The sequence below is a fragment of the Microcoleus sp. B3-D2 genome, from assembly GCF_036705345.1.
GTDB lineage: Bacteria > Cyanobacteriota > Cyanobacteriia > Cyanobacteriales > Microcoleaceae > Microcoleus.
The window spans coordinates 1-57671 of the sequence record NZ_JAUBUG010000034.1 but is presented as its reverse complement, the minus strand read 5'-3'; the positions used below and the strand labels follow the sequence as shown (position 1 = coordinate 57671).

Genomic DNA, 57671 nt, shown 5'->3' with positions numbered 1-57671 from the left:
CCGCCGATAATCTGTATCGGGGATGCCGTAGACAGCGGCATTGATTCGCAGAGAGTCAAGCACAGGTAAATCCCAAATTAACTGCTGTTTCTGCCCCATCACTAAGGTGATTCTTTGCAGAAAATCTGCTTCCCGACGAAAAGGAGTGCGATCGCACACTCTCACCGTACCAGCCGAGGGATAAATCAAACCAGTCAGCATTTTCAGCGTAGTAGTTTTGCCCGCACCGTTAGCACCGAGAAACCCCACCACTTCCCCCGGTTCAATACTGAAAGAAACGCCCTCAACTGCTTTGATATTGCGGTAAGTGCGACTAAAAAAGTGTCGCACTGTTCCTTTAAGCCCGGGTTCTTTAATCGCTACCGGATAAACTTTGCTCAAGTCTTCAACTAAGATAATTGGCATCGGTTCAAATTTTAACTTTTATTTTAATCTAGGGTATTTCCATCAGGCTTGTGCCAAGATGGAGCGATCTAGCTGTCTAGTATGGTACGCCAGGGATTGCTCGATCGCTCACAGGAAGTAACTGTGTTCTGGCGCACCCTAATAAGCTGTAGAATATTGCACAATATCCATGCTCACATTGCACCAAGTTTACAAATATGGTACTCACCCCAGATAATTCAGGCATCTCTCGTTTGGTAGGAGACAATTCTTCTGAAAATATTACACTTGCACCAGGACAACTTGCTAGTTTTCCTGGGGGACTTTGGATGGTGGGCGGCAATGATACTGTCAGGGGCTCGTCAGATGCAGAACGGATTTTCGGCAACGATGGTAAAGACAGTCTGTTAGGCGGTGTCGGCAATGATTCTATTTACGCCGGCAAAGATGATGACGATGTTTTGGGAGAAACTGGCGACGATTTCTTGACAGGAGATAGAAATAGCGATTTCCTTGATGGGGGTGCGGCAAATGATTTGCTGCGCGGAGGACAAGGTGTTGATTTGTTAGTGGGCGGAGAGGGTAATGATACTTTAATTGGCGACAGAGAGGTGGATATTTACCAAGGTGGTGCAGGGAACGATGTATTTGTTTTGAGAGTCGATCAAGCGGGAAGCAGAGTAGTTGGAATTGAAGTTCCTGACGCGGTAATTGTGGATTTTGATAAGTCTAGCGATTCGATTGGAATTAGTGTGGCATTTACCAGCAGCAATATTTCCTTGGAAGAGGTAAGTTATAGCTTGAACGATCCGAGACTGCTGCTGATCGATCCTGCAACTGTAACGGGGGGAACGAGTTTGTTAGCCAAGGGTGGCATCTCGCGGCAAAGTCTCGATCCCGATGGCAACGGCCGTGTAGAAGCTACTAATATTAGATTTGGTTTTACTAATGCTTTGTTGGGTACTGTGTTGAACGTGACCCCAGCCGATTTAAACGGTCGTTTTATTAATGCTAGTTCTTTGCTTTGAAGCAGCTAATTGATTAATTATCTCTCAAGAACGGGCATCTTGCCCGTTCCACAAAAAAAACTAAGTTTTTGTGGAACAGGCATCTTACCTGTTCTTCAGTTGCGTTTTTCCATTGCCCACTGCATCAAACCGGGGAACAAACGATAAGCTTCCGATGCCAAAAAAGCAGGACCGACGGTAACTTCTGCACGCTGGTTTTTCACAGCATCCCAAATAGCTTTAGCAATATCTTCTGGCTGAGTTGCCCACTCAGATTTTAGCATTTTGCTCATTTGCTGGCGGCGCAATTCGACTCCGGGTTCGTCTCGATCGCGAAATTGAGCTCTTTCTAAAAAATCGCTGTTAATCAAGCCGGGATGCACGGCGCAAACGTGAATACCTTGAGGCGCTAATTCCAATCGCAAAGTTTCTGTTAAACCGGTTACTGCATATTTGCTGGCACAATAAGCAGTCATTTGAGGCAAAGGCATTTTGCCACCAATAGAACCAACATTAACTATTGTGCCAGTTTTTCGTTGCAGAAAATGTGGCAAAATTTCTTGAATTGTGTTAACGCATCCCCAAAAATTGGTATTCATTAATTGCTGCCAGTCTTCGGAGGTAGTGTGCTCGATCGCCCCCGCGAGACAAATGCCAGCATTGTTAACTAAAACATCGATGTTGCCGCAGGCATCTAGGGCTTTTTGGACGATCGCGCGCACTTGGTGAATGTCGCCGACATCCCCCGGAATAGCTACAGCGGAAGTACCTTCTCGCTGCACTTGAACCGCTGCTGCTGCCAATCTCTCTGGCTGGCGAGCTACCATCACTACATCGTAACCTTTACTTGCAAATAAAATTGCTGTTGCTTTGCCACTTCCTTGAGAAGCGCCTGTAATCAAAACTGTAGGAGCCATAGATAGTTATAAATTGTAAGTGGTAATTGTTTTTTTGCGATATTGAAACTATAACAGAGGTTAGATAATTTTAGGCGCGACCTCTATTAATAATTATTGAGTATAGGATTTTTTTGTGCTTCGCGAACGGGCTTTTTTTAACGAACCGCGAAGGCGCGAAGGACACGAAGGAAGAAAGGAGAAGAGAAGATGAGAAGAAGAGAATAGAAATTATTCATAATTTGTGCGAAAATTGCTTTGTAAATTTTCCCAATGCCCAATGCCCAATGCCCAATGTCTAAAAAATGAATCTTCCGAAACAAGCACCTAATTGGTCGATCGCCCTAGTGTTAATTATCGGCGTTTTAGCCGTCTCAACTTCCTCAATCTTAATTCGGCTGGCTAACTTTTCAGCAGGGGCGGGCGGTTTGGGTTTCAGTCTGGTACTCGCGGCCTCTCGTCTGACTTTATCTGCTTTAATTCTGCTTCCGGCTTGGCGGAAAATTCAGTGGAACGCCCTGCAACCGGGAACTCGGCGCTATGCTGCTGCTGCGGGTTTGTGTCTTGCCCTGCATTTTGCCCTCTGGATTACCTCACTTTCTTATACTTCGATCGCCGCCTCGACTGCCCTCGTCACCACTAATCCTGTCTGGGTAGCGCTGTTATCGCGCTTCTGGTTCGGGGAAAAACTCAGCAAAATGTCGATCGCCGGCATTACTATAGCCCTGACTGGGGGAATCGCGATCGCCCTCGGAAGTGCCGGCGCAGCCGATGCTGGCAGCAGCCAACTGTTGGGCGATTTCCTGGCTCTGGCTGGTTCCTGGGCTGTCAGCTTGTATTTGCTGCTGGGCCGGGAAGCTCAGCGGCGGGGACTGGGAATTGGTGGCTATATCGCGATCGCCTATACTGTTGCTGCGATCGTCCTGCTGCCTCTCCCGTTCGCCTTCGGCACTACTTATACTAATTACCCCGACATTGTATATTTTTATATTTTGTTAACGGCCGCTTTGCCTCAGTTAGTCGGCCACACCATTTTGAACTGGGCCGTAATGCAGATTTCCCCAACTCTGGTAACTCTTGCCATCTTGTTTGAACCGGTTGGGGCGAGTTGGTTGGGTTATTTGCTGTTTGGGGAAGTGCCTGGGCCGGCGGTACTCGCAGGTGCTGGGGTGCTGCTGTTGGGGGTAGCAACCGCTACCGTCGGAGCAAAAAAAATTACTGTCAACAGTTAAGAGTTAACAGTTTTCGACATTGCCACTACAGTTGCCGTGAGTCAGAATAAAACAAATTAGGGCTTAAAAACCCCAATAACTCATCAGTGAAATATCGATTCAAAACTATCAAAGGTCTGAGTAATGACTAATAATACTCGGCTGCCTTTAGGAGAATAAAATTATGCTGCCAGAACAACTACAGCGGATTATCGGCTACTTTATCGAAGAAACCACAGAACAGATCCAAATTATCGGGCAAGGCTTGCAAGATCTGCAAAATACCGTGCCAGATCCCCAAAGAATACACCAGCTCATCCGAGCCTCGCACTCGATTAAAGGGGGAGCAGCTATGCTCGGATTTAGCAGCATTCAGCGCATTGCTCATCGTTTGGAGGATTATTTAAAGCTGCTGAGAGAATGTCCGATCGCCATTGATAGCAGGCTACAATCCCTCTTAAGCGAAGTTTTTGATATTTTAGTAGCCCTTGTGTCAAAGGTTTCTAAGGGTTTTGGGCTCAAGCACGAAGACGCAAACCAAATGCTATCAATCGCCGAACCAGTTTTTGACGAACTCGACGCTTACCTGAGATTGCGAATTCCCACTCGCCTGACGGTGAGAGCTACTACGGACGAACATATTCACGTTTTCTCCGGTTACTGCACCTCCCTGAGCGAATTTTCCTCGACTATCGCTTCGCGCGTCGGTTTGCTCGGAGGCACTATTACCCGCCACGATCAGGATAGCCAGGGTCTACGCCTTTGTATTGACATTTACCTGCCGCCTTACACCAGGATCGAAAACATCCGCCAAGCTGTCGAACTCTCCGGCGCTATTATCGGGAATGTTCAGACGCAGCGGGACTTTTCGCTGCTGGCGACTGCGGATTATCCGGTTTACCAAAGTGCGATCGAACCTCCCGCAATTTGCATCGGATGCCGCTACTATTACGGCAGAAGCGATGGCGGCTACCTGCTCAACTGCACGATCCATCCCCGCGGCCCGGAAACCGAAGATTGTCGCGATCGGGAACCGGAATAAGCAGTAGAAAATCTGGACTCTGATCCCCGATTTGCAACCAGGGAAAACTTTCTTCTGAAACCTATATTCTCCCTGACATCTTTGACATTACCCCGACCAAATTATTTTTGAGTTCCTAGATAATTACATCCTTCTCTCCCAGATAACTAAATCCTTCTTCCTCTGGAGAGCTCCCCTAACAACTGATACTGCAACTCGAATTAATTGCATCATGCTTGCAGGATGAGCGATCGCCCAGACATTGATTGTCAGACAAGTGATTCCCATAACTAACAAGATGTATGTCGGAGGCATTACTACCCCGATCGCGAACCAGCAAAAAACGTGAAATATCATTGCTGTAGCCCAAAGGCTGGCGACAACCACAGACGCCCAAATTTGTATTCGAGGTCGGTTTAGCGCTGTCAAAATCACTGTCAGCAAAGTAGTCAGCAAGTTTGCCGGAACTAAAAAGGCACAGATAGCTATGCAGTAGGTATGAGAAAATTCAGTAACTGTATTGAAGTCGATCATCAGTCTAATTGTCGGGCCTGTTGGATATACTTAAAGAGCTTAGCGTGACTTGACTTTCAGATCTTGTCACCCTTACCTTAACTTAATATTTCAGTAAGTAGGCCGCTCTGGAGACGCATTTCTCTCCCGCTTTTCCAGCAGGCAAAATTTTACCACAAATATTAAAGTTTTGGGAAATTATTAAACATACTTGAAGAATGGCAAAAATTGCTGTGATAATTAACATCGGGAAGCGATAGTATAGAAGAGCCAAGTCGGTAAAATTTCTAGAAGGCTGAGGCTGGTCTAACAGCAACATATACTGCAGGCTGGTTTTCGACTAAATCATTTTTGATTCGCTGAGTATCGGATGATTGATTCTCAGTGTCCGTCCCAGGATCGAGCCGTTATGCGATCGAACAATATGAGATTATAAAAAAGCCAATTTGCTCTCAAATTTCAAATCATTAGAACCCTCTCGAAATTATACAGCGGAAGGCAAAGCAAATGGATCGACAAATCACAATTCCCGCACTCGAAGAAGTTGACTTGACAAACTGCGACAGAGAACCCATTCACCTATCGGGTCACATTCAGCCACACGGGGTGCTACTTGTGGTACGAGAACCTGAACTACAAATAGTGCAAGCCAGCAAAAATACGCAAGATTTGTTAGGAATTGATGCAGAAAGTGCGATCGGTCAAGATTTAAGCTTATTATTCGATAAAATTCAACTAGAAAAACTCAAGACCTGTTTGCGGAAGGAAAACTTAAAAACCGTCAATCCCATTAAACTCACTGTTGAAAAAGCAGGTAAATATTTAGAATTTGACTGCATTCTTCACCGAGAAGAAGAAGAAGTTTTGATGGTCGAGTTAGAATTAGCCACCAGCCCAGAAAATCTTTCTGTTTTTAGCTTTTATAATTCAGTGAGAGCGACTGTCAGCAAAATTCAAAGCGCCCCGAATCTCAAGGAATTATGTCAACTAACAGTAGAAGAAATTAGGAAAATATCGGGGTTTGATAGAGTTATGGTCTATCAATTTGACCCCGAAGGCAACGGCGCTGTGATCGCTGAAGCTAAAGCAGAAAAGCTGAGTCCTTTTTTAGGATTAAACTACCCCAGCTCAGATATTCCCAAACAAGCCAGAAAACTGTATTCGTTAAATTGGTTGAGGTTAATCCCAGATATTAATTATCAACCAGTCCCCCTTGTTTCAGGCAAGAATGCGGCTTCCATCCAGCCCCTAGACCTCAGTTTCACCGTGTTGAGAAGCGTTTCTCCCATTCACATAGAATACCTGCAGAATATGGGCGTTGCAGCTTCGATGTCAATTTCTTTAATCAAAGACCAAAAGCTGTGGGGATTGATTGCTTGCCATAACTATACACCAAAATACCTCAACTATGAATTGCGCGCCGCCTGCGAATTTATCGGGCAAGTAATGTCCTTAGAACTGCAATCAAAAGAAGGAAACGAAGACTACGACTATAAACTACACTTAAAATCTATTCTCACCAAGATTTTTGAAGACATCTCCACCTCCGAAAACTTGTCACAAGTGTTAGTTAAATGTCAGCATAATTTGCTGGAAGCAGTCAACGCCCAGGGAGCAGCAATAGTATTTGGAGACAATTGCTATCGAGTCGGGCAAACACCTCAGGGAGAAGCGCTCAAATACTTAACTCAGTGGGTGCAAAATAACCTAAACAAAGAAATTTTTTATACAGACTCGCTGACCAAATGCTATCCAGAAGCTGAGGAATTTAAAGACACAGCCAGCGGTTGTTTGGCCGTAGCAATATCGCCGACTCAGAAAATATACGTTTTGTGGTTTCGCCCGGAAGTAATTAAGACCGTAAATTGGGCGGGCAACCCCAACAAACCAGTTGAAACCGATGAAAATGGCAACCCCCGACTGTCTCCTAGGAAATCCTTCGAGCTGTGGAAAGAAAATGTGAGGTACAAATCGTTGCCTTGGAAACAATGCGAAATAGACGCTGCATTGGAACTGAGAAAAGCAATGATTAATATAGTGCTTTGCCAAGTCGATAAACTAGAAAAATTAAATACAGCACTAGAAGCATCCGTCGCCAGAGAGCGCGAAAAAACTGCTAATTTAAAAACAGCGATGTCCGAGCTTAAGCGGGCGCAAACTCAATTGGTGCAAAGCGAAAGAATGTCAAGTTTGGGACAGTTGGTGGCGGCGGTAGCTTATGAAGTCACTAACCCGATTAACTTCATCTACGGAAATCTTAGCTATGCCAACGAATACAGTCAAAAAATGATCGATTTATTGCAGCTTTACGAGCAGCAATATCCGTCGCCTTCGCCAGAAATTCAAGCACAAATTGAAGCAGTAGAATTAGAGTTTATAGTTGAAGACTTACCGAAGTTGCTGGGTTCAATGAAAGTAGGAGCTAACCGCATCCGCGAGATAGTTCAGTCGCTGCGAAACTTCTCTAGAATTGACGAAGCAGAGATTAAACCAGTTGACATTCACGACGGATTGGACAGCGCTTTGCTGATTTTGAGCAACCGACTCAAACCGAAACCCGATCGCCCCGCAATTCATCTTATCAAAGAATATGGCTCTTTGCCTTTGGTTGAGTGTTACGCAGTTCAAATCAACCAAGTATTTATGAATGTACTGACAAATGCAATTGATGCTCTCGAAGATGCCTTTGTCAACAAAAATTTATCGTCGCACGGGGGCGGCGAAGAAGAGTCACTCAAGTGCGGACAAATTCGGATTGTGACTGAACTTTGTCCCGGAGAAAAAGCCGTAGCAGTTCGGATCGAGGACAACGGTTGGGGCATGGAAGAAAAAGTTCGCCAGAAAATTTTTGAGCCGTTTTTTAGCACAAAACAGGTGGGCAAAGGTGCGGGGATAGGTTTGGCGATTAGCCACGAAATTGCGGTTGAACAACACGGGGGCAAATTGACTTGCATTTCAGCCCCCGGAGAGGGAACCGAGTTGATTATTGAGATTCCCTTGAGCCAAACTCATCCCACACCCATTGTCAAGTAAACAAAGTCCGCGCTAGCGAAGCTATCCCGAATGGTAGGGAATCGCCCAAATTCAAAAATCGAAAATTCGATTAAAATACAAAAGCAGCTAAGTAGATTTGAGCCAATTCAGAGGAAGCTAGTATGACTGAAAAAAAAACCGCCCAATGGGATGCCGGCCGGTTTCTCAAAACCTTGGCTTATTTCGGCGTCATTCCCTTCATTGGCAGCATTAGCTGGCTGCAACAACTCTTTGGAAGCAGCAGCAAAACTAAAAAAGACCAACCCAAACTGGTACTGGTAGCCGGTGCTACCGGCGGCGTCGGGAAGCGAGTTGTCAAGCGGCTGCAACAGCGGGGATATAGAGTGCGAGCCCTCGTCAGAGATGCTAAAAGAGCAACAGAAATTCTCGGCAATAATGTCGAATTAGTCGAAGGAGATATCACTCTGCCAGAAACCCTAACACCGTTAGTAACCGATGGCATAGAAGCAGTTATCTGCTGCACAGGCACCAAAGTTCAACCAGTAGAAGGAGACACCCCAACGCGGGAAAAATACTATCAAGGCATCAAATTTTATATGCCGGAAGTGGTGGATGTCCCCGAAATTGTCGAATACAAAGGCATCAATAATTTAGTGCAAGCTGTTCGCCGCCCGCTAATTCAAGCAGGCGAAAAAATAATTTTTGACTTCACAAAACCCAGTCAAGATTTAAAAGAAACTTGGGGTGCGCTCGACGACATTGTGATGGGCGGCACTAGCGAAAGTTCGATCCGGCGGACAGACAATACAGCTATATTCACAGGCAATGTTTCTACTGCAAACTCGGGCGGTTTTGCTTCGGTGCGTACCCGCAACTTCGATCCTCCGCTTAATCTCGCAGGATTTAGCGGCCTCCAACTGCGGGTCAAAGGAGACGGCAAGCGCTACAAATTGATTGTTCGCAACGAAGCTAAATGGGATGGAATTGGCTATTGCTATTCGTTTGATACTGTTTACAATACCTGGATTACTATCACCGTTCCTTTTGATGAGTTAATTCCAGTATTTCGCGCGAAAACTGTCAAAGATGGCTCTAAATTTGATGCCAGCACTATTTTTTCTTTTCAGTTAATGTTGAGCAAGTTTGAATATGACGGCGCGCTCAACCCGAAATTTACACCGGGTATTTTTCAACTGGAGTTAGAATCTATTAAAGCTGATGGGGTACAGACTTTGCCGCGATTTGTGATGGTGAGTTCGGCAGGAGTTACCCGCCCGGGCCGTCCGGGAATTAACTTGGAAGAAGAACCGCCGGCAGTCAGGATGAATGATATGTTGGGGGGGATTTTGACTTGGAAGCTGAAAGGGGAAGATTGTGTGCGATCGAGCGGCATACCTTATACTGTTGTCAGACCTTGCGCTTTGACTGAAGAACCGGGAGGAAAAGCTTTAATATTTGAGCAAGGAGACAATATTAGGGGCAAAGTCAGTCGGGAAGATATTGCAGAATTGTGCGTGCAGGCTTTGGAACAACCTCAAGCTTGCAACGTTACTTTTGAGGTGAAAGAGGGGGAAAATGGCAGTCCTCCGGGAGAATGGCAGGGTTTGTTTGCGGGAGTTAAATAACATATAGCACTTCTTATAGCAATCCTAAATGAGATGTAGGGGTAGTGCCCCCGTGCCTACCCCGGCCTCATGGGGGCAACCACGGGGGGTTTGCCCCTACAAGAATTACACAAATGATTTAGGATTGCTATAGTAAAATGAGGTACGCTTGGTGATTGGTAATTAGTAATTGGTAATTGAGAAAAAGGCTCTCGCCTGCCAGCATACCTCACTTCTTTGAGAAGTGCTATGTGATAACCAATCTTGAGTCAAATTAAATGAACCGCGAAGACGCAAAGGACACGAAGGAAGAGAAAGAAAAAGATGCAGTTCTTCCTTCGCGCTCTTCGCGTCTTCGCGGTTTAATCATTCCGGTGTAACTGGATTTGGTATGATGAATAAAACAATCACCAATAATTAATAACCAATAACTAATAACTAATTTATGTCTGTGACTTTTTCCCGACGCTCCTTGACGCCTTATTTGTTTTTGCTACCTGCTTTATTTATTTTGAGTTTGACTGTTTTGTGGCCGGCGGTGCAAGCTTTTTATTTGAGTTTTACCAACTACGAATATGATTTAACTCAAATGCCGCAGTGGGTGGGTTTAAAGAATTTTAACAGGTTGTGGGGCGATCGCACATTTTGGCAAACTTTGACGAATACGCTGCTGTATCTCGCTTGCGTTGTGCCTGTATTGGTTGTTCTACCGTTGGGAATGGCGATTTTGTGCAACCAAAAACTTAAGGGGATGAACTGGTTTCGAGCAGCATACTACACGCCGGCGGTGATTTCAATGGTTGTCGCCGGGATTGCTTGGAAGTGGCTGTTTGCTGAGACTGGACTGCTGAATCAGTTGGGGGAATTGTTGGGTTTACCTCCTGTTTCTTGGCTGGCTAATCCGAAGCTAGCAATCTTTAGCGTCATGGCAGTTACTATCTGGAAAGGATTGGGCTATTACATGGTGATTTATTTGGCAGGGCTGCAAGCTATTCCGGCAGAACTTTATGAGGCGGCTGCTATTGATGGTTCTGAGGGTTTGGGAAAGCACTGGGATATTACTGTGCCGCTGATGAAGCCTTATTTAGTTTTAGTTGCGGTGATTTCGGCGATTTCTGCTACTAAGGTTTTTGAAGAAGTTTATATTATGACTCAGGGCGGGCCTCGCAATAGTTCTAAGACTGTTGTTTATTATCTTTACGAACGAGCTTTTAATGATTTGGAAATTGGCTATGCTTGTACGATCGGGCTAGTTTTGTTTTTGCTAATTTTGGGTTTGTCGATTTTGCAAGTTAGCCTTCAGGGTTTGACTCGCAATGATTAAGATTTATGACGGATTAGAACTGACGCACTCCGGGCATCATAAACTTTGTTTCTCGTTCTCATTCCTGTGATTACCAGGACTTTGTTACATTCAGAAACCGGGTTTATTGGTCTAGTTTCTACTAATTTTAGACTGGAATCTCGAAGTAATGCGATCGCTCACGGCTTTGGGCAGGTCTTATTGGCGAAATCACAGGTATAAATATAGGGTTTCTGCCAGTTCAGAGGAATTTCTAATAAATCCCTGCTTCCGGTCATTCCCTGTCCCAGAAAGAGCAGCACAGCGATCGAGCTCAAGATGACATGGATAGTGCGCCAGCGATTTGAGCGGTCTTTGTAAATGTCTTCAATGATGGCAAGCGAGAAAACCATAATTAGCGCAGCGGTGATGCCAATGTAGTAGTGAGACCAATACCATTCATTGGTTCGCCGATAAACGCCATCTTGAGTGCCAAGAATCACCAAACCAGTACCTGTTAGGGTGGCAAATAGGCCGCGCCATAAAGCGGGTGTCGCTCGATATAGCATGACCAAAGAGGCGATCGTTGCAACAAACATCAGCACAATGAAAATGACCTGAAAGGAGTTTTTGCTCCAAACATCCTTGCTCCAAATATGCTCAAAAATCGGGTAGGCTAGACCCAACAACGTCACTCCTACCACCGAACCTGACAGAATTCGACCTGCTTTGACGTGTTCGGGGCCGACTACAGGTGGAATTTTGCTCTTGGTGTCGATCGCAATTTGCTTCCGACGCTGCATGGTTTGCCACCCCATATTGAGAACAATACCAAGCATAGGAAAAACAATCGCTACAGCTAAAATAGGATGCAGCAAAGCCAGAAAATCTTTAAATTCCATAGATCACCTTTTTGTTGAAGAGGGTTGGCTTCATCAACCCGGTTTTTGCGATACATAATATCATACCCGCCGATCTCAGCACAGTAAGTTTGCAGTCAGGACTAATAGTGATTATTCACCCGCATATAGAGGGCTAAAGTCCTGACTGCAACCACGCTTTATGACGGGTAACTCACCGGAAATGTTGATAAATCAGAAGATATATAGCCATCCTAAATCATTTGTGAATTTCTTACTCCCTCCCCTTGATAAGGGGAGGGCTGGGGTGGGGTAAAAAATTTACGACTCCTGCAAGGATTGCTATAGCAGTTGTCTATTGGGTGAGGTACAACTTTCTCAATTACGCAATTACAATTACCTTGTTCTCAGGGAAGTGAAAACCGCTCGCGGTAATGTCAGTGCCGGTTAGCCACTAATTCCCTGCATCACTTTGAGCCTATATGTTACTCAGCCTTTCAGTATGAAAGAACTCCTCGCGAGAATGAAAGCACATCTGCGCCGAAATCAAGGAAATGACCCATATCAGCTAAAATTTGAAGACCTAATCTTGAACGGTTTAACCCGTGAAGTTTATCGAGGTAATCAACTAATTGAACTCACTGCAAAAGAGTGTGATTTGCTAGATTTTATGCTGCGAAATCGCCGTCAAGTTATTAGTAGCGACCCAATCTTAGAAAAAGTCTGGGCTTAAGATTTTATGGGCAAGTCAAACATTATTGAAGTGTATATTCGTGCGTTACGAATTAAATTAGAAGCAAGTAACTCCAAACGCCTGCTGCTTAGTGTTCGGGGAGTTGGATACGTGTTGCGAGAGCAAAAGTAATGAGGGGCGGATTTACAAATACTTGGCAGATGAAGTATGGATACTGGTGAACCCGCTCCTATTATACTACCTATTCTTTTGTAAAAAATAGACCTAGAAATCCGGTCGTTCCTGATAATCTTCCGCAGAACTAGGGTCTAATTCCCAGCGACTTTCATCTCGATGTTCAAGCATATTTGTTGTGTTCAAAATAGCGCCATCGGCAATTTCTATGCCCGCAGCGGCTCCCAGTTCGTCAACAATATCCAGGTCGGGAGTAGGTGCGGTTCCGCCCACCGATTGCTCGCCAGTGGCACTTTCTTGTTCCGCAGCAGGATCGCCATCCTCACCGCCGATTTGGGAACTGCTGGAAGAGTAGTCCGAACTGCTGTCCTGCAGGGTTGTTATGTCGTCTTGGCTCACCCCCGGTTGATCGATGACGCCGGTACCGTAAGATTCGGTAATTTCTTGAGGCAATTCGCCTAAATTATCGCGTTCTGTTGTTGTTTTTGCGTTGCTTTTCTTTGGCTGTGCCACGATACTTGCTCCTGTTTGTTTTTGAACTCAATTAAATTAAAAATGTCCGAATTTGGCTTTAACTGAATTGTTTTTAGTAATTGCCGCTGGCTATAATTAAGTGGTATAATAATTCCTATTTAAGCTTTTAGCTTCTATCCCAGGAAATATATGGATTCGGCTCAGCTATTTCATTGGGAATACAAAAAGCGATCGCCCTTTTGAAAATGGCGATCGCTTTTTAATTCGGAGGCTAATGCTATTCGGGAAAATCAGGGATTACCCATTTGGGGGGTTCCGTCCGTTTCCTTCTCACCGCTTCCTCTGCTATTTCTAGCAATTTATCCAGAGAAGTATTTTCAATAAAGTTGGACGTTGCTTCTGCGTATTCCCGCTTCGGGCACTTGTCGCCCAGAACGCAGCCATTGACGCAAGCTACAGCACAATCGACAGTGTTCTCCACCATAACTTTTTTCCTTTCACGGTTCCAACAACTAGCAGGCAGATGCTCTGGGTTAATTTGTCAAGAGACAGCTCTCTATCTTTATTTTACTTCACAAATTGTCTTCAAAGGTCGATCGCCAGCGCAAAACTGTTATAAAATCAAAGCAACCTACCTAATCTGCCGATCGTGAGTAATTTTCTGCAGCGCTTAAAACTTTTACCTTGGCGAGAAATGCTGCAAATTGCCGCCCTCGTCAACTCAATCGTGATTGGAGTGGAGCTATTTTTAGCCTGGGGTTTCACCCAATCGCGGGCAATCCGCAACGTCGTGACGCTGATTTACGGCTCCTCCCTGGAGATATTGATACCTTTTGCTGCGGCAGTGGGAATGGGAGCTTTAGCAGTGTATTTTTTAGAGTATTGGCAACAACAATTTTTGCTCAACCAAAGTAGTTTGTGGGTTTTAGTTTTGTGCGTGTTCTTGGGTTTGGTGTTAAAGTCATTCCTACCCATACCTCCTTTATTAGCAAGTGTATCGGAAGCTGCGCTAATGGGAGTTACGGTGGGAGTTTTTTGGAAGGGTCGGCCTTATTGGCGATAGTCATGCCATTTTAGATTGTAGATTTTAGATTAGCTATGAATGATAAATCTCCTGGTTTCGAGCTTGTCTAAAGTTGCATTCTTTTTTGAATATAAAATCATTCGTCCTTGGTCATTGGTTATTAGTCTATAGGTAGGTGTGCAATGCACACCTTACCGCTTAAAACAAGAAATTCCTTCTTCCTTCTTTCTTGCTTCTTATGGCAGCCAAAAATCGGGAATGAAAATTTTAGTCAAACTGCGAGTAAACTGATTAATCTTTCTCCCGATTTGAATGTGCGGTTCGTCAGCTTCCACGGGAATAATTGCCGCTTTGTTTCCGATTCCGAAACGCGAAATTACCAAATTTGCCGCCTCCAAACCAGTAACATAAGCCTTTTCCTGCGACCAAGAACCGTGACGGGTCACAACCCAATCCCCGCTCATCAATACATTATCATAACTTGTTACCGCAGGCAACAAATACTGATAGCTACCAGGGGCAAAATGCGTCACCGCCCGCGACAGCCGAATCGCGCTGCTGTCAATTACTTTTGCCTTCCGAAAAGCCGGAATGCAAGTCGCTAAATCCCGCTGAACTAAGCTAACAATTTCCTCATCTTTGAGGGGAATTAATTGATTGGCGTGATAAAAGTCAGCTTCTACAACTGTTCCCGGTTCGTCTCGAAATTCTTCGTGCAAAGCATTCAAATCAAAAAACGTCCAACCTGTAGTTGAACTAAAGCCAAAACAGGCATTAGAAGGCAGCGGAATGTCAATTTTTCGGTCAAACCAGAGACGAACAGCTAACACGTCAACTGCACCCAAATTCATCGCATTCCGAAACTCTTGGCGACTTTGCAAAGCGGGGCTGCTGCTGATAATTTTTTGCATTCCCGTGACGCCAACTGCAAAAATAACTGCATCTGCCTCAAAGGTTTCTTCGCCGCCAACAACGCCGGTTGCTCGGTTGTTGCTGTCAACTATTAAGTCAGTAACTCGCTGCTTTGTCAATACTTTTGCACCGAGTTTTTCCAGGCGTTCGACCCAGGGGCGAAATATTTTTTCTCCGACTGTTCCGCGACACCAAACTACATCAAAATCCGGTTGGTGTGCTAATATGAAATAATAAAGCATTCCCAAAGCTGCGGCAGCCGAACACTGTTCTCCTGGTGCAAATAAACCTACTAATAACATCGGTTCAAAAGCATCGCGGTACAGCCTTGCAGAAACGCCAAACTGTTTGAAGAGTTCGCGGGCTGTGACGCGATCGTACCTGCGCCAAGCTTCGTCGGAATTGTCGAAATCTAGGACGGCGTAGAGTAAGGGCAAGGCTGAAAGCCGATCGACTAATGGCAGCCTTTTAAATCTGGTGTAAAGAAAGGTTCCTAACGGTGTGGGAAGCCGCGGTTCGTCCTGAAAAATCGGCGATTCTACTTCCAATCCGGCGGGTGAATACTGACAAGAACGAGTCCAAGGCGTGAAGGGATCGAGTCCTAATTGCTTAACTAAGGAAAAGATATTTTTGTAGGGATACCAAAAGCCATGAATGCCTGCTTCTACGGAACGCCCGCCGGCGGTTTTCCACCCCGCAACTAAGCCACCCGGATAAGGGCCTGCTTCTAGCAGGGTGACATCATAGCCTTGCTGGGCTAGGTGATAGGTAGCGCCTAAACCGGCCCATCCTGCACCGACGACGACTATTTTTGGGGTTGACGATTCTGCTGACATTGCGTACCTCTTGATAATTTATTAATGATGACATAATTCATAAAACCCGGATTTGATATAAAATGTGTTGAATTATGTGCTAAATTTCGCTTGAGTGAATAATGAGTGTCAAAAACCGCCAGCAGACTAACCTGTTGCTGCTCTTATTTCCCGCTACGGCATGGCTGATGGTTTTCTTCATTTTGCCAGTGCTAATTGTACTTTTGTACAGTTTCTTAGAACGCGGTACTTACGGCGGCGTTACTTGGATATTTACTCTCAGCAACTACCAGCGTTTGTTCAGCGGACTTTTCTTAGGAGTAATTGGGCGATCGCTCTGGCTGGCTTTTCTAACAACAGCCGCTTGCTTGTTAGTGGGCTATCCCCTGGCATTCTTCATCGCCAGCCGTTCTCCCCGCTGGCGAAATGCTTTGCTTTTGCTGGTAATTATTCCATTTTGGACTAACTTTTTAGTGAGAACCTACGCCTGGATAATACTCCTGCGTAGCGAAGGAGTAGTTAACACAGCCTTGCAAAGCTTGCAAATTATTAGCGAACCGTTAAATTTGCTTTTTACGCCTTTCGCTGTGGCGATCGGTCTTATTTACGGCTATTTACCTTTCATGGTTCTGCCTTTATATTCTAGCATAGAACGCTTCAATTTTTCATTGGTAGAAGCCGCTCACGATTTAGGTGCCAATGACATTCGTACTTTTTGGCGCGTATTTTTACCATTAACAAGCCGTGGCATTGTGGCAGGTTCTATTCTGGTTTTTGTTCCTGCAGTCGGCGCTTTTATTACACCGGATATATTAGGGGGGTCAAAAACAGTTATGGTGGGAAATTTGATTCAAAATCAGTTTATGAAAGCCCGCGATTGGCCTTTTGGGTCGGCGCTTTCTATGCTGTTGACTGTAATCATATTGATTCCGGTTTTAATTTACTTCCGCGTGTCTGATGAAACTCAATAAGGTAAGGTATACACGAATCGTTGCACCCTGCGTTTAAGTTAAGATGCGCTAATGATTAATGATTAATGACTAATGACTAAAACAAAACTAGATTTACTCGTGCGGGCGATCGGCCAAAAGTGGCTTTGGGTACAAGCTGTACTAGCATTAGCCTTTCTTTACTTGCCAATTCTCATCTTAATTATTTACTCCTTTAACGCCTCCAGATTCAATGCCGTTTGGCGCGGCTTCACCCTCGATTGGTACCGCAGTTTGTTTAGCAATGCAGGCGCGACGATTGCTACGAGTAGCAGCGCCGGAATCTGGACAGCACTCAACAACAGCTTGCTAATTGCAGCTATTTCGACTGTGTTAGCAACCGTTTTTGGTACAACGATCGCGCTAGCGCTGGAACGCTTTCATTTCCCGGGGCGCAAAGCAGTAGAAGCTTTACTGTTTTTGCCCATTATTATGCCCGAAATTACGATCGGCATTTCGCTGCTAGTTTTCTTTACCCTAGTATTTCGGATCGTAGAAAATCTCACGGGAATTCGCCTCAATCTCGGCTTACCTACCGTAATTATCGGTCACGTTGTCTTTAATATTTCCTTTGTGACTATTACTGTCAGGGCGCGTTTGGCGGAACTAGATCCGATATTAGAACAAGCCGCTTTTGACTTGGGCGCTAACGAATGGCGGACTTTTTGGCGCATCACTTTCCCCCTAATTTGGCCCGCTATTTTCAGCGCGGCACTGCTGGCTTTTACTCTGTCGCTGGACGATTTTGTCGTGACATTCTTTACCACCGGCGTCGGTTCAGTGACGCTGCCGCTATTTGTTTACGGCATGATAAAATTTGCAGTGACGCCCGCGATTAATGCCATTTCAACTTTGATGTTGTTCGCTTCCTTATTGCTGGTTTTATCATCGTTAAAGGTTCAGAAAACTTAAAAATTTTACTTTTCTGTGTCATAATTATTTTCGTCTGCAACTAACACAACCTATGAAACGCCTGCTGACTTTCCTACTTTTGTTTGTGATGAGTGCAACGGTGGCTTTCGGCTGTAGCCCGACAGGTGGCAACCAGCAGCAAGTGCTCAGCATTTACAATTATGCAAGTTATATCGCCCCAGAAGCGATCGCCCAATTCGAGAAAGAGAACAATGTTAAAATTCAATACGACACTTTCGAGAACAGCGACGCACTATATGCCAAACTCAAACAGGGAAACCCCGGTTACGACTTAATATTTCCCGCCGATTACATGGTGAAAATCATGATCGCAGAAAATATAATTGAGCCGCTGAATTTAAACAATATTCCCAACCAAAAAAACCTAGAACCTAAGTTTATCAATCAAGCTTTTGACCCGGGGAATAAATATTCCCTGCCCTACCAGTGGGGAACGATGGGAATTGGCTACAACGTGAAAACAACCAAGGGCGATATCAACACTTGGGCGGCGATGTTCGACCCGAAATATACCGGAAAAGTGGCGTGGCAAGATGATGCCAGATACACATTTGCAGGAGTTTTAATGTATTTAGGATTTGATCCAAATACAACCAATCCCGAAGAGATTAACAAAGCCCGCGATTTGCTGATTAAAAGTAAAAATATCATTGCAGCTTTTGTACCAGACACGGGGCAAAATATGCTAGATCAAGGAGAAGTAAATTTGACAATGGAATGGAGCGGCGATATTTTCCAAGTGATGACAGAAAATCCTAATATCCGTTACGCTATTCCCAAAGAAGGAACAATCATTTTTTCTGACAACATGGCAATTCCCAAAGGTGCGCCCCAGAAAGAGTTAGCGGAGAAATTTATTAACTTTATTTTGCAGCCCGAAGTAGGCGCTAAAGTGTCTAATTTTACCCACTTCGGATCGCCCAACAAAGCAGCAATCGATCAAGGTTTAATCGACCCGAAAGATTTGAAAAACCCTCAAATTTACCCCCCTGCTGAGGTGTTTGGCAAAATGAAATTATTGCAGGATGTCGGGAAAGCAACTGCATTGTACGATCGAGCTTGGACGGAAGTTAAAGCAGGGGCTGGAAAGTAGATATAAAACAGGTTTTTGCCGGGGCTGGTTTACTTCTATTTTGAGTTTGTATTGGAGTTGTACCCTCGTCAAGAACGGGCAAGATGCCCGTTCCACAAAACTTAATTTTCTTGTGGAACGGGCAAGATGCCCGTTCCTAAACAAGTAATGGAGAATGGCAAGATATCAATTTAACCAAACCATAACTCAGATTTTTATCACTCAGACATACTAACACAATGCACGCTGTTGAAGTTTTAGACGTTTCCAAAGTATTTAAAAGTGTCCGCAGTCAAGATTTCTTAGCTGTAGACAACATTAATCTGCAAATTTACGATCGAGAATTCTTTTCTTTACTCGGCCCTTCCGGCTGCGGCAAAACTACAACTTTGCGAATGATCGCTGGTTTTGAAATTCCCACAGCGGGCGAAATTTACATTCACGGTCAACCGATGCAAAATCGCCCGCCATTTCACCGCCCTGTGAATACGGTATTTCAAAATTATGCTTTATTTCCGCACATGACAGTAGCACAAAATGCCGCTTTTGGGTTGGAAATGGAGAATTTGCCTCAGAAAACAATTCGCGATCGCGTTGCTGAAGCCTTAGCATTAGTACAGTTAACCGATGTAGAAAAACGCTATCCCCGCCAACTGTCAGGGGGACAGCAGCAGCGAGTAGCGCTAGCAAGAGCATTAGTCAAACAGCCGTCTGTTTTGCTGTTGGATGAACCCCTAGGAGCGCTGGATTTAAAATTGCGTAAAGAGATGCAATTAGAATTAAAAAAAATGCAGCGCAAATTGGGAATTACGTTTATTTATGTAACTCACGATCAGGAAGAAGCACTAACGATGTCGGACCGAATTGCAGTTATGGATGGAGGAAAACTGCAACAAGTCGGGACGCCTGTTGATATTTATGAATATCCTAAAACGCGGTTTGTTGCTGATTTTATTGGCGACAGCAATTTTTTAAGCGGGCAAGTAGTAGAAAAGCAAAACGGTCAAATAATAGTGTTGGTTGACCAGCAGTTACCCGTGTTAGTTGCGACAGCCGAAGATATGCCCGCTGGGAAAGTTGTCACCCTGGTGTTGCGGCCAGAAAAAGCTGCTATTTACCCGGCGAATTATGATGCTGAAAATACCTGGCCGGGAATAGTAGAAGAGGCTATTTATATTGGTACTGACACGCGCTATACGGTGCGGTTGACTGCTAAAAGTTCGATCGCCCTTCGCCGACAAAACTTGCACAGAGATGACTTGCAGCGACACAAAGTCGGCGACAGCGTTCGAGTTGCCGTGCCGCCGGAAAGTATCTGCATTCTATGAAAAATTCTGCTTAATTCAATCTCCCTTACTCCCGTGATTGCGAAGGAGGTTCCGCTTCTTCGGGCGGCGGAATCTCCGAAGGACTCGATTCGGGCGACGGCGAAGAAGTTTCCGCTTCGGGCGGCGGAATTTCCGCAGGAGTCGATTCGGGCGACGGCGAGAGACTCTCGGCCCCGGGCGAGGGAATTTCCGCAGGGCTCGATTCGGGCGACGGCGAGGCACTCTCAGCCCCGGGCGAGGGACTCTCCGAAGGACTTGGGGCGGGAGTTTCCGGCGGTGGCGGAAGTTGTTCGGGCTCTGGCTGGGGGCTTTGGAGGCTTTGCACCCACAAACCTAAACTGCCGCCGGCTAATATCAGCCCCAACAGCCCCAGTAGGGGCAGCGGCAGCTTGGAGCGCCGTTTTTGAACGGGTTCCGGGGCGGGGGAAGTGTCGGGGTACAACAACTGTTTGGACGATTCAGAAAGCTGAGATTCAGGAATCCTCCCGGACTTCTGGAGCGATCGCGGCAGGGACGGCGGCAGCGACACCGAGGCTGACACTGGCGCTGACGCCACCGCCGGATCAAACAGTACCAATCTCTCCGGCGACATCCGACAGTGAGTCGCCACCACGGAGGTGTTGTCATAACCGTTTTTCTCGTTGGCGAGACGAATCCAAGACTGAACCGCAGCTTCCAAAGACATTTTGCCTTCGAGCACCTCTGGGCCGTAATTCTCCCAAGAGCGCTCTACCCAGTCGTTGTCGCTCAAACCGTCGGAACACAGCAGCAGTAAGCCTTCCTCTTCGACAATAAATCGCTGAATCGTCGGGCGCAGGAAATCGGCGTCCCGCGTGCCCAAAGCTTGAGTCAGGGCTCCTGCATCGGCTCGCAGTTGAGTTTCCCAGTACAAACAGTGTCCTAGCTGGACTTCCCTTGAGGCTACGTCGTCGTCCACAGTCAGCCGGTGACAGTAATTTTTGCCAATCCAATAAGCCCGGCTGTCTCCAACATTGACTAAATAAAGTTCGTGACTGTTATTCGAGGGCAAATCCTCGGAAATTTTCACTTTTTGAGGCAACTGGAGGGCCATCACCAAAGTCGTCCCCATCCGCTGCCGCAACTCTTTTCCCTGCTCGTTATTTTGAGCGGAAATCACATTATTCACAACTCTCACTATTTCTTCGAGTTGCTTGATGACCATTGCTGGCGTCATCAACTCTTGTTGTTCGGCAATTTCTGCGAGCAAATTTTGGATTAAAGCTTTCAGGGACTGCACGGCTAATTGACTGGCAACTTCTCCTCCTTCGTGACCTCCAACCCCGTCGCAAACCATTGTCAAGTAAGGAATTAGTTTGTCGTTCCCTGAAGTTTTGCTAAATTGAAAATCAGCAGCAACCGGATAGCAACTGTCTTCATTTTGGGAGCGCTGCGGCCCGGTATCGGTCATGCCGACTACTTCTAAATGTAGAGGTAATTTAGCGGCTTGTTCTAATAGTAAATCGTTTAGTTCCAGGCCGATCGCCTCGAAATTCATGCTGCTGCGGCGCATAAACTGACAAATCTCTCCGAGTTTCGCCTGCACCTCGGGTTGCGCTGATTCCACCAAACCTGACCACACATCTCCCAAATCCCGCAGCGTCGGTACAAAATTGCCCCGGTGCAGTTCCAGCAGGCGTACCCGCCAACCTTCCACCCGCAAATTTTCCGGTACCAGCAAACTCGAAGCGACTCCCTGTTCCGACAGCGGCGCCCACAGTTGGAGCATTTGCCACAGCCAGTAAACTTGGCGCGCGGCGCTTGTCCCCGACCAAGATTCTAAAATAGAAGGATACAGGCGACCGAAATTATTGATGGGCACATTTTCCAACAACAGCACCTCTTCCGCTTCCGGTGCTTCCCCCAGGGAACAAAAACCGTATACTTCCGGCGTATGCAGCCGTTGGGGATACAAATGCAGGTAGGGCATAATGCTATCCGGCAGTTGTTCCGGGACGCTGGGAGGCAGAACTGGACGGCTGTCGAGCCAGATTTGGGGTGCAATGACAAAGTATCGATCGGCTATTACCTTACCCGTCGGCACTTCCTCGGCTGCTTGCCCCACCACCCACACATAGCGATAAATTAAATCCGTTTCGCACGCTGCACAGTGCTGGCGGCCAAAGGTATTGCGGGGATCGGGACAGCTAAGATTCGGGCAATAAATGGGTTCGGAGAAACTGCTGATCATATCGAAATAGTTTGTGTAAAAACATTCTGAAGATATATGATTCGCCAGCCCAAATTCATGAGCTTGAGAATAAACTGATTTTAGCCCCTATCAATTTCTTAACTGCCTTTGGGCGCGTAGAAATTGTAGTTTCTGCCAGTCTGCACCGGCTTAAATTGTAATTTAAGTTACTAAACCCAGACTTGGAGTACGATGGAAGCCTCAACCTGGTACCGCGGCGCGAAAAAGCGCTCTGAGGGCTTGCAAGTGGCAAACCCTTGCAGAGTCAGTTGTTGGCATTTCTTAAATCTTAAATTTCCAATCTAAGATCTAAATAGTATCACCTATTCTTTTTATGATCTGGACTCCGACGCTCCTTTGGCTGCTAGCTGGGTCTTTGCTGTGTTTGGCAGAGCTATTTCTCCCGACTGCTTTTGTCGCTTTTCTGATGGGACTGAGCGCCTTCGCTGTAGCGGGATGTTCTCTAGTTCTACCTTACGTTAATTTACAAATATTCCTCTGGATGGTACTTTCGACAGTTTTTGTGCTGCTGTCTCGGCGGTTGATACCAAAAGGCACGGCAAGGGCGATCGCAGATTCTCAGGAAGCAAAAACTTTAACAGAAATTCCCGCCGGAGAAGCCGGCCGAGTGATTTATGAGGGGAATTCTTGGCAAGCTCGCTGCGAAGACACGAAGGCCACTATCCCCCCCAACCAAAACGTAATTGTCGTGGGACGAAAAGGCACTACTCTGATAGTTTTGCCAGAAAATCTCTTGCATTCTTAAACAAAATGCGTAATTAATCACAGCCAATTAGTAGTTAGTCATCAGTCATTAGTCAACATTTAACAGTCAACACTCAACAGTCAACACTCTATATTTATAGGAGGCGACCGTGGAACAATTTTTTTTACTTGTATTTTTAGCACTCGGCGGATCAGCCCTCGCAGGTTCAGTCAAGATTATCAATCAGGGAAATGAAGCGCTGGTGGAAACTTTAGGTAAATACAGCGGCAAGAAACTGGAACCCGGTTTGAATTTTGTCACGCCGTTTTTCGATCGCGTCGTGTACGAGCAAACAATTCGGGAAAAAGTCTTAGATATTCCTCCGCAAGCTTGTATCACCCGGGATAACGTTTCCTTCACGGTTGATGCTGTGGTTTACTGGCGCATTGTAGACTTGGAAAAAGCTTGTTACAAAGTAGAAAATCTCCAGTCAGCAATGGTAAATATGGTGCTGACTCAAATTCGCGCCGAAATGGGTCAACTGGATCTCGAACAAACCTTTACTGCTCGTTCTCAAATTAATGAAATATTGCTCAGAGATTTAGATATTGTTACCGATCCTTGGGGAGTGAAAGTAACGCGGGTAGAATTGCGCGATATTATCCCTTCTAAAACTGTACAGGAATCGATGGAATTGCAGATGGCAGCCGATCGACGCAAGCGGGCGGCAATTCTGACCTCCGAGGGCGAACGGGAGTCGGCAGTTAACAGCGCCAAAGGTAAAGCTGAAGCGCAAGTTCTCGATGCAGAAGCGCGCCAAAAAGCGACTATTTTGGAGGCGGAAGCTCAACAAAAGGCGATCGTCCTGAAAGCTCAAGCAGAACGCCAAAGTCAGGTTTTGAAAGCTCAAGCTACTTCTGAGGCCTTGCAAATTATCGGCAAAACTCTGCAAAATGACCCCAATGCTCGGGAAGCTTTACAATTTTTGTTAGCTCAAAACTATCTGGATATGGGTCTAAAAATTGGCACCAGCGACAGCAGCAAGGTGATGTTTATGGACCCGCGCAGCATTCCCGCGACGCTCGAAGGAATGCGATCGATCGTTGGGGAAGGTAATAATAATGAGGTGAAAAAGTAATCTTAGCTAGAATGGGCAATTGAAAGAGACTGATAACTCTGTATGAGGGATGAAACTCCTCATACAGAGTTAGCATGAATAGCAAAAACAATTGTGTCGTCACGCACCAAATTATTAAATAATCGGCGTTGCTGAATTAAAATATAATTGATTGGGATAGCAATTCCCAAAAAACAATTTAACACAAGTCATCTTCTATGAAATGTCCTGAATGTAAGTCAACTCATATCAATAAAAATGGGCGAAAAAAAGGCAAGCAGAACTATCTGTGTGTTACCTGTGGTAGACAATTTCTAGACTGCTATCAACCGCACAGAGGTTATGCTCAAGAAGTGAAAGACGAATGCCTACAAATGTATGTTAATGGCATGGGTTTTAGGGAGATTCAAAGAGTCAAAGGTGTACATCATACGACAATTATGAATTGGGTTAAACAACTAGGATAACTCACGGGGAGGATCTCATATTTGTAAAAACACTTCTTCTGGCTCATTCCTTCTTCCTCTTTCCCCGCAGCCAGAGAGCCTCAAAACTCCAATTTTTAGCTTGGCTGCTTTCATTGAGATGCTCCCAACTCACGCCCCGAGTACCATTCTCCTTTAACAAGCTTTCGGGCCTGTTCCACAAAGAATGAATTTCTTGTGGGTGGGATCTTATAGCCAGCCCATAAAAGCCTTATTGAGAATGATGCAAAATCTCAGGTTTCACCCTTTTAAAATTGGCTAACTCTATCTTGAAATCGCCTGGTATCTATTTAAAAATCGATATTCAGGCAACTTCTCTTCGCCGTCAACCTAATAACTCGACACAGTTAAAGCGATCGCCTCCCTATCTCCCAACACCAAACCATACTCCAAACCTTCAACAACCGCTTGATAAGAAGCATCCAAAATATTACCAGAAACCCCCACAGTCGTCCAGCGGTCTTGACCGTTGCTAAACTCAACCAACACGCGAGTTTTAGCAGAAGTTCCCGCACCGGAGTCCAGAATCCGCACCTTGTAATCTGTCAGGTAAAAATGGGCGATCGCCGGATAAAAATTCACCAAAGCTTTCCGCAAAGCCGCATCCAAAGCCGACACCGGGCCGTTTCCTTCGGCAGCTTCCAAAATATTTGTACCGTTTACTGACAATTTGACAGTGGCCAAAGCCGTACAATCTTCGCCAACCTTATCGCAGTGGACTTGAAATCCCTTAATTTCAAACCACGGTGGCCGTTGTTCCAAGGCTTCCCGCATTAACAATTCAAAAGACGCCTCAGCACCCTCAAATTGATATCCCTGACTTTCCAAATCTTTCAATTTTTCTAGAATTTGGCGACAAGTAGGATTTTTGCGATCGAGATCCATTCCAAAAGTGCGCGCCTTCGCCAAAACATTGCTCAAACCCGCTTGATCCGAAATCACAATTCGCCGCCTGTTGCCAATTTTTTCCGGTTCCAAATGTTCGTAAGTTAACGGATTTTTCTCCACAGCCGATACGTGGATTCCCCCCTTGTGAGCAAAAGCCGAAAGACCCACAAAAGGAGCATGATCATCGGGAGCAAGATTGACAATTTCGCTGATCGATCGACTTACTTGAGTTAATTTAACTAATTGCTCGTCTTGAATGCAATTATGACCCAACTTTAGCTGAAAATTAGGAATTAAGGAACATAAATCGGCATTGCCGCAGCGTTCGCCGTAACCGTTAATAGTTCCCTGTACCATCGTCACCCCTTCCTGCACCGCAGCCAAAGCATTAGCAACTGCAACTCCCGAGTCGTTGTGAGTATGAATTCCTAACTGCACAGGTACTTCGCGATTGGTTCCTAAAGCTGCTAAAACATCGCGAACAACGTGACTGACTTCGTGAGGTAAAGTACCCCCGTTAGTATCGCAAAGCACCAGCCATTCTGCACCGGCATCCGCCGCCGCTTCTAAAGTTTTAATAGCATAATCTCGATTGTGCTTGTAGCCGTCAAACCAGTGTTCGGCATCGTAAATAACGCGCCTTCCCTGACTCCGCAAATATTGAATTGTATCTCGAATCATCGCCAGATTTTCTTCTAGCGTCGTCTTCAAACTTTCAATAACGTGCAAATCCCACGACTTGCCAAACAGCGTCACCCAGCGAGTACCGGCGGACAAAATAGCCTGCAACATTTCATCATTAGCTGCTGTAGTTCCCGGCCGCCTAGTCGAACAAAAAGCTACCACTTCTGCTTGAGTTAGGGGCTGTTCTTTGAGACGCCAAAAAAATTGTACGTCTTTAGGATTCGCCCCCGGCCAGCCGCCTTCAATAAAGGGAATTCCTAAACTGTCTAACTGCCGAGCAATTCGCAGTTTGTCTTCGAGAGATAAGGAGAGTCCCTCACACTGAGCACCGTCTCGCAGCGTGGTATCGTAGATCCAGAGCCGATTTGTCATGGGAAATTGCGATCGAGAAATTGGTAATATATCACTTACCATATTAGATGAATTTATTTGAATTTAATGCGATAATATATAGGAAAATTAACATAAATCTAACTGGGGTAAATTGCTGTGGTCAAGGTACAAGCGCAAGGAAAAACATTTGAGTGCGATCGCGGAGCGAATCTCCGTGAAGTTTTGCTCAAAAACGGCATCGATCTCTACAACGGCAACGCCAAAGTCATCAACTGCCACGGCCTCGGCACTTGCGGCACCTGCGCCGTCACCGTCGAGGGCGAAGTTTCTGAGTCCCAGTGGCGCGAAAAAGCCCGACTTTCGGTTCCTCCCCATTCTCCCGCCTCAAACCGCCGTTTATCCTGCCACACCAAGGTTTTAGGCGATATTAAGGTGACAAAATATGACGGTTTCTGGGGTCAAGGTTCTGAAACTGTCTGGAAACCCCAAGCATAGATTTTTTGTTAAGGAAGGCAGATAGGACGATCGCCTTGCCAGATAATCTGTAAGACTTGTGCAAGAATTCTAACTGTAAGGTGCAGACGGGGCACCTTACCATAAAGAAACCCGAGAGGTCAAAAAAGCCAGAAAGTCCATATAAAAGTTAATGAATTCATCTAAAGATATTCTGATTATTGGCGGCGGAATAATTGGCCTTTCGCTAGCAGTAGAACTGAAATTGCGAGGGGCATCTGTCGCAGTTCTTACCGCCGATTCTAAACAACCGACGGCCCGGGCTGCTGCTGGAATGCTTGCCCCGCAAGCCGAACGAATTCCCCCCAGTCCGATGCTGGATTTGTGCTTGCAAAGCCGCGCACTGTATCCCGCCTGGGTGGAACAGCTAGAGAATATTACCGGATTGAAAACGGGGTATTGGCGATCGGGAATTCTCGCACCAGTTTGTCAAAATGAGCCTCCAGAAAAGCCACTTTTGTCAGACCTTAATTATCAATGGTTGGACAGAGATACTGTTCACCAGCACCAGTTTGGATTAGGTCAAGAAGTAATTGGCGGTTGGTGGTATCCTGACGACGCTCAAGTAGACAACCGCGCTTTATTTCGGACACTTCAATTTGCAAGCAAAGAATTAAAAATTGATATTATTCAAGGCCATGCAGAGGAAATTATTCGGCAAAAAAACAGAGTTTTTGGAGTGGAAACAACGGCAGGAAAATTACAAGCTGACCGTTATGTTTTGGCTGCGGGTCCTTGGTCTGAGAAATTATTGGATATTCCTGTTTTTCCAAGAAAGGGACAAATGCTGTCAGTATGTGTACCAGAAGATTGTGGAGTTATCCAGCCCTTGCAAACCGTTCTATTCGGGACTGGCATTTATATTGTGCCACGTCAAGATGGCAGAATTATTATTGGTGCAACTAGCGAAAATGTCGATTTCACGCCGGGAAATACGCCGGCGGGAATCGAAAGTTTGCTAGCAGGAGCGGTTAAGTTATATCCCGAATTACAAAACTATCCAATTCTTGAGTTTTGGTGGGGATTTCGGCCAGCTACTCCTGATGAATTGCCGATTTTGGGTGCTAGTGCTTGGGAGAATTTGACATGGGCGACGGGGCATTACCGCAACGGCATTTTGTTGGCTCCGGTGACGGCTAAATTGTTGGCTGATTTGATTGGGAATCAGAACTCTGATCCGTTATTGGCTGCTTTTCATTATTCGAGGTTTGGAGCTTCAGCACTTACTTGAACCTCTATACGTAGGGTGCAGCGTACCTTACTGCTATAATAGGCGCATCCAACCATTTTTTGGTAAGTCTTGAATTAGTTCGCATCCTGTTTTTTGGGTTGGTTTAATTCCCTGCATTTAGCGGCCGCCAAATCGTAAGCATTTTGGTAATCGCTACCGCCTAACATCAAATCGCCGTAATATTCATAAGGTTGATTGCCATAAATCGGCAGCGGGTCGTCTTCAGGATAATCTTCTTTTGATTCTTCTAGAATTGCTTTGAGTTTCTTGACGCTGAAGCGCTGGACTGGGAAGTAATGAATGTCTTGAGCGATGAAACCGAGATGGGGAAAGGTTGGGTCAACAATTCGCTCGTCGAGTTCAATCCAGCTATATTCGATGGGTTTATATGGCACTCCCGGCACGGCTAAAAAGCCTTGAACATAAATCGCGCCCTCGGTGGCTAACGCTGCTTTACAGGCGTTGTCAAAGCAGTTTTTACGGTTGCTTTTGATGCGAGCCGCCATTTCAATAGAAAGCGTCTCATCTAATAGTTCGGTCATAACCCATTTCTAGTCGCGTGTGCGATTAGATTGTAGCAAATCCGAGCTATCTCCGAGCACACAAAACGCAGGCAATTGCGATCGCTCCTCAAATTCTATTTTCAAGTAATTGAGCCAAAATCCTCTGCGGTTCTGGATGTTGTGTCAGCTTTGGTTTCCGAGATTAGCCGTTTGTCGATCGCCCCTATAGCCCGCCAATAAAAAGTTTTCGCCAGTAGCCCAACTTTTGAGCGTGCGATCGAGTTGGGGGTAGAGCCGGCAACGGTAAAGTGTGCCACAGACGATGCAAGCAAAAATAGCGGCATACATCATCGAAGGTCGATCGTGCAACCAACAATCATATTAATGCCTTCCGGTGCAGCGATTTGTTCGGCGGCTGACAGGCTTCACAGTTTTTTCTGCAAACAACGTTGAGTTATGACGATTCTCGCTGAGACATGGGAATATCCTCGGATTGGTAACAACCGGGAAATAAAGAAAGCCCTGAAAGCATTTTTTACTGGGAAATTAGAGACAGATGCTTTATTGCAGACTGTTCCCGCGCTGAAAAATATGGTAAAGTCTGCTACAGTGCGGCAGCAAGAAACCAATGCGAGTTGAAAATAACAAGCGGCAAGGTAGCTTTGGGTATTGACAGAATCTGTTCATTCACCAAAATATGCTGACCATTAGATACACTGCTTGAAATGGATTTTTCATGCCTGGTTGATGCCTGGTGATTTGTCATGTAAATCTGCCTATCAATCCACCTTTGAAGTGGCAGGTTGATACGGTTCTCCATCACTTACCATTCCTAACTGAATTAATTGTCTAGCAAAGATGGTCATTTGCAACGACGGTTAATAGAGCCATCCCCTATCTCACATTTGCTTGAAATCATGGCGAGCTAAAATTTCACCAAATAAATTATTCTTCTCCTAACCGGTAAGGATCAAATAGAAATCAATTTGTGACCATGATTAGCAATTAGTACCGCATTTTGTTATGATTAAGTACGTCAAATCGGGGATAAGCTTCAGCTTGGCGAAACCACAAAAAAGAGGAGCTAATGAACTAAATATTATCAGCATTTTTGTAAAGTATGGGTCAATTTTCAACCGCCATTCACCCACTTACCTGCAATAAAACCCTGCCAAAAATAGCCAGCTTATCCAGATGGTAAGCTAAGCAATTCTCCACACACCATAGATATACTGAATGAAAACCGCGATCAAAAAGTCGGATTTTGTGCTAGCTCCTTATATGAAGAGCAATAACTTGAAAGCTAGTTGGCAAATACTCAATACAGTGGTTCCTTATACATTCTTATGGTTTTTAGCCTTTAAAGCTGCTGCCATTTCTGTATTCCTGCTCCCGCCGATAATGGTGTTGATGACACTTTTTTCAGGACGTTCTTTCTCTTTGATGCACGATTGCGGACACTATTCTCTTTTTAGTTCCAAAAAAGTCAATCGCCTTATGGGTTTTCTGCTAGGTATTATCAATGCCATTCCTCAGTACCCCTGGTCGAGGGGACACGCTTATCACCACAAACATAATGGTAATTGGGATATGTACCGAGGCCCTTCGGCGTTGATCTCCACCGAAAAATTTGCAGCGCTAAGTCCCTTTAGTCAAAAGATGTATCAGTTACTCAGACACCCATTGATGCTGTTTCCCGGTGGTTTTTTCTATCTAATTATTAAGCCAAGACTCGCGCTAATCTTGGGAATTACTGGTTTTATCCGACATATTTTTGCTTGTCTAAATCAAGATTTAGGCATGGGTTTATCCGCCATCATTGCTTCTTATAAATCCAAACATTGGTATACGAGGGCTGAATTTTGGGATTTACTGTTCAACAATATTTGTGTTGTTGGTAGCTGGATTTATCTGAGCAACTTACTTGGTTTTGGCTTTTTCTGGAGTGTTTACTCAATTGTCATGACCTGTTCAGCAGCGATATTTATCTGTATTTTCTTTGTTCAGCATAATTTTGACGGTTCCTACGCTCATAAAGCCGAGGGTTGGGACTATCTTCTTGGCGCAATTGAAGGCAGTAGTTACCTAAAATTACCAAATCTTCTTAATTGGTTTTCGGCTGATATTGCTTACCACAATATTCATCATCTCTCTGAGCGAATACCTAACTATAATCTTCAGGCTTGTCACAATGCTAATATTCACTTGCTTGCTAATTCAAAATCACTGACAATTCGCGATATTCCTGACTGCTTCCAATTCATTCTTTGGGATGCTGCTTCAGATAGTCTGCAATCGATTAAATTATGGCAACAACAACAAGAAATCCCCTTCAGTAAAGTAGCTAATTAAAATCGGTTGCAATAAATTTGGTGGCTTTTTTAGCACCAAAATCCTATGATTAGAAAGTTAGTGGAATAAGTTTCAACCCTAACTTTCCTGGTTAAGTAGGTGGTTACAAATAAACATTAGATGGATAGGGCTGGTTTAACCGCGAGCTATACTAGCAGCCAGTTTATTCTGACAAACCCCGCCCTTCTCGTCACCAGTTTATTTGCACCTACCTATTTATCTAGGGTCTAACTCTAGATAACTCAAAGTATCGGTCACTTTTCAATGCAGCAATTCCTCTAATTTTTGCTGGTTCCACAAATACTGATAAAGCCCTTTTTGCCCTACCAATTCAATGTGAGTGCCACTCTGAACTATTTCTCCTCTCTCCATCACAAAAATGCGATCGGCACTAGCCGCCGCTGACATTTGATGCGAGATAAAAATTACCGTTTTGCGATCGGTTCCCGTTGCCAAGTTTCGCAAAATGTCGGTAGCAGTTTGATTGTCAACGCTGGAAAGAGCGTCATCCAAAATTAACACCGGAGCGTCAACTAACAAAGCGCGAGCAAGTGCCGTCCGCTGCCGCTGTCCGCCGGATAAAGTAATGCCGCGCTCGCCGACCACTGTTTTGTACTGCTGCGGAAAGTTGAGGATTTCGGCGTGAATTTGCGCTTGTTTTGCCGCGGCTTCAATCTCCGGCTGTTCCGCTAAAGGGTTTCCGTAGCGGATGTTATTCTTGATGGTAGTGCCGAACAGAAAGCTTTCTTGCGGAACGTAGGCGATCGCCCCGCGCAATTGGGTCAATTTTACCTCGGTAATATCCTGTCCGTCTAAAAATAACTGACCCGGAGCGATGTCCAGCAGTCTGGGCAGCGCATTAGCTAAAGTTGATTTTCCCGAGCCGATCGCCCCGACAATTGCGACAGTTTCTCCCGGTTTTATGGTAAAATCAACATCTTTAAGCGCGGGTGTCTTAGCACCGGGATAAGTATAATTTAGATGGCGGGCCACAACTTCGCCTTTGACTGGAGTTGGCAGTTCACCTGCATCGGCAGCATCCTTAATTTGCGGTTCCACAGTCAGAATTGATTCGATGCGATCGACACTCACTTCTCCCCGCTGGTAAGCAGTAATGGTGAAACCCAACAGGGCCGTCGGAAACACCAAACGCTCGACATAAATCAGCAACGCCACAAAATCGCCAATGCTAATTTGACCATTAGCAATTGCCCCGCCACCAGCAGATAGCAGCACCAACAAACTGATACTTGCCAAACCGCCCAGCAGCGGAAAAATAAAGTTTCTAGTTTTTGCTAATTCCAAATTTGCTGATAGCAACTGTGCGTTGGAATTGCGAAAAGCTCGGCGTTCGTTTTCTTCTTGAGCGTATATTTTAATTACGGACATCCCGCTCATATCCTCCTGAATCAAATCGCTCATCGCCGACAATTCCTCTTGCACGGCTAACTGTTGGATGCGAAGTTTGTCGCTGAATAACTGCACCAAAACTAACATTAAAGGATAAACGGCGATCGCCAACAGCGTCAGCCGTACATTAATCCCCAGCATCACCGGCAAAGTCAAAGCATAAGCAAAAGCTGTATTCGCCAAACTGAGTACCGCAAACCCCACCAAGCGCCGAATATTGTCCAAATCGGAAGTAGCGCGGTTAATTAAATCCCCTACCGTATTGGCGGCAAAATAAGACGGTTCTAATGTTAATAAATGGTTAAAAATTTGCTGTTTGAGGTCAAATTCTACTTGACGCCCCACGCCAAACAGCAGAATCCGCGACATCATCCGAATTACCCACATAATTGAGGCGAGGATCAGAATTAGTGCCACGAAGTTGAAAACTTCGTCAAATTTAGTCGCAACTTGGAGAGTGTCAACTGCATTCCGAATCAGCAGGGGAATGTAAACGCCCACAGCATTGACAATTAACAGCGAAAAAATGCCCCAGAATGTTGGCTTCCAGTGCGGGCGCATATAAGAGCCGAGTTTTTGCAGTCGAGAATAACGAGCCATTTGTTAGTGCGTAATTTGAGATTGATTGAGGAAAGGAAGAAGGTTCGGCAACGGATTTTGTAACGGATGTAACGGATGTAACGGATGTAACGGATGTCAGGAAGAAGGAAGAAGGAAGGCGCAATCTTCAGCTCATGTTTCAGCAATTAAGAACGTCCTAATAGTCTTGGCGGTTGCTATAGAAGGTAGAAGTTTGAAAAAAGAAGAGAAGCTCTATCGAAAGGTAGATGACCGAAAACACAAGTTAAGAAAATTTTAATAAAAATTCTGCTTTGGGATAACGTGCCATCAAAATTAGGTTTTGATATTAACTAAAACCTGATTATATCGATATGTAACAAACCACATTATATCTGTGGGAACACGAGATCTGTGGGGACACGGCAATGCCCTGTCCTTAGCCACCCGGAACGAGCTCGCCCAAATCTCCGATCCGCCCCCGCAATCCCCCCCAGCGTTGAGTCGCGCTACAATCAAAAATCGATCGACTTAGCACTCAGCCTCAGAGAGTGCTAAATTTGCTAATGTAAGCGATTGGAGACAAACATGACCAAAATAGTTGCATTTAGCGACAAATCTCGGCGGGCACTAGAACGCGGCGTCAATCAACTCGCCGATGCTGTCCGCATCACCTTGGGCCCGAAAGGCCGGAACGTCCTATTGGAAAAGAAATACGGCGCTCCCCAAATCGTTAACGACGGTATCACCGTTGCTAGGGAGATCGAACTCGAAGACCCCCTGGAAAATGCCGGCGCTCGCTTAATTCAAGAAGTCGCCTCCAAAACTAAAGATATCGCAGGCGACGGCACAACAACCGCAACGGTTCTAGCTCAATCCCTGATTCGCGAAGGTTTGAAGAATGTAGCCGCGGGCGCGAACCCAGTCGCGCTGCGCCGGGGTATTGAAAAAACGATCGCCCACTTGGTGCTGGAAATCGAGAAATTGGCGAAACCCGTCGAAGGGGCTGCAATTGCTCAAGTCGCTACTGTCTCCGCCGGTAACGACGAAGAAGTCGGCGCCATGATTGCCCAAGCAATGGAAAAAGTCACCAAAGACGGCGTAATTACTGTAGAAGAGTCGAAATCTCTGACAACAGAATTGGAAGTTGTCGAAGGGATGCAGTACGATCGCGGATATCTTTCTCCGTATTTCGTCACTAACACCGACCGCATGGAAGTTGAGTACGAAAACGCTCGCCTCCTGATTACCGACAAAAAAATTAGCTCGATTCAAGAACTAATTCCAGTTCTCGAAAAAATCGCCCGCACAGGTCAACCGCTGCTAATTATCGCCGAAGATATTGAAGGCGAAGCTTTGGCAACTCTGGTAGTCAACAAAGCCCGCGGCGTATTGAACATCGCAGCAACGAAATCTCCTGGTTTTGGGGAGCGGCGCAAAGCTATGCTTCAAGATATCGCCGTGCTCACCGGCGGTCAACTGATTTCTGAAGAAGTCGGACTCAGCATCGATACCGCAACCCTAGAAATGCTCGGTACCGCCCGCAAAATTACCATCGACAAAGAAAACACGATCATTGTTGCTGGCGAAGAACACAAAGCTGACGTGCTAAAACGGATCGAGCAAATCCGCAAGCAGCTAGAAGCGACGGATTCCGACTACGACAAGGAAAAGCTAACCGAACGCATCGCCAAACTCGCCGGCGGCATCGCTGTAATTAAAGTCGGCGCAGCTACCGAAACCGAGCTCAAAGACCGTAAACTGCGTATTGAAGACGCTTTGAACGCTACTAAAGCTGCTGTGGAAGAAGGTATCGTTGCCGGAGGTGGCACGACCTTAATTCACCTGATTACAAAAATAGATGCGATCAGAGATACTTTAGACGCCGAAGAACAAGTAGGCGCTGACTTGGTGAAGAAAGCTTTGGAAGCACCATTGCGTCAAATCGCTGATAATGCCGGTGTTGAAGGTTCGATCGTCATCGAGCGAGTGCGGGCGAGCGAGTTCAACATTGGCTACAACGCACTCACCGACGTGTACGAAGATATGATTGCCGCCGGGATTATTGACCCGGCTAAGGTGGTGCGATCGGCTTTGCAAAATGCCGGTTCCATCGCTGGTATGGTGCTGACCACGGAAGCTGTGATTGTCGAAAAACCCGAGAAGAAAAAAGCCGGCGGCGGCGACATGGGCGACATGGGTGGCATGGGCGGCATGGGCGGCATGGGCGGCATGGGCGGCATGGGCGGCATGGGCGGCATGGGCGGCATGGGCATGATGTAGTCTTCAGCCATTAGTTTGTAGTCTGTAGAGTGCGCCATAAGCACTATGGGTGCAAACAAGCGCGTCTTATGTACTACCCGTCTACTGTTTGACGATTAAGGCAGCTTCTCCCCCCGGCGTCCCCTGATAGTCCGGGGGGAGAAGCTATCCAAGTCCCCTTCTTAAGGGAGATGCAATGGGGCTCGGCATTAAGCTAGAAGCGATAGTTCTCAGGGATTTTAAGCTTAAGTTGACACCTATGCAGTGCGCGCCCTCTCGGTCAACTAAAATCCTTCCCAGAAACCGCGTCTCCCCCTCTGCCCTTATCCTTTAAGACGAGGGAGTTACATTGTTGCTGTGCAAGTCTTGAGGAGATTGAAACAGAGTTTCGAGATAAACTCTCGCAGCTTGGCGATAACTGCGCGAAGCTTCAGGCGTACCGCTATCGGCATTCTGCAACAAAAACAGCGACAGGGCCGCGCAAAATACTCGGTCTAGATCCCATTCGGGATGGGTTTCCAGGTAAGTTTTGAGAGAATCGTGCAGCGTTTCGGGAATTTCAGCAAAAATACTGACTGTTGGGTTCATCATTTTTTTTAGTCTCGCTAATAAATTGAAAACAGAACCCCCCCTTCGGCCGGATACAGGTGCAGGCACAGCCGAAATCAGAGCGCTTTTTTTTAGGTCGGTCGCATCATTGTGCGCTATGAGGGGGTGGGTTTGTCAATGTTGCGAAATATTACAAAGTCCTTTAGATAAAAAAAAGGTTTACCAAAGAATCAGCTTTTCAGGGCATTTTTTGTTACATATCTTTATGTGTTGGGCGGTTTATGAGGGATTGGGCAGCAAGTTAAGGAAATCCCCAATTCCGCAGCAAGATGCTACCGTGCCGTTAATTTCTGTGGAAAACTTTGTCGAATCTGTGGAAAACCTCAGACTTGCCTGGGGAAACGCTGTGGAATGTTTAGGGAAAAGTCAGGGAAAAAATAAGAATTGCAAAGGGCATGGGGCATGGGGCATGGGGCATGGGGCATGGGGCATGGGTAGCAAATAACAAATGATTAATGACTACTGACTGCTGACTGCTGACTGCTGACTACTGACTACTGACTTCCTAAGTGCCACTCTGCCGCTTTTTGGCGGATGGTTGCCAATTCTGCCGGCGGCATTTTGTCGAGATTGGCTAAGAGAAAGCTCATGCGACCGATCGACTGAAGTTTGTCGCGGTGGCGCGCTAGGAAATCCCAGTAGGGAAGATTTATCATCTGTGCGGTTGATAGCAGCTTGGTTCTGCCAAAGTCGAGCGCCTAATATCCAAACGCCAACAGTCATTTTATTTGTTTCACCATTGCACCATAAAAGTTATCTTTTACTGTTCATGAGGGCTGGTCGTTTATTCAGAAAAATTAATTGGCGGAAAAATCACAACAAATCAAAACTCATAATTTCTCCGCTTGTGGCGAGAACGTACTAGAGCATAACATTGATTTCCAAAGATAGGGACACCGACCAGCAAATTTAAATTTTATGTCGGTGTATCCTTCAGATGTTAATAACTTGGTCAGCGTCTCTACTGAAAAAAATTTAATGTGACCGTTATCCCAAAGAACGGTAAAATGTTTATCTAGTTTGCCGGAAACCGCTAAAGCCAGATTTTTTAAATAGCCGTGATAGGGTGTGGAAATAATTAGTCTTCCTCCCGGAGCGAGGCATTTCTTGGCAGTTTTGGCTAGTTCTTTAGGATAAAGCAAGTGTTCGATTACTTCAATAGCTAAGACAACATCAAATGAGTTCAGAATATCGGTATCTGGGAGGTCGTAAATATCTGCTTGGATAAACTGACACTCCGGGAAACTTTGACGAGAGATGGCAATTCCGGGCGCAGAAGTGTCAACGCCGACAACTTCGCAGCCGTGCTCTGCGATAACGTGACTGAGGCTGCCATTGCCACAGCCGAGATCCAAAACTCGGAGTTTTGTCTTGCTGGTCTGCTGAAGTGTCGCCAGCATTTCTAAAAGGGGAGATATCAAATAAGCGTGATGATATCTCGGACGGTTGTTTGTGTAATAATACGTATAATTGGTAAAGTTTTTTTTCATCGATTAAGCTATGGAGATTATTGCCGAGACCGCGAATTTACGGAGCGTGGGTGCACTGTTTGGGCCACGGTTGCCCACATTAGGGTTGTCAGAGTCGATCTGCAGCTCGATCGTCTCATTCTTTTTGTTTGACCGGTGAATTATTGTCACCGAATCAATCGGGTGGCAAAAGAAATCTTTGACAGGGTGCAAAATCTTGCATCGCCCATCTCTGGCCCATCTCTCGAAGGCATTCGGAAAGAAAAAGTCCGATGGAGCAGAATTCTCTCTGTACACTAGCCGGAGACAGAACTTTTTGCCCGTTAATTTTGATCCAAGAGTGCATCCATGCGATTCTAGCTTCAAGCAAGTGCGGTATGTCCACCCGAGGCTTTTTTGCAGCCTGAAAAATTGGCCCCTGGGCGATGAGGTGCCAGTCGCTCCGAGAATTGAGAAGGGAAGTGTGACCGAAATCACAGGCATTTGCGAAACAAATTGCTGAGCATATTTGGGTCAACACACTTAGAATCGAGATTACTACAGTGGCTTCTATAATTGTGTTTAAATGTTGTTCTGAAGCTGTGTTGTTCAGTCAGCAGAGCCCCCTAGACAGATTCAGGCTTTCGGTCTGGTTTATTTCACTGTAATGGTCGCTGTTGGGTGTTGCACCTTAATTTAGATATTTCCTATGGTTAAGTTAGGTCAATCCTCCTTTCGCCGTATTTTACTGTCGCGGATTTTGTTGCTCAGCGTACCGGTTCTACTGGTGGGGGAGTATGTTACCTATCGCAAGGCACGCTCGACGCTTCTGGAAACTGCTCGTCTAAACTTGACAGAAAGTGCAGCCAGAAAAGCAGAAACTATTGAACAGTGGGCGAAATCGCTGAAGTCGAATCTGATCGGCGCTTCGGAAAGCTCGATGTTGCAGTCTGTAAATCCGAAGGATTATCAAAAGTTTATCGCGCAATTAGGGCAGCGGTTGCCAGCGCAGGTTGATTGCTTGCAATTGACTAATTTAAAGACAAATCAAGTGATAGCAAGCACTTGCGGGCAGCAGCCGATTCAGTCGCTGCCGGCAAAATTTTGGCCGCCCGTACAGCAGCAGCAAACGCTGCTGGACGACAAGAGCGTTTACATTCGTCTGTCCTTACCTCCGCAGCGACAGGGGACAGCAAACGATCGGAAGGGGGCTTTGGGGGCTGAGGATTTTCCAGAGGCGGGTAAAGAAGGCCGCGATACCCAAGCGAGTTTGGTGTTGAGCGCTCCTGTTTACATTCGTCGGGGCAATACCCTGCAGTTGAGTTATGCTTTGAGTTTGCAGTCGGCCTTGCCTGTGCAAACCAGCGCTCCCAAAGGTTCTTTAGCCGGCTATACGGTGGCGATCGACCAAGATGGGACGATTTTGGCGCACCCGAATATCAACCGCGTGGGCCGCAATATCGACCAAGAGGCAGATGCCGCTCGACTAAAAAGTATTGTCCGAAGGGCGATCGCAGGCGGAAAAGATTTTCTCCATCTATTTTCCTTTGAAAGGAATGGTGTAGAGTTGCTAGCAGGATACGCTGCTATCCCGAGTCCTACAACTAAACAGGAGAACAGCAAGTGGATTATTTTAGCTGTCTCTCGTTTAGATTACGCTCTGTCAGGTTTGGAAGAAATTCAGCAAGTTTTATTTAATTTAATTGTAGGTTTGGTTGCTGCTAGTATCATCGCGACTTTATATCTGTCTCGCGACTTGGCGCGTCCTGTGGAAAAACTGAGAGACTACGCGATGAAAGTAGATACGGAAGTGTCGCAGACAGTGCCCCAAGATTTCCAAATTAGGGAATTTAATCAACTATCAGAAGCACTCAACAGCATGGTGCAGCGCCTCAGATCCTGGGCCCGAGAATTGGAAGTCGCAACCAAAGAAGCGCAAGTCGCCAATCAATTAAAAAATGAATTTTTGGGGAATATTTCTCACGAATTGAGAACGCCACTTAACGGGATTATTGGTTTTATTCAAATTGTGCGGGACGGCTACTGCGATGACCGAGATGAAGAAATGGAATTTTTACAACGGGCCCACGATTCGTCAATGCAATTGCTCAATATTATTAATGATATTTTGGACATTGCTAAAATAGAATCCGGCACCTTTTCCATGATGTTAGAAGTAGTTGATATTACCCAGGTACTTGAAGACGCGATTGATTTGCAAGCGACTCAAATTGAGGAAAAAGGCTTGAAGTTAAGTTTGCCAGCTCCTCACGATCCGATTATTGTTCATGCCGATCCCGAGAAGCTAAAACAGGTGTTTTTAAACGTGTTAAGCAATGCCGTTAAGTTTACAGAGTCCGGCAGCATTAATATATCTGTGCGGCTAGAATCGAGGACTAATTCTGGTAGTTTTAACGGCAGTGCTGACAGTACGACTAGCCCCAGCGGTCAAAGCGATTGGGTGGTGGTGACAATTAAAGATACGGGAATTGGTATCGATCCCGAGCACCAGCAGAAATTGTTTCAACCTTTTGTGATGGCTGATGGTTCTACAACTCGCAAGTTTGGCGGTAACGGTTTGGGCTTGGCTATCTCGCGAAGGATAATGGAATCTATGATTGGAAGCATTACCCTGCACAGCGCGGGCGTGAATCAAGGTACTACAGTGATGATTTCTTTGCCTGTCAATCAGCAGTCAAGTTTTTATTTTCAGAGCCCGGACTTAGTAACGGAAAAGGGAAATTTCAAAAGTTGAGGAGTGATTTTCCCAATCTAAAATCTAAAATCTAAAATGGTATTAGGGGCTGTCCCCCGAGTTCGAGGGATTTGCTCAAAGTGCTGAGAATGCGGATTAATTCGACGGAAGCCGCGCCCGAAGAGGTAAGAGAGGGGGTATTTGTTTGCACGCAGTTGAGGAAGCGATCGCACACTCGCCTCAGCGGTTCTACTTGTTCTAAACTCAACACTTCGCGGTGTCTGGTGCTTGTTGGCTGCGGCGCGATCCTCTTCGTTGGCGTAGCCCCCGTAGGGGCGGGCTTCGCTAACGCACTTTCAAAAGAGTTATTCTCTTCGCCCGGGTAATCTGAAGGGCCGCGCTGCAAAATCAGGGGAGTTTCTGGCAACATTTCATCAAAAATCAAGGTTCCCAAACTGCCAACAACTGTTAAGCGCCGTTGTTTGTCGGGATTTAGCCAGCACAGGTGAATAAATGCTTGAAATCCGTCGGGATAGGTGAGCGTTACCCAAACTAAATCTGCTAGTTTTTCTGCCGGATTAGTAGTCAGCAGTGAAGGAGCCAATTGATTTTCAATTTCTGCTGCTTCTTTATTTATTCCTGATTCCTTCTTCCCTTTTCCTGATTCCTTCGGAAATACAGTGCCGATCGCCCTTACTTCAATTGGCCTTTGTTCCAGCCAAGTATTGAAAATAGCGATATCGTGAATAGCCAAGTCCCAAAGGGCATCAACGTCATGGCGCACCGGTTTAAAATGGGTGCGCTGGGCGTAACCGTAGCGCAATTTTCCGAGTTGATGCTGTTGAATAATTCTTTGACCTCGATCGACTGCTGGATGAAACAGATAAGTGTGGTCAACGAAGAGTTGTCGCTGCTGTTTTTCGGCTAATTGACTGAGTTCTATTGCTTCAGTGAGGTTGAGGGCGAGGGGTTTTTCTGCTAAGACGTGGTAGCCTTGTTTCAGCGCTGCTGCTGCGAGGGTGTAGTGTGTGGAAGCTGGAGTAGCGATCGCCACAGCTTGCAGTCCCGGCAAGGCTTGCACTTGAGACCAATCGGTAGCTAGAATCACCGAGGCATCGAGATTAAACTGTTTTTGAACAGCCACCAATGAATCTCGATTCTGGTCTACCACCGCTAAAACTTGGCTGTTGGGATGTTCGAGAAAGTTGCGAATTAGGTTAACTCCCCAGCGACCTGCCCCCAATACAGCTATTCCGATTTTCATTGATAATAATTTAAAAAATCGCACAGTAATTATAGCATATTTTGTTATTATTATCTATGTTTTAATTCAAAAAAATCACTGTTGACTGTTAACTGTTGGCAGTAGTTATTGGTTATTGGTTATTGGTGGCAGCTAACAAATAACAAATAACTGATAACACCACTCAACAGTCAACAGTCAACAGTCAACAGTCAACAGTCAACAGTCAACAGTCAACAGTCAACAGTCAACAGTCAACAGTCAACTAACTACTGACTATCAACTAATTTATTGAAAGCTGCCTGAGCCGCTGCTTGTTCGGCCGCTTTGATCGATCGACCTTTTCCCTCTGCTACCAACTTTCCCTGAATGAGAACTTCTGCGGTAAAACGATCTTCCCCGCCCTGCACTGTCCCGGTTTCTTGGACGCTATATTTGGGCAAAGTTTTGTATTTGCCTTGAGTCAACTCTTGGAGAGCAGCTTTGTAGTTTTGGCGGGCAGGATCGCTGCGGATTTCTGCCGCTAGGCGTTGAAAGTGAGAATCTAGCCAAGGGCGAATTAATTCTAACGTCTGGGTACTCAAATAAAGCGCAGCCAGTACAGCTTCCAAAGCATCTGCCAGCCGGGGTTCAGCGCCTGTTTTGTCCGAGGCGGCACTGCTGGAAACAATTAAATAGCGATCGAACCCGTAACTTTCAGCGATTTTAGCAAGAATGCGATCGCTCACCAAGATCGATCGAATAGCAGCAAATTCCCCCACTGTACAGTCAGGATAAACCTCAAACAACAATTCCGACGCCGCCAGCCGCACAACTGCATCCCCGACAAACTCTAGTTGCTCGTAATTTGCCTTAGCTGACGCGCTCGCATGAGTCAAAGCTAAATCGAGGAGATGCCATTTTATCGAAGCATCCTTCGTCAGTCCCAATTTTTGAATTAATGTTTCAAGTTGCTTTTGGCGACCCGGATAAATCATACCATTTTAGATTTTAGATTTTAGATTTTAGATTTTAAATTTGGGAATGACGGATGACTATCTGGGTTGAGAACTTGTCAAAAGTTGCATTTTTTTTTACAGGTATCAGATCCATATTAATAACTTTTTCCTTAAAACAATAAATATTTATCCGGGTGATTATGGTGCACCTTACCGCAAATCTTCCTCCGGGTGTGCAGTGCACACCTTTCCCAACAAAAAACAGGTCGAAAGGATTTGTTGACCTTATTCCCAAGCGGTAATTTTAATTAAATGGGGGGGAAAAAGTCGGACATAAGCCGGGTTCTGTTCTCTCAACTGCAAGCAGTTTTCGAGGGCAGTTATCTATCTGGGGCGCCTGTTACCAGACGCCTCAAGCGGTACCAAAAAACGGAACTGGTAAAAAACCAACCATAGTTCCTCCGACCTTGCTCCCAACTGGGGTTTACCGAGCCAGCACCTCTCGATGCTGCTGGTGCGCTCTTACCGCACCTTTGCACCCTTACCCCCTAACACTTTGCGATTTTCGATGCTTGATTTTTGATTCAATCTCAAATCTCACATCTCAAATCGGGGGGCGGTATCTTTCTGTGGCACTATCCTCACGATCGCTCGCACTGGGCGTTACCCAGCAAGTTTGGTTTTTCGGGAGCCCGGACTTTCCTCAGACAAGCTTTCGCTCATCCGCAACCGCCTGCGCCTACTTTTTCCCCAGATTTATTGTACGCGATCGTTCGTCAATCAATTTAAGATTTGAGATTGAAGATTTTAACTTGTCGCCGACTTAATTTGGACATTTGTGTTTATTCAAACTCTTGTACGGTGGGTCCGAAAGCCCGCCCAACAATTAAATTTCCATGCAACTCCCCTTAAATTCACTCACGGATGAATCAGGGGGCTGAAAAGTTGGGAATTATCATGCAAGGATTTATGGCACGGATTCAACTAGGGGTACGAAACCTTTTTACCTCACATAACTTTTAATTATTCAATCTTCAATACCCAATCTCAAATCTTAAATTCGGTTACTTTAATGAGTCCTCTTTCACAGTAGAAAAATTATCAAACCAGCCGCGTCGCCAGAAGAAGTAAACTAAACCCGAGGCGATCCCTAGCATAATTGCCCAACACAGCGGATAGCCAAAATACCAGTTCAGTTCCGGCATATTCCAGGGAGATTTCTCTGTATTGAAATTCATCCCGTATACTCCCGCCACAAAAGTTAGAGGAATAAAGATACTCGAAATCACCGTCAGCAACTTCATGATTTCATTCATTTTATTACCAACCGAAGACAAGTAAACATCCATCAAACCAGAAGACAACTCTCGATAGGTTTCGACCATATCCATCACCTGCACCGTGTGATCGTAACAATCGCGCAGGTAAATTCGCACCTCGGGACTAATCAAATCACTGCTATCTCGAATCAAAACATTAATTGCATCCCGCTGCGGCCAAATGGCGCGGCGCAGAGTCAGCAATTCTCGCCGGATTTTATAGATTTTTTCCAGGGTTTTGCGGGTAGGGTTCAGCACCACTTCATCCTCTAATTCTTCAATGCGCTCTCCGTAAACTTCTAATACAGGGAAGAATCCATCTATAATCGAATCTAACAGAGTATAAGCCAGATAATCAGCTCCGTGTTTGCGAATTATTCCTTGTCCTTTACGAATGCGCTCGCGCACTGGTTCAAAACAATCATAGTCCGGTTCTTCCTGAACAGTTAACAGGTAATGCTTGCCCAAAATCAAACTTACTTGTTCTTTATGAAAAGTATCTAATTCTGGATGGAGCATCACCATCCAAGCAATGATTAAAATGTGTTCTTCATAGTCTACTACTTTCGGTCGCTGGGGAACATTAACTACATCTTCCTGAGCCATTAAGTGTAAATTAAACACTTCGCCCATTTGCCGCCAAGTTTCTTTGTTTCCCAATCCCAACATATCAACCCAAGAAACAGATGCTGTATCTAAATACGCAGCAGCTTTGTGAGGATTTGCCAATTTGGCGCGAGTTGCGGCTGTTTCGCAATAGTCAATTAATACAATCTCCGGAGGCGGCGCATCTGGTTCTAAGTCGAGAGTTCCCGGCGGAGCCCCCGGATCGTCGTAAAAATAGTCAACATAGGAATCATCATCATCATCTTCTTGAATTTGTTTTGCAACGGCACTAGAAGTATGTATGCTTTTGTATACCATGCTAATATTCCTGACTTTTAGAAACTTTAATTAGATTATCATTTTTCTGGTGCAACTACCAATTACCAATGACTAATTACCTCTGCCGAATGGGAATCTCGATCGCAAATTCAGTTCCCTCTCCGGGCGCGGAAATGCACTGCAGCGTCCCTCCGTGTCTTTCCACCACAATCTGATACGAGATAGACAGTCCCAAGCCTGTACCTTTGCCTACTGGTTTAGTAGTAAAAAACGGGTCAAACACCCGACATTTAACAGGCTCTGCCATTCCACACCCGTTATCGGAAATTACGATCGCAACCCGATTGTTCTCCAGCACCTCCGTGCGAATCCGAATCCACGGCAAGGTGTCGCCAGTTAAAGGTAAACTAGCAAAATCTTGCCGTTCCTCTTCTGAATAACTCGCCACTTCCAACTTCCTATTCCTGACATCCGCTAAAGCATCAATAGCATTATTTAAAATATTCATAAACACTTGATTTAACTGCCCCACGTAGCACTGTATCTGCGGCAATTCCCCATATTCTTTAACTATTTGAATATGACGATTTCTGCCATTTTCTTTAATCTTGTGTTGCAAAATTAACAGAGCGCTGTCTATTCCCTCGTGAATATTAACACGTTTAATATCTGATTCTTCCAGGCGGGAGAAGTTACGCAAAGACAGAACTATTTGACGAATTCGCTCGGCTCCGGTTTGAATTGAACTCAGCAGATGCGGGAAATCCTCTTTCATGAATTCCAGTTCTATTTCTTCTGCCAAATCTTGGATAACAGCAACAGGTTTCGGGTAGTGTGCGTGGTACAAACTGCACAGTGCCAGCAAGTTTTTGGCATACTCACTAGCGTAAGTGATATTACCGTAAATAAAACTGACAGGATTATTGATTTCGTGAGCAATTCCCGCCACTAGCTGTCCCAAACCCGACATTTTTTCCGCTTGAATTAGTTGAGCTTGAGTCCTGCCTAATTGTTTCAATGTTTGCTCTAGCTGGCGATTTTTATGTTTTAATTGAGCTTCGGCTTGTTTGCGATTAGTAATATTTCGGGCTAGAATAATAATTTGATCTGAATTAAACGGCAACAGTCGGGCTTCATAAGTTTTTTCTCCTTCCGACATGGAAACCGAATATTCTATATCGATTGAATTTCTTGTTTCGGAAATTTCCAAGATTGCTTGGGCAAATTGGCAGGCGACATTGTGCGGCAATATGTCGGTCATTCGTTGACCCATAAAATGTTCGGGAGGCACGTATAAACTCGATGAAGTTCCTGACAAATAATCCACAATTATACCGTCAGCATCTAGTCGAAAATACAAATCAGGCAAAGCGCGAAAAACTGCTTCTAACTCTAAAGTTTTTTGGCGCAATGCTTCCTCAGCGTAGTACCGATCGCTAATATCAAAAATCACCCCGTCCAAACAGCAAACGTTCCCATCTGCGTCAAACACAGGAGAACCCTTATCCCACACCCATTTAACCGTGCCGTCTGCTGCTAACAAGCGGTATTCCAAGCTATAAGACTGTTTGTTTTCTATTCCTTGGCGAATAGTTGCTTCTACTTTTGCCAAATCTTCCGGGTAAATAATGCTAGCAAAAGTCCGGCACCCTCTGTCCAAAACAGAAATAAAATCCGCAGCAGGGTAGCCTGTGAGTAAGTAAACGGCATCGCTAATAAAATTAGTGGAAAAATCGCACTTCCAGCGATAAACCACTCCGGGAATATTAGCTACCAAAGACCGAAATCTTGATTCACTTCTACGCAAAGCTGCTTCCGATTCATGTCGTTCTGTAATATCGCGAGCGAAAGCTAGCACTGCAAATACATTACCTTCAGCGTCGCGCAGAGGTACTTTTTGGGTATCAAAAATATGTACTGAACCGTCAGCAATAGTTGCCGGATCGCAGGGATTGTGGATAATTTCTCCCGCCATGACAGCAGAGTCGTCTGCACGGAATCCTCGGATATTTTTGGCGGCATTCCCAAATACTAGCTCTTCGGAGAATCCTAATTCTACATCTAATTTACCAATTATTTCTTCGACTTTTTTACCAATTGCTTGAGCGAAACTCTTGTTTGCCAAAATACAGCGAAAATTTGTGTCTTTGGCAAAAATCCAGTCGCTGGTTTTGTCTATTACTGTGCGTAGGAGTTGTTCGGAACGTTCGGTTTTTTCCAACGACGCCTGCAGTTCTAGTTCTAGGCACTTGCGAGCAGTAATGTTTTCAAAAGCAACACCGACGCAGTTGTTGGGTAATGGAAAAGCTTTAATAGAAAAAGCGCGAGTTATTCTGCCGCCTTCATCGCAGTCAATATCTTCAAGTTCTACGGCTTTATGGCTGCGAATTACCGAAGCAAATGCTTGGGGAATGTTTTTCGATCGCAGGTGGGGAAAAATCTCGTCGATTGTCATTCCCAAAACATCAGCCATTTCTAATCCGGTAAATAGGGTAGCCGCAGGATTCGAGGCGATCGCCCTGAGGGTGCTGTCATCGTCTATATTTTCTAAATGGTAGACGTACAAACCAATTTGCATATTCTCGACAATTTGGTCGTAGAGGCGCACGCTTTCGTCTACCTGCCTGCGTTCGGTAATATCTTCAGTAATCCCCAAAACGTACTGAGGGCGGCCTGCGGCGTCGAGAATTGGCACTTTGCGGGTGTGCAGTATTCTCATACCTTTGTGGCGAGTTTGGATCGGCTCTTCGGCTATGTCTTTAACAGTAGATTGGTTATGATCGCTGGTCAATATTTCCCTGTCTTGAGCAGTGAAAACATCAGCTTGTTCTTTGGGGTAAATATCGTAGTCATTTTTGCCGATCGCCTCTTGAGAGGTAACACCTGCGATCGTTTCTCCGGCTTTATTCCACAGCACAAATTTCAGCGAAGAAGCATCTTTAGCAAAAACTCCCACCGGCAGATTTTCTACTACGGAATTGAGGAAGCCTCTAGCTGATTTTAATTCAGCTTCTGCACGCTTGCGTTCGATGCCTAAAGCGATGACATCGGCAACCGATGCTAAAGTGTCCTGAAAGGGTGTTGTCAGGGGCTGGCGGCTGATAATTACCATGACTCCCACCAGCCGTTCTTCGACTATCAAAGGGTAGCCGGCGAAGGTGAGAATTTGCTTAGGTATTGGGCAATTGGTCGGCTTTGGGCTGGTGTTGACAATTGCTACTTCGGAACTGTGTACCTCTTTTGATTTCACAGATTCTTCCTCTGGGAACCCAAAATTATTCAGTTCAAATCCGCAGTCAAATTCCGGTTTTTGCTGTTTGGCGATCGAGTTCACCTTACTTTCAATAAAGCTAGCCCGATCGTCTGTGCGACTGTATATTCCCGAGGCTGCTTGCAATTGCCAAAGATTATGTTGAGAGTTGAAAGTCCAAATTTCAGCAGAAGCGACATCAATATTCCGCACCATTGCCTCGCAGCAGGGAAGCAGGATATCTTGAGGGTGTTTGGTGAGGGCAATACCCACATCGGCTACCATTGCTGTGAGGCGAGAAGCTTGGGCTTTTTCTGCTTCCAATCGTTTGCGATCGGTGATATCTTCCACTAAAGAAAGCACAGTAAAAGTGTCGCCGCTGCGAATAATCGAGTTGAACCAGCGACACCAAATTACCTGTCCGCTTTTAGTATAGTTGCGGTTAATTGAAGTATTGCCGTTGCCAGTGGCTAGTTCAAGCTCGATCGCGCTTATAGCCTCTCTATCTTCCTGGCAAACCAAAGCCAAATCGCCGAAGTGCTTGCCCATCATATCATCGGATGTCCAGCCAAAGATTTCCTCGGCGCGTTTCGACCACTGAACGATCCGAAAATCTTCATCCCAGCCCACCATTGCCAGCGGACTGTTAGCTGCATTCAACCACAGTAAATGGTTCGATCGGCGTAACTGTTGAGTTTTCTGCTGCTGCCAGCGGTAGTGCCTGGTTATATCTCTACCGACGCCCAAAACCCGCATCTGGTTGCTAGAGGCATCCACCGCTGGCGTATAAGCAGTTTCGTAAATTTTAATCCCGCCGTCTGCCGCCATCACCTCATGAATTGCCAGCCGTTTTTCCCCGGTTATAAATACTTGTTGCAGGCAGGAATCAATCTGCGAGATTATATTTTTGACAGCCGCATTATTGGGATATAATTTTAATAATTCCTGATTAGTTTGGTTGACTATTTCAGCAGGCTCCAATCCCATCCAAGCAGCAGCGACAGGATTGATCGATAGGTACTTTTGCTGTCGATCGCACTCTAGGAAAGCATCAACAGAGTTAGAGAAAAAAGACTGAAACGAGTTGATAACTTCCTGCATGGGTATTTTTTCATGAGAAAAGCTTAGTATTAGGGAAACCTCGTGTCTTTAGACCGAGCGAGGAAACACTCATCAGGCAGTTTTCACCGCCTTGAATATTGATTGTTGCTACAGGGGGATACTTGGTCGATTGGTACTTTTGCGATCTATTTTTAACGGAACAATTACCGTTTCAAACATTTCACCCGCGATCGGATAGCAGCTTGGGCTTACACCCATATTTTTGATAACGTAATCAGTTAAGACGATAGCTAGTCAACTATCTCTTTTGATTAGGGCATAAAGCCCCATCTCTTCCGAGCGGGGTGCTGACTTGCTTAAGCTCTAAAATTTTCCTAACGTTAGTTTAACCCACTCAAATCTTTTTGAGCACTGTACTGCTGCGTTTTCCGGTGCAATTTTCGGCGCTGTTCCCTATAATACAAAAATTTTAAAGAAATAGTATTTTTGCGAATATAGCTTAATTACAGCAGATGCTCTTTTTTTAAACCAGACCCAGCGGATACAAAAGCGAGATGGAGAGACGGGGACACGGGGAGGTGGGCAGAGGTGGAATCCACAACCTGCGAGAAAAATGCTTCAGAAATGCCAGACAGCTTACCGATTCGCAATTCCCAATTCCCGATTCTCAATTCTCGATTCGCAATTCCCAATTCGGTAATCTGAAAGCGGTTTGGCAGTACGCGAAGCAAAGAACGCAAGCCGTGCAAAGCCATGTAACATAAAGATTGCGATATTTTTCTACGTAATATGGAACTATTAGATACCTTGATTGTGGGTGCGGGTATTAGCGGTTTGAGTTTGGCGCACGCACTTCACAAGGAAGCAACGAGTCCATCCTCGCTGAAGATTTTAGTCGCTGAGAGTCAAGGACGTGTGGGCGGGAACATCACCACTGTGACAGCGGGGGGGTTTCTCTGGGAGGAGGGCCCGAACAGTTTTTCGCCGACGCCAGAATTGATGAAGTTGGCTGTGGATGTGGGATTGAAGCAGGAGTTGATTTTTGCCGATCGCAAATTGCCTCGTTATGTTTATTGGCAAAAAAAGCTGCAACCGGTGCCGATGACTCCCCCGGCGATGATTCAGTCTCAGTTGCTGAGTTTTCCGGGGAAACTGCGGGCGTTATTCGGGGCTTTGGGCTTTGTCGGGCCGGCAATGGGTGCTCGACTTTCGCAGCAGGGTGACGAGGAAACTGTTTCTCAATTTTTCCGCCGTCATCTGGGGCCGGAAGTGATGCAGCGGTTGGTGGAACCTTTTGTTTCTGGGGTTTATGCCGGCGATCCTCAACAACTTAGCGCGGCGGCGGCTTTTGGCCGGGTAGCCAAGATGGCTGATATGGGTGGCGGGCTGGTGGCGGGGGCGCTGCTTTCTGCTAGGAAAAGACCGAAGAAATTGCCCGCAGACCCGAATGTTCCGTCTACTAGACCGGGGGAGTTGGGTTCGTTCAAACAGGGGTTGAAGGCTCTGCCAGAGGCGATCGCTGCTCAATTGGGCGATCGAGTGAAACTCAACTGGCACCTGACTCGCCTCCAGCGTACAGAACGCGAAACTTACATTGCTGTATTCTCGACGCCCGACGGACAGCAGGAAGTTGAGGCGCGCACCGTGGTTTTGACAACGCCCGCTTACGTTACAGCCGATTTGTTGCAGCCTCTGCAACCGAAAGTTAGCAGTGCTTTACAAGCTTTTACTTATCCTACGGTTGCCTGCGTTGTATTAGCATATCCGCAGTCGGATGTCAAGGGTAAATTAGTAGGTTTTGGAAATTTAATTCCGAGGGGGCAGGGTATTCGCACTCTGGGGACGATTTGGACATCGAGTTTATTTGCCGATCGCGCGCCCGCAGGGTGGCAAACTCTCAGCAGTTACATCGGCGGGGCTACTGATTCGGAAATTGGCAATCTCGACTCAGAACAAATCGTTCGCGAGGTGCACCGAGATTTGTCGCGGATTTTGCTGAAACCAGATGTGCCACAGCCAAAAGTTTTAGCGGTGAATGTGTGGAAGCGGGCCATTCCTCAGTACAATTTGGGTCATTTCGATCGCCTGCAACAAATCGATGAGGGCTTAAAATCTTTGCCTGGGGTGTATTTGTGCAGCAACTACGTTGGCGGAGTGGCTTTGGGAGATTGCGTGCGAAGGGGTTTTGAGCGTGCACGAGAAGTGGGCGAGTATTTGCAGAACAAACAATCAGATACTCGATCGATCTGAATTATTGTGTGGGGAGGGCGGGTTTACAAATATCGAGTATGTTAATCCGAAATATTGGTGAACCCGCACCTACAGCCTTCTGCCTTCATATCCGCTGCCCAATGCCGAATGTTACTAGGTTGTGGGTTCAAATTTGTAACCCACCCCCCGGACGGTTTGAATCATCGGCATTTGATTGGGATCTAGTTCAATTTTGCGGCGAATTTGACCGATATGGACATCCACCACGCGATCGGCTCCTACATACTCGTAGTCCCACACTTCATGCAGCAATTCCGATCGCCTCCACACGCGACCGGGTTTGCTGGCCAAACAGTACAGCAGGTCGAATTCTAAAGCAGTCAAAGCAACCATCTGACTGCCGAGAATTACCTCGCGGCGAACCGGATCTATTAGTAGCTCTCCAAAAGTAAGAGTTTTTTGTTCGGCGGGAGTAACAATGCGTTTGCGCTTCAAAATTGCTGCAACGCGAGCTCCAATTTCTACAAGACTAAAAGGTTTAGTAATGTAGTCGTCAGCACCTTCGGCAAACCCTTTCATTTTGTCAGCTTCATCGGTTCGGGCAGTCAGCATCAACACAAACACGCCGGTGCGTCTTTGCATTTCTTGACACAGTTTGTAACCAGTTGTATCAGGTAAATTTACATCTAGAACTACTAAGTCAGGATTGAGTTGCTCAAATAATTCCAGACCAGTCTGACCGTCCTCGCCAGACTCAACTTGATAACCTTGCTGGCTCAAAAAACGGTGAATTAAATTTCGGATTGCCGGGTCGTCATCAACCACAAGGATTTTTACAGGGGCCATGACCACAAGTTTGCTTGAAGAATTAGGCAAGAATATTCAGCCATAATAATAGAAAACTGGATACAAATCTCGAAAAAATTGAGCTTTTAATAGTTATAGCCCTATTTATAACCTACGCAAAATTTCAGGCAATAAATCTCCAGGAACTTTGGATAAGGCTAAATTTTGGCCTGGCAGCCCACATTCACTATAGAAAGCTCTAATCGTTTTGACAATATAGCTCAATGCTGTTTGCCGGGAATCAGCAGCTTGGGAGTTTGCCGCGGCTTGCAAGTTGAGTTTATCCCCATATGTTAACCCTTTGTCATTGAGATGTTGTCCCCATTCGGCACACACTTGCAACTGGTGGTGCAGTGCTGCTTCTAGATGGCTTGTCTGTGCGACTTTATTAGCGGGGAAATGTGGGTCGGTGGCTAGTTGATAGTGGGCTAGTCCGAGATTGTTGCGGGCGGCCAAGGCGTCAAAGGTGAGTTGGGTTCGATCGAGCTCTCCGGCGATATCCAACGCGGTTTCGTAGGCGGTAATCGCCTGCTGCAATGATTCCGTCCGCGCCTGTTTCTGCTGAAACTGGTTCGCCAAATGCCAATAAGCGGTACCGAGATTATTGTAGGTGGCTGCTGCTGCTGCGGGTACTAATTCTCGGGTGCGGTATTTCAATGCTTCGCGGTAGGCGGAAATCGCCCTGACTAGCAGGGGTTCTGAGGGTTCGTGCTGGGCGAGATTCCAGCAGGCGGTACCGAGGTTGTTTTGCACTCCGGCATAGTTGAGGGGTTCTCGTTCGGGACTGTAGCAGGAGAGAGCTTGGGTGTAAGCTGCGATCGCGCTTTTGAGATATACGATCGGCTCACCATCTTGGGCTAAATTCCAGTATGCTGTCGCCAAATTATTCTGAGCAGCAGCGTACTGCTGGGGCTCCACGGCGGGGTCTAGATCCAGCAGCGCTTGTTGGTAAGCTGCAACTGCGTACTGCAAGTTCTCTGTCTTGTCTCGGTAGCGGGCTAAATCGGCCGAGGCGATTCCCAAATTTTTGTTTAATCTAACGCGGGTTTGGGGTACGGTTTCGCCATCTGTTCGGTTCAAACCTTCAAGGTAGAGGGCGATGCTGCGTTCAAGGCTGGATACCGGATCTGAGGCGTTGAGGGCATTGGTGCGATCGCGCGACAGCATCCAGTAGAGAGTGCCGAGATCGTTGAGCAGATCGGAAATTGGCGGTAGGCTGTTGGACTCCAGGGCGTACTGAGTTAAATTTTGTGTCAATTGGGCAATCAGCCGCGCGCATTCCTCAGTTAGTGGTTGATTTTGCTGCGAGTTGGTGTCAACGTCGAGATACGCAATCACTTGTTCGATCGCGCGAATGGCGATTGTCAGGTTGTGTTCTGAAACGTCTCCGCCCAGAATGCGATCGCGGTAGTAATTCCCCAAACTGTGATAAGCCAAGGCCAAAGCTTCGCAAGAACACTGATGTTCTTGCAGCAGTTCGATGTATTGCAGAGTTTGCAGCGGCAGAAAATTGTCCTCCGATGCGGCATCTTTTTCTGCTTCCAACTCCTCAGAAGCCGCTGCTAGCACCAAATCTGCCAGTTGCACGGATTTAGAATCTGGCCCTGGGGACGGGGGATGGAAAATTGGGGATTGTTCGTCCTCTGTCAGTTGGACGGATTTAGAATCTGGCGCTGGGGACGGGGGATAGGAAATTGGGGATTGTCGATCGGGAATTGGGGATTGTTCGTCGGGAATTGGGGATTTTCCAGACAAAGAAGGTATTAAAAGTTGGTTGTCAAAGTCTCCCTTGTCCCGTAAGTTTCGCAAGTCTCCGGAGTTCCCGAAGTCATCAAAGTGCCCGAAGTCTCCCTTAGCTGGAGTTGGTTCGCCTTCAAACTCAAATACTCCGGTTCGCCAGTGCCAAAATTCCGGGGCCGAGTGCTCGATCGAACTCAGCCAGGGCCGCGACACCCACAGCAACACAGTAGACTCGCACATTTGCAGGTGTGCTTCAATGTCCCTCAAATAGCTCAGGAACGACCACTGCACTGCTGCTGACTGCCTGGTCAGGTGTTCTGCCCCGATAATTTGAAATGTCGGCCAAGGGCTGTAACTGCCCCTGTTTTGCGGCGGTGGGTGTTGGGTCAGCCACGCCGCGATCGAACCCCAAGGATTTGGATCGCTCAAGTCAAGTTCCAAACTGACAAATCGGGGGTAGTGGATCGGGGAGCGAGGATCGGAACCTGCGCTCTCTGCGGCTAATTCTGTGTGCAAGCGGGCTGCCAGACAGTCCCGCAAGCACAAGTCGTCGCAGGCGGCGATAAAAATTTGACGGCGTAAATTGAGGTCGATCGCCTGTTTCAAGCGTTGGTAGATCAGCTTGTTCGAGCTAGAAACTTTTTGGGAAGGAATAGACATCAGGGTGAGCCGATTTTAGATTTTAGATTTTAGATTTTAGGTTTTAGATTTTGGATTGTAGATTTTAGATTGTAGAGTTGAGAGTTGAAATCTCGATCGCTCATAACTCACAACTAAGCCCTGAAGGCAGTCAATCGCACCGGTGATGACTAAAGGATTGTAGATTTTCAATTGGCAATTTTATGTGGGTGACGAACCAGTGTGATTAAGTGCAACCCAAGTCCCTGAAGCTGACAGCCGAGAGCAAAGAACCAAATTTCTGCGGGTCTTATATCGTTTCCGGTTGGAGGGGCACGATCGAGTCAAGGTCAATAATTCCACATTCCGCCACTCCTCACTCCTCACTCCCCACTCCCCATCATTCCGGTGTAACCGGAATTGATATTATTTAGCTTTCCAGCTCGCTCGGCACGCTTCAGGACTATCGCAACTACCTGCTTTGTATTGAAACACAAAAACCATGTTTCCATTGGTTGGAAAACATGGTTTATTGAATGATTATTTAAAATTGCGATTTGAATCAGCTTTGAGTGTAAGCCCAGCTTTTAGACGGAAGCAGCCACAAACACCAAACCCGCGACCAACACGGCTGCTGCAATTCCCATGATGATATAGTTCCGTTGCTGCTGCTGGTTGGGAGGTTCGGCGCCGTACACCTTCGGCTCTTTAGCAAAGTTGTTCAGGCGTCCATCGTCATCTTTGATGTAAGGCATCAGTCACAATCCTTAATATTTTTGATGTTTACAACTGTACCAAAAAAGCGCCCAGGAAAATTCGGCCATTTATTTGGAGGTGACAGTGCCTGTTTGGGGGGAAGAGGCGATCGCGTAATCTTTGATCGGCATTCTGCCTGCTAAGTACGCTATCCGGCCCGCTTCTGCTGCCATTCCCATTGCTTTTGCCATTGCCGGGGAATTTTGGGCATTGGCGATCGCGGAATTAATCAACAGTGCATCGGCTCCCATTTCCATTGCTCGCGCCGCTTCGCTGGGCGTTCCGATTCCCGCATCGACTACCACAGGAATATTTACCGTGTCAATAATTATTTGAATATTGGCGGCATTGTTGATCCCTTGTCCTGAACCGATGGGCGAACCTAAAGGCATGACTGTCGCACAACCGACTTCTTCGAGGCGTTTTGCCAGCAAGGGATCGGCATTGATGTAGGGCAAAACGGCAAAACCTTCTTTAACTAATTGTTCTGCTGCTTCCAAAGTGCCGATCGGATCTGGCAGCAAATATTTAGCATCGGGAATCACTTCTAATTTGACAAAATTATTGTCTTCTTGCCCTAAAAGTTTCGCCATTTCCCGCCCTAAACGAGCTACTCTAATTGCCTCATCCGCAGTTTGACAACCGGCAGTATTTGGCAGCATCCAAATTTTAGTCCAATCAAGAGCCTCTGCCAATCCTTCATGACCGGGAGCATTTGTTTGCACTCGCCGCACAGCTACAGTCACAATTTCGCACCTGCTAGCGTTGACACTTTGCTGCATTTCTGCAATGCTGCGATATTTTCCCGTCCCCGTCATCAAACGAGAATGAAAAGTTTTGCCGGCAATAACCAGAGGTTTGTCTAAAGGTGGCGTTGCTGTGTCTACTGGATACCCAAAAATGCTGTACTCAAGTGCCTCTTCCCACTGTGTTCTGCCACCCATCATCTCTTCAAGCTGCCAACCTTCTTTTATGGTTAGATCGTCGCGGGTAACAGCATATAAAATTTGGCCTACAGTAATTAGTTTAGCATCTCGCGGCATATTATTTTTCAACCCGCACTCTACGATTTCTTTAAATTCGCTGAAATGGTCTTCCATTTTGCCAGTCTTCCCTTGTAATGATTTGAATTTGTTTGCTGTTGGCAACAAAAATTATTTGTTGAATATGGTTTTGGGTATCCCAAAACAGACCTTGTTTGATGCCAGCGTTGATTTTCCAGACATCGTAATTTTCTCGGTTGATGTGAAAAATAACTACTGATGCACCTTGAGTTTTTGCCCTGCTTATTCCTTCTTGAACTCGATACCTGATGTTCCTCGTAGATTCTGTTAACTCCTTAAATTCGCAAATCAGACCGTCTATCTCAGCGTCTGGGGTTCTCACACCCTCTGCTGCTTGCTCGCTCAACAGCGTAACTCTCTTTCCCATTTTAGCCAAAACTTCAGCCACAAAACTTTCCGAATTATTAAGATTGTGTTGTTGGTGAATTAGCACAAATCCGCCAGCTATCTCATCAAAATAATATCGCCGATATTCTGGTTCTGCATTTTCGTAGATGGCTCTGCTTGTCTCGATATATTCTGAATTCACCGTTACTATACTCTCAATGGACTCGGATCGGGTAGAGTTAAATCTATGAAAGCAACTGTTGAGCAAGTGGCTAAAATTGGAATATTTGCCAGCTTAAACCAAACTGAATTAGAGCGATTGCAAGAACACACAGTAATTTGCAGTTACCGACAGGGAGAAGTTGTGATGTATGAGGGCGATCGCATCCCCGAAAAATTATACACTCTTTTGAGCGGTTCTCTGCGGGTTGCAAAAACAGCGGCGGCGGGCAAAGAAACAATTCTCCGCACTTTATTTCAGGGAGATATTTTTGCCGCACCTGCTTTGCTAGGCAACGGCATTGCCCCCGCAACGGTGACTGCAGAAACTGATGTGGAAGTTCTTACCACAGAACGGGAAGTTTTGCTAGCAGCAATTCGGGAAAATCCTGAGATTGCCTTGCGAATATTGGCGGTGTTTAATCAGCGGTTGCAGCAACTGCACGAGACAGTGCACGGTTTGGTGTCGGAAAGGGCGATCGTCCGGCTGGCCCGATTTATTCATTACTTTGGCGTCGAGCAAGGTACGAAGATTGCGAATAATAGTGTATGTTTAGAAAAACATTTTCCCTACTATCAAATTGCTCGCAGTATTGGAATTACTTACGAAGAATGCGTGAGGTTGTTTAAGAAACTCAAGCCGTTTGTATCTTACAGTCGAGGCGGTAAAATTATTGTATTGGACTGGAAAAAATTGGAGGATATCGCCTCGGGAGATGAAATAGATTAAATGTTAAAATCCCAATTCTTGTAGGGGGGGTTTCACAAACAATATTTGACTGCAACTCACTATCTATATAAACCGGCCCCCCACAACCTGTGAATCGGGGCGGGTTTATTATATTATTGATTTTAGGCAATTAGGGTTGGTAAAACCCGCCCCTACAGCAATATTTAGCTATAGACTAAATATTAAAATCCCAATTTTTGTAGATACTGTCTTGACCTGTCAAGGGGTAGCAGTCAAATAATTGGGGTCGAAAGGCTTTTGGGATTTTAAAAT

General features: G+C 45.9%; 47 protein-coding genes, 1 other RNA gene and 2 pseudogenes (1 of these 50 running past the window's edge). 24 read left to right on the top strand and 26 right to left on the bottom strand.

What is annotated here, in order from left to right; translation table 11 throughout:
- Positions 1–405, bottom strand: the 5' portion of a protein-coding gene (locus QUB14_RS14700) for an ATP-binding cassette domain-containing protein (protein ID WP_333217684.1). It extends 576 nt beyond the left edge of the window; 405 of the gene's 981 nt are visible here — the first part of the coding sequence; the start codon lies at positions 403–405; its stop codon lies off the left edge, out of view.
- A gap of 197 nt (positions 406–602) precedes the next feature.
- Between QUB14_RS14700 and QUB14_RS14695 the strand changes: the two genes are divergently transcribed.
- A complete protein-coding gene (locus QUB14_RS14695) occupies positions 603–1412 on the top strand; it encodes a calcium-binding protein (protein ID WP_333217683.1) in 810 nt (269 codons plus the stop codon).
- A gap of 95 nt (positions 1413–1507) precedes the next feature.
- Here QUB14_RS14695 and QUB14_RS14690 read toward each other — a convergent pair whose 3' ends face one another.
- Positions 1508–2308 (bottom strand): SDR family oxidoreductase, encoded by an 801-nt coding sequence (locus QUB14_RS14690; protein WP_333217682.1) that lies wholly within the window; start codon positions 2306–2308, stop codon positions 1508–1510.
- 284 nt (positions 2309–2592) lie between these two features.
- On the opposite strand from QUB14_RS14690, the gene QUB14_RS14685 reads away from it, so the two are divergent.
- Positions 2593–3519, top strand: coding sequence for a DMT family transporter (locus QUB14_RS14685; protein ID WP_333217681.1), 927 nt, complete (start codon positions 2593–2595; stop codon positions 3517–3519).
- Positions 3520–3682: 163 nt separating this feature from the next.
- Entirely contained in the window at positions 3683–4540 is an 858-nt protein-coding gene (locus tag QUB14_RS14680; RefSeq protein ID WP_333217680.1) for an Hpt domain-containing protein, read from the top strand.
- Positions 4541–4663: 123 nt separating this feature from the next.
- On the opposite strand, the gene QUB14_RS14675 is transcribed toward QUB14_RS14680, so the two are convergent.
- A complete protein-coding gene (locus QUB14_RS14675; protein WP_333217679.1) occupies positions 4664–5053 on the bottom strand; it encodes a hypothetical protein in 390 nt (129 codons plus the stop codon).
- Positions 5054–5539: 486 nt separating this feature from the next.
- Here QUB14_RS14675 and QUB14_RS14670 point away from each other — a divergent pair, with 486 nt between their 5' ends.
- The 3 genes from QUB14_RS14670 (at position 5540) to QUB14_RS14660 (ending at position 10954) form a co-directional block, all read left to right on the top strand.
- Complete coding sequence (locus QUB14_RS14670; protein WP_333217678.1) at positions 5540–8065, top strand: ATP-binding protein; 2526 nt, start codon at positions 5540–5542, stop codon at positions 8063–8065.
- 122 nt (positions 8066–8187) lie between these two features.
- Positions 8188–9651, top strand: a complete 1464-nt coding sequence (locus QUB14_RS14665) for a CIA30 family protein (protein WP_333217677.1) — start codon at positions 8188–8190, stop codon at positions 9649–9651.
- Between the two features lie 424 nt (positions 9652–10075).
- On the top strand, positions 10076–10954 hold the full coding sequence (locus tag QUB14_RS14660; RefSeq protein ID WP_333217676.1) for a sugar ABC transporter permease: 879 nt from the start codon (positions 10076–10078) through the stop codon (positions 10952–10954).
- Between the two features lie 158 nt (positions 10955–11112).
- Here the strand turns inward: QUB14_RS14660 and QUB14_RS14655 are convergent, their stop codons facing one another.
- The gene (locus QUB14_RS14655; protein WP_333217675.1) at positions 11113–11814 is read right to left on the bottom strand and encodes a DUF4079 domain-containing protein; all 702 of its coding nucleotides are present in this window, start codon (positions 11812–11814) and stop codon (positions 11113–11115) included.
- A gap of 460 nt (positions 11815–12274) precedes the next feature.
- Here QUB14_RS14655 and QUB14_RS14650 point away from each other — a divergent pair.
- Positions 12275–12637, top strand: a pseudogene (locus tag QUB14_RS14650) (winged helix-turn-helix domain-containing protein).
- A 93-nt stretch (positions 12638–12730) separates the two neighbouring features.
- On the opposite strand, the gene QUB14_RS14645 reads toward QUB14_RS14650, so the two are convergent.
- Both QUB14_RS14645 and QUB14_RS14640 read right to left on the bottom strand, forming a co-directional pair.
- Positions 12731–13153 (bottom strand): DUF6335 family protein, encoded by a 423-nt coding sequence (locus QUB14_RS14645; RefSeq protein WP_333217674.1) that lies wholly within the window; start codon positions 13151–13153, stop codon positions 12731–12733.
- 238 nt (positions 13154–13391) lie between these two features.
- Positions 13392–13598: a hypothetical protein gene (locus QUB14_RS14640; protein ID WP_333217673.1), complete on the bottom strand. Its 207-nt coding sequence runs from the start codon at positions 13596–13598 to the stop codon at positions 13392–13394.
- Between the two features lie 165 nt (positions 13599–13763).
- On the opposite strand from QUB14_RS14640, the gene QUB14_RS14635 reads away from it, so the two are divergent.
- Complete coding sequence (locus QUB14_RS14635; RefSeq protein WP_333217672.1) at positions 13764–14177, top strand: peptide chain release factor 1; 414 nt, start codon at positions 13764–13766, stop codon at positions 14175–14177.
- A gap of 197 nt (positions 14178–14374) precedes the next feature.
- Here the strand turns inward: QUB14_RS14635 and QUB14_RS14630 are convergent, their stop codons facing one another.
- The gene (locus QUB14_RS14630; RefSeq protein ID WP_333217671.1) at positions 14375–15886 is read right to left on the bottom strand and encodes an FAD-dependent oxidoreductase; all 1512 of its coding nucleotides are present in this window, start codon (positions 15884–15886) and stop codon (positions 14375–14377) included.
- A 101-nt stretch (positions 15887–15987) separates the two neighbouring features.
- Here QUB14_RS14630 and QUB14_RS14625 point away from each other — a divergent pair, with 101 nt between their 5' ends.
- The 4 genes from QUB14_RS14625 (at position 15988) to QUB14_RS14610 (ending at position 20187) form a co-directional block, all read left to right on the top strand.
- Entirely contained in the window at positions 15988–16836 is an 849-nt protein-coding gene (locus QUB14_RS14625) for an ABC transporter permease (RefSeq protein ID WP_333217670.1), read from the top strand.
- Between the two features lie 72 nt (positions 16837–16908).
- Positions 16909–17766, top strand: coding sequence for an ABC transporter permease (locus QUB14_RS14620; protein WP_333217669.1), 858 nt, complete (start codon positions 16909–16911; stop codon positions 17764–17766).
- 52 nt (positions 17767–17818) lie between these two features.
- On the top strand, positions 17819–18880 hold the full coding sequence (locus QUB14_RS14615; protein ID WP_333217668.1) for a spermidine/putrescine ABC transporter substrate-binding protein: 1062 nt from the start codon (positions 17819–17821) through the stop codon (positions 18878–18880).
- A gap of 218 nt (positions 18881–19098) precedes the next feature.
- The gene (locus QUB14_RS14610; RefSeq protein WP_333217667.1) at positions 19099–20187 is read left to right on the top strand and encodes an ABC transporter ATP-binding protein; all 1089 of its coding nucleotides are present in this window, start codon (positions 19099–19101) and stop codon (positions 20185–20187) included.
- Positions 20188–20212: 25 nt separating this feature from the next.
- Here QUB14_RS14610 and QUB14_RS14605 read toward each other — a convergent pair whose 3' ends face one another.
- The gene (locus QUB14_RS14605) at positions 20213–22396 is read right to left on the bottom strand and encodes a protein phosphatase 2C domain-containing protein (RefSeq protein WP_333217666.1); all 2184 of its coding nucleotides are present in this window, start codon (positions 22394–22396) and stop codon (positions 20213–20215) included.
- 334 nt (positions 22397–22730) lie between these two features.
- Between QUB14_RS14605 and QUB14_RS14600 the strand changes: the two genes are divergently transcribed.
- From QUB14_RS14600 to QUB14_RS14590, 3 genes and pseudogenes are all read left to right on the top strand, one after another.
- The gene (locus QUB14_RS14600; RefSeq protein ID WP_333217665.1) at positions 22731–23162 is read left to right on the top strand and encodes an NfeD family protein; all 432 of its coding nucleotides are present in this window, start codon (positions 22731–22733) and stop codon (positions 23160–23162) included.
- A gap of 109 nt (positions 23163–23271) precedes the next feature.
- Positions 23272–24240 (top strand): SPFH domain-containing protein, encoded by a 969-nt coding sequence (locus tag QUB14_RS14595; RefSeq protein ID WP_006634417.1) that lies wholly within the window; start codon positions 23272–23274, stop codon positions 24238–24240.
- A 197-nt stretch (positions 24241–24437) separates the two neighbouring features.
- A pseudogene (locus tag QUB14_RS14590) lies at positions 24438–24683 on the top strand (IS1/IS1595 family N-terminal zinc-binding domain-containing protein); the annotation flags it as partial.
- A gap of 351 nt (positions 24684–25034) precedes the next feature.
- Here QUB14_RS14590 and cimA read toward each other — a convergent pair.
- Positions 25035–26648: a citramalate synthase gene (cimA, locus tag QUB14_RS14585; RefSeq protein WP_333217664.1), complete on the bottom strand. Its 1614-nt coding sequence runs from the start codon at positions 26646–26648 to the stop codon at positions 25035–25037.
- 117 nt (positions 26649–26765) lie between these two features.
- Here cimA and QUB14_RS14580 point away from each other — a divergent pair, with 117 nt between their 5' ends.
- Together QUB14_RS14580 and thiO are read left to right on the top strand one after the other, a co-directional pair.
- Positions 26766–27104: a 2Fe-2S iron-sulfur cluster-binding protein gene (locus tag QUB14_RS14580; RefSeq protein ID WP_333217663.1), complete on the top strand. Its 339-nt coding sequence runs from the start codon at positions 26766–26768 to the stop codon at positions 27102–27104.
- 151 nt (positions 27105–27255) lie between these two features.
- The gene (thiO, locus tag QUB14_RS14575; RefSeq protein ID WP_333217662.1) at positions 27256–28353 is read left to right on the top strand and encodes a glycine oxidase ThiO; all 1098 of its coding nucleotides are present in this window, start codon (positions 27256–27258) and stop codon (positions 28351–28353) included.
- A 74-nt stretch (positions 28354–28427) separates the two neighbouring features.
- Here thiO and QUB14_RS14570 read toward each other — a convergent pair whose 3' ends face one another.
- Positions 28428–28895: a hypothetical protein gene (locus QUB14_RS14570; protein ID WP_190734193.1), complete on the bottom strand. Its 468-nt coding sequence runs from the start codon at positions 28893–28895 to the stop codon at positions 28428–28430.
- Positions 28896–28996: 101 nt separating this feature from the next.
- On the bottom strand, positions 28997–29200 hold the full coding sequence (locus QUB14_RS14565) for a hypothetical protein (RefSeq protein ID WP_333217661.1): 204 nt from the start codon (positions 29198–29200) through the stop codon (positions 28997–28999).
- Between the two features lie 112 nt (positions 29201–29312).
- Here QUB14_RS14565 and QUB14_RS14560 point away from each other — a divergent pair, with 112 nt between their 5' ends.
- The gene (locus QUB14_RS14560; RefSeq protein ID WP_190663429.1) at positions 29313–29495 is read left to right on the top strand and encodes a hypothetical protein; all 183 of its coding nucleotides are present in this window, start codon (positions 29313–29315) and stop codon (positions 29493–29495) included.
- Between the two features lie 597 nt (positions 29496–30092).
- Entirely contained in the window at positions 30093–31208 is a 1116-nt protein-coding gene (locus QUB14_RS14555; protein ID WP_333217660.1) for a fatty acid desaturase, read from the top strand.
- 261 nt (positions 31209–31469) lie between these two features.
- Here QUB14_RS14555 and QUB14_RS14550 read toward each other — a convergent pair whose 3' ends face one another.
- Complete coding sequence (locus QUB14_RS14550; protein WP_333217659.1) at positions 31470–33218, bottom strand: ABC transporter ATP-binding protein; 1749 nt, start codon at positions 33216–33218, stop codon at positions 31470–31472.
- Positions 33219–33764: 546 nt separating this feature from the next.
- Between QUB14_RS14550 and groL the strand changes: the two genes are divergently transcribed.
- Positions 33765–35459: a chaperonin GroEL gene (gene groL / locus QUB14_RS14545; protein ID WP_333217658.1), complete on the top strand. Its 1695-nt coding sequence runs from the start codon at positions 33765–33767 to the stop codon at positions 35457–35459.
- A 309-nt stretch (positions 35460–35768) separates the two neighbouring features.
- On the opposite strand, the gene QUB14_RS14540 is transcribed toward groL, so the two are convergent.
- Entirely contained in the window at positions 35769–36026 is a 258-nt protein-coding gene (locus QUB14_RS14540) for a DUF2811 domain-containing protein (protein ID WP_050813024.1), read from the bottom strand.
- Positions 36027–36237: 211 nt separating this feature from the next.
- Between QUB14_RS14540 and QUB14_RS14535 the strand changes: the two genes are divergently transcribed.
- The gene (locus QUB14_RS14535) at positions 36238–36492 is read left to right on the top strand and encodes a hypothetical protein (protein ID WP_242728929.1); all 255 of its coding nucleotides are present in this window, start codon (positions 36238–36240) and stop codon (positions 36490–36492) included.
- 49 nt (positions 36493–36541) lie between these two features.
- Here the strand turns inward: QUB14_RS14535 and QUB14_RS14530 are convergent, their stop codons facing one another.
- Complete coding sequence (locus tag QUB14_RS14530; RefSeq protein ID WP_333217657.1) at positions 36542–36703, bottom strand: hypothetical protein; 162 nt, start codon at positions 36701–36703, stop codon at positions 36542–36544.
- 174 nt (positions 36704–36877) lie between these two features.
- A complete protein-coding gene (locus tag QUB14_RS14525) occupies positions 36878–37537 on the bottom strand; it encodes a class I SAM-dependent methyltransferase (RefSeq protein WP_333217656.1) in 660 nt (219 codons plus the stop codon).
- A 667-nt stretch (positions 37538–38204) separates the two neighbouring features.
- On the opposite strand from QUB14_RS14525, the gene QUB14_RS14520 reads away from it, so the two are divergent.
- Positions 38205–40250, top strand: coding sequence for an ATP-binding protein (locus QUB14_RS14520; protein WP_333217655.1), 2046 nt, complete (start codon positions 38205–38207; stop codon positions 40248–40250).
- 31 nt (positions 40251–40281) lie between these two features.
- On the opposite strand, the gene QUB14_RS14515 is transcribed toward QUB14_RS14520, so the two are convergent.
- The 6 genes from QUB14_RS14515 to QUB14_RS14490 all read right to left on the bottom strand — a co-directional run bounded on the left by QUB14_RS14515 (position 40282) and on the right by QUB14_RS14490 (position 49642).
- A complete protein-coding gene (locus QUB14_RS14515) occupies positions 40282–41454 on the bottom strand; it encodes a Gfo/Idh/MocA family oxidoreductase (RefSeq protein WP_333217654.1) in 1173 nt (390 codons plus the stop codon).
- A 248-nt stretch (positions 41455–41702) separates the two neighbouring features.
- Positions 41703–42410 carry a ribonuclease III gene (rnc, locus tag QUB14_RS14510; RefSeq protein WP_333217653.1) on the bottom strand — a complete coding sequence of 236 codons (708 nt, stop codon included), beginning with the start codon at positions 42408–42410 and terminating at the stop codon, positions 41703–41705.
- A gap of 280 nt (positions 42411–42690) precedes the next feature.
- An RNA gene (gene rnpB / locus QUB14_RS14505) (RNase P RNA component class A) lies at positions 42691–43117 on the bottom strand.
- 318 nt (positions 43118–43435) lie between these two features.
- Positions 43436–44614 carry a magnesium/cobalt transporter CorA gene (gene corA / locus QUB14_RS14500; protein ID WP_333217652.1) on the bottom strand — a complete coding sequence of 393 codons (1179 nt, stop codon included), beginning with the start codon at positions 44612–44614 and terminating at the stop codon, positions 43436–43438.
- A gap of 76 nt (positions 44615–44690) precedes the next feature.
- Positions 44691–48926: a PAS domain-containing protein gene (locus QUB14_RS14495; protein WP_333217651.1), complete on the bottom strand. Its 4236-nt coding sequence runs from the start codon at positions 48924–48926 to the stop codon at positions 44691–44693.
- A 464-nt stretch (positions 48927–49390) separates the two neighbouring features.
- A complete protein-coding gene (locus QUB14_RS14490) occupies positions 49391–49642 on the bottom strand; it encodes a hypothetical protein (protein WP_190663417.1) in 252 nt (83 codons plus the stop codon).
- 34 nt (positions 49643–49676) lie between these two features.
- Here QUB14_RS14490 and hemG point away from each other — a divergent pair, with 34 nt between their 5' ends.
- A complete protein-coding gene (gene hemG / locus QUB14_RS14485; RefSeq protein ID WP_333217650.1) occupies positions 49677–51137 on the top strand; it encodes a protoporphyrinogen oxidase in 1461 nt (486 codons plus the stop codon).
- Between the two features lie 114 nt (positions 51138–51251).
- Here hemG and QUB14_RS14480 read toward each other — a convergent pair whose 3' ends face one another.
- From QUB14_RS14480 to QUB14_RS14460, 5 genes are all read right to left on the bottom strand, one after another.
- A complete protein-coding gene (locus tag QUB14_RS14480) occupies positions 51252–51944 on the bottom strand; it encodes a response regulator transcription factor (RefSeq protein ID WP_190663415.1) in 693 nt (230 codons plus the stop codon).
- Positions 51945–52049: 105 nt separating this feature from the next.
- Entirely contained in the window at positions 52050–54344 is a 2295-nt protein-coding gene (locus QUB14_RS14475; RefSeq protein WP_333217649.1) for a tetratricopeptide repeat protein, read from the bottom strand.
- 545 nt (positions 54345–54889) lie between these two features.
- Complete coding sequence (gene psb34 / locus QUB14_RS14470; RefSeq protein ID WP_333217648.1) at positions 54890–55057, bottom strand: photosystem II assembly protein Psb34; 168 nt, start codon at positions 55055–55057, stop codon at positions 54890–54892.
- A gap of 69 nt (positions 55058–55126) precedes the next feature.
- Positions 55127–56158, bottom strand: coding sequence for a thiazole synthase (locus tag QUB14_RS14465; RefSeq protein ID WP_333217647.1), 1032 nt, complete (start codon positions 56156–56158; stop codon positions 55127–55129).
- The gene (locus QUB14_RS14460; protein WP_333217646.1) at positions 56133–56651 is read right to left on the bottom strand and encodes a CdiA C-terminal domain-containing protein; all 519 of its coding nucleotides are present in this window, start codon (positions 56649–56651) and stop codon (positions 56133–56135) included. The genes QUB14_RS14465 and QUB14_RS14460 overlap by 26 nt, the downstream gene beginning before the upstream one ends.
- Before the next feature lie 45 nt (positions 56652–56696).
- Between QUB14_RS14460 and QUB14_RS14455 the strand changes: the two genes are divergently transcribed.
- Positions 56697–57398, top strand: coding sequence for a Crp/Fnr family transcriptional regulator (locus QUB14_RS14455; RefSeq protein WP_333217645.1), 702 nt, complete (start codon positions 56697–56699; stop codon positions 57396–57398).
- Positions 57399–57671: the final 273 nt, after the last annotated feature.

Excerpts from the sequence above, each read along its gene's own strand:
- QUB14_RS14565 (WP_333217661.1), bottom strand. The coding sequence starts at position 29,200 with ATGCCGCTATTTTTGCTTGCATCGTCTGTGGCACACTTTACCGTTGCC.
- psb34 (WP_333217648.1), bottom strand. The coding sequence starts at position 55,057 with ATGCCTTACATCAAAGATGACGATGGACGCCTGAACAACTTTGCTAAA.
- QUB14_RS14630 (WP_333217671.1), bottom strand. The coding sequence starts at position 15,886 with ATGTCAGCAGAATCGTCAACCCCAAAAATAGTCGTCGTCGGTGCAGGA.
- QUB14_RS14615 (WP_333217668.1), top strand. The coding sequence starts at position 17,819 with ATGAAACGCCTGCTGACTTTCCTACTTTTGTTTGTGATGAGTGCAACG.
- QUB14_RS14475 (WP_333217649.1), bottom strand. The coding sequence starts at position 54,344 with ATGTCTATTCCTTCCCAAAAAGTTTCTAGCTCGAACAAGCTGATCTAC.
- QUB14_RS14495 (WP_333217651.1), bottom strand. The coding sequence starts at position 48,926 with ATGCAGGAAGTTATCAACTCGTTTCAGTCTTTTTTCTCTAACTCTGTT.
- QUB14_RS14695 (WP_333217683.1), top strand. The coding sequence starts at position 603 with ATGGTACTCACCCCAGATAATTCAGGCATCTCTCGTTTGGTAGGAGAC.
- QUB14_RS14680 (WP_333217680.1), top strand. The coding sequence starts at position 3,683 with ATGCTGCCAGAACAACTACAGCGGATTATCGGCTACTTTATCGAAGAA.
- QUB14_RS14625 (WP_333217670.1), top strand. The coding sequence starts at position 15,988 with ATGAGTGTCAAAAACCGCCAGCAGACTAACCTGTTGCTGCTCTTATTT.
- QUB14_RS14605 (WP_333217666.1), bottom strand. The coding sequence starts at position 22,396 with ATGATCAGCAGTTTCTCCGAACCCATTTATTGCCCGAATCTTAGCTGT.
- QUB14_RS14620 (WP_333217669.1), top strand. The coding sequence starts at position 16,909 with ATGACTAAAACAAAACTAGATTTACTCGTGCGGGCGATCGGCCAAAAG.
- QUB14_RS14675 (WP_333217679.1), bottom strand. The coding sequence starts at position 5,053 with ATGATCGACTTCAATACAGTTACTGAATTTTCTCATACCTACTGCATA.
- QUB14_RS14670 (WP_333217678.1), top strand. The coding sequence starts at position 5,540 with ATGGATCGACAAATCACAATTCCCGCACTCGAAGAAGTTGACTTGACA.
- QUB14_RS14665 (WP_333217677.1), top strand. The coding sequence starts at position 8,188 with ATGACTGAAAAAAAAACCGCCCAATGGGATGCCGGCCGGTTTCTCAAA.
- corA (WP_333217652.1), bottom strand. The coding sequence starts at position 44,614 with ATGGTATACAAAAGCATACATACTTCTAGTGCCGTTGCAAAACAAATT.
- QUB14_RS14520 (WP_333217655.1), top strand. The coding sequence starts at position 38,205 with ATGGTTAAGTTAGGTCAATCCTCCTTTCGCCGTATTTTACTGTCGCGG.
- QUB14_RS14610 (WP_333217667.1), top strand. The coding sequence starts at position 19,099 with ATGCACGCTGTTGAAGTTTTAGACGTTTCCAAAGTATTTAAAAGTGTC.
- QUB14_RS14555 (WP_333217660.1), top strand. The coding sequence starts at position 30,093 with ATGAAAACCGCGATCAAAAAGTCGGATTTTGTGCTAGCTCCTTATATG.
- QUB14_RS14540 (WP_050813024.1), bottom strand. The coding sequence starts at position 36,026 with ATGAACCCAACAGTCAGTATTTTTGCTGAAATTCCCGAAACGCTGCAC.
- rnc (WP_333217653.1), bottom strand. The coding sequence starts at position 42,410 with ATGATTTATCCGGGTCGCCAAAAGCAACTTGAAACATTAATTCAAAAA.
- QUB14_RS14685 (WP_333217681.1), top strand. The coding sequence starts at position 2,593 with ATGAATCTTCCGAAACAAGCACCTAATTGGTCGATCGCCCTAGTGTTA.
- QUB14_RS14690 (WP_333217682.1), bottom strand. The coding sequence starts at position 2,308 with ATGGCTCCTACAGTTTTGATTACAGGCGCTTCTCAAGGAAGTGGCAAA.
- QUB14_RS14490 (WP_190663417.1), bottom strand. The coding sequence starts at position 49,642 with ATGGCTTTGCACGGCTTGCGTTCTTTGCTTCGCGTACTGCCAAACCGC.
- QUB14_RS14465 (WP_333217647.1), bottom strand. The coding sequence starts at position 56,158 with ATGGAAGACCATTTCAGCGAATTTAAAGAAATCGTAGAGTGCGGGTTG.
- QUB14_RS14640 (WP_333217673.1), bottom strand. The coding sequence starts at position 13,598 with ATGGTGGAGAACACTGTCGATTGTGCTGTAGCTTGCGTCAATGGCTGC.
- QUB14_RS14655 (WP_333217675.1), bottom strand. The coding sequence starts at position 11,814 with ATGGAATTTAAAGATTTTCTGGCTTTGCTGCATCCTATTTTAGCTGTA.
- QUB14_RS14560 (WP_190663429.1), top strand. The coding sequence starts at position 29,313 with ATGACGATTCTCGCTGAGACATGGGAATATCCTCGGATTGGTAACAAC.
- QUB14_RS14525 (WP_333217656.1), bottom strand. The coding sequence starts at position 37,537 with ATGAAAAAAAACTTTACCAATTATACGTATTATTACACAAACAACCGT.
- QUB14_RS14600 (WP_333217665.1), top strand. The coding sequence starts at position 22,731 with ATGATCTGGACTCCGACGCTCCTTTGGCTGCTAGCTGGGTCTTTGCTG.
- QUB14_RS14515 (WP_333217654.1), bottom strand. The coding sequence starts at position 41,454 with ATGAAAATCGGAATAGCTGTATTGGGGGCAGGTCGCTGGGGAGTTAAC.
- cimA (WP_333217664.1), bottom strand. The coding sequence starts at position 26,648 with ATGACAAATCGGCTCTGGATCTACGATACCACGCTGCGAGACGGTGCT.
- hemG (WP_333217650.1), top strand. The coding sequence starts at position 49,677 with ATGGAACTATTAGATACCTTGATTGTGGGTGCGGGTATTAGCGGTTTG.
- QUB14_RS14660 (WP_333217676.1), top strand. The coding sequence starts at position 10,076 with ATGTCTGTGACTTTTTCCCGACGCTCCTTGACGCCTTATTTGTTTTTG.
- QUB14_RS14455 (WP_333217645.1), top strand. The coding sequence starts at position 56,697 with ATGAAAGCAACTGTTGAGCAAGTGGCTAAAATTGGAATATTTGCCAGC.
- QUB14_RS14530 (WP_333217657.1), bottom strand. The coding sequence starts at position 36,703 with ATGATAAATCTTCCCTACTGGGATTTCCTAGCGCGCCACCGCGACAAA.
- groL (WP_333217658.1), top strand. The coding sequence starts at position 33,765 with ATGACCAAAATAGTTGCATTTAGCGACAAATCTCGGCGGGCACTAGAA.
- QUB14_RS14570 (WP_190734193.1), bottom strand. The coding sequence starts at position 28,895 with ATGACCGAACTATTAGATGAGACGCTTTCTATTGAAATGGCGGCTCGC.
- thiO (WP_333217662.1), top strand. The coding sequence starts at position 27,256 with ATGAATTCATCTAAAGATATTCTGATTATTGGCGGCGGAATAATTGGC.
- QUB14_RS14480 (WP_190663415.1), bottom strand. The coding sequence starts at position 51,944 with ATGGCCCCTGTAAAAATCCTTGTGGTTGATGACGACCCGGCAATCCGA.
- QUB14_RS14550 (WP_333217659.1), bottom strand. The coding sequence starts at position 33,218 with ATGGCTCGTTATTCTCGACTGCAAAAACTCGGCTCTTATATGCGCCCG.